Genomic DNA, 57,671 nt, shown 5'->3' on the forward strand with positions numbered 1-57,671 from the left:
CAAATTGGTGGTTTTGCCACATAAACCGGGGCCGTAATAAACAATTTTGCAGTTAATCTCACGCGAGGCGTAGTTGATAAAAGACATGATAAATATCCTTAGCTGAACAGATTGTCGATATCATCGTCGGTAATCTCTGCGAACGGATTGCTTCGCTCCCGACCACTCGCCTGGTCACTGCTTTTTGAGCTGATCTCATCAAACAATGCCTCAAGGGCCATGCTGGCCTTTTTAACCCGAAGCCGTACCAACCCCAGGGAACTGCGCTCATCAAAGATAATCACCAGGATGACACGCCCGCCAACGATGGAGATATGAATATTGTCCTTCTCCCCTTCGTGAAACTGTATGGCAAACTCTTTTTCTCCAACCAGTTTGGCCAAGCCTCCGGTGGCGGCGATATTGCCTGCAGTCAGCGAAGCCAGACTGGTAGTGTCCATGCCGCTAACATCTCCGGACGTCGCTATCATCTGGCCGTTTTTATCCACCAGATAGATTGATTTTGCGTTGGACGCTTTTAGAAGATTATCGAGTATTTCTTTTACTTTGACGACTTCGTCATCGTAAAGAACAAAGGTAGCCTGAGAGCCAAACATGCGCAGTCTCCCCAAAGGTCATGGTTTGTCGGCTTATGCCAGAGGTTTCAAAGCCCAGACAATCGTTATAGCATTTCGCCTGTCATCCACGCAACATCATTAAGGCGGGCTGAACAAAACATTAACCGGATCGCGTAGCCCTTTTCGCCATAAAAAAAAGCTCCCGAAGAGTTCTCCGGGAGCTTTTTGGTGTTACCGATCAGGACAGGATTACTTACCGCAATCCGGATCCATATCCGCCAGTTTCTTGTACAGATCGAAACGGGCAGACGTTTCCTTGGTGGCCTGAGTCATCAGACGCTCAGCCACTTCAGGCTGGGCTTTCTTGAGAACGCGGAAACGGTTCTCACCATAGGCGTAATCCTCGAAACTGATGCTCGGATCCTTGCTGTCGAGCTGCAGCGGGTTCTTGCCTTGCTCGGACAGGCGGGGATCGTAGCGGAACAACGGCCAGTGACCGGAGTTAACCGCCTTTTTACACTCATCAACCGCAGTGGTCATATTGATACCATGGGCGATGCAGTGGCTGTAGGCCAGGATAATGGACGGACCATCATAGGCTTCGGCCTCAAGGAAGGCTTTAACACACTGAGCCGGATTGGACATGGACACTTTGGCCACATAAATGTTGCCGTAGGTCATGCTGATCATGCCGAGGTCCTTTTTGCCCATGCGCTTACCACCGGCGGCAAATTGAGCCACTGCGCCGAGCGGAGTTGCCTTGGACGCCTGACCACCGGTGTTGGAGTACACCTCGGTGTCGAGGACCAGGACATTGACGTTTTCGCCGGAAGCGAGAACATGATCCAGACCGCCGTAACCGATGTCATACGCCCAGCCGTCACCACCGACGATCCACACCGATTTCTCAACCAGGTAGTCAGCAACCGACAACAGTTGCTTGGAGTTGTTGTCCGGGCATTTTTCCAGACCGGCCTTCAAGGTGGCGATACGGGCACGCTGTGCTTCGATCCCTTCCTGCGTGCTTTGGTCGGCACCCTGGATCTCTTTGATCAGCTCGGCATATTCGCTGCCGGCCTTACACAGTTGCTCTGATGCGCTGGCCAACAATTCCTGAGCGTACTCTTTGAATTTGTCGACGGAGAGGCGCATGCCGTAACCAAACTCAGCATTGTCCTCAAACAGAGAGTTACTCCATGCCGGACCCAGACCGTCCTTACGGGTGGTCCAAGGGGTAGTCGGCAGGTTACCACCATAGATGGAGGAGCAACCGGTAGCATTGGCGATCAGAGCACGGTCACCAAACAGCTGGGACAGCAGCTTGACGAACGGCGTCTCACCACAACCGGCGCAGGCACCGGAAAATTCAAAGGTCGGCGGCAGGAACTGGCTGCCCTTGAGGGTCTGACGCTTAAACAGCTTCTCGTCAGGATCGGGCAGGTTGAGGAAGAACTCCCAGTTAACCGCTTCTGCATCACGCAGCGGCGCCTGGAAGGTCATGTTGATGGCTTTCTTGCCTTCCTCTTCCTTGCTCTTGGCCGGGCAGTTGTGAACACAGGCGCCACAACCGGTGCAGTCCTCAGGAGCCACCTGCAGGGTGAACTTCATGCCGGCCATCTCTTTACCTTTGGCATCAACCGACTTAAAGGTCTCAGGAGCACCATCAAGTTCAGCCGGATCGTACGCCTTCATGCGGATCGACGCATGGGGGCAGACGAAGGAACAGATACCACATTGAATACACAGATCCTGTTCCCAAACCGGGATATTAACGGCGATGTTACGCTTCTCGTACTTAGCGGTACCCGTCGGGAAGGTGCCGTCAGCAGGCATGGCCGAGATGGGCAGATCCTGACCTTTGCCTTCAATGATGGCAGCGGTGGTGTTCTTAACGAACTCAGGAGCTTCCCCTTCGATGGCGCCGTGAATGTGCAGTTCGCTGCCAACCGGACCCGGAGTCACTTCATGGATCTCTTCCAGGGCGCGATCAACCGCTTCCTGATTCATGGCAACCACTTTCTCACCCGCTTTGCCGTAGGACTTGACAATGGCGTTCTTGATCTCAGCAACAGCGGTCTCCAGCGGAATAATGCCGGAAATTTTGAAGAATGCGGTCTGCATGATGACGTTGATGCGGGGACCGAGGCCAATGGCCTCACCGAGGTGCACACCGTCAATGACGTAGAACTTCAGCTTCTTGTCAACAATCTGCTGCTGAACTTCCTTGGGAATGTTATTCCAGATCTCATCTTTGCCGTAGGGGCTGTTGAGCAGGAAGGTGCCGCCCTCGTTGATATTGCTGAGGATGTCGTACTTCTCAAGGAAAGAGAAGTTATGGCACGCAATAAAGTCGGCACTGTCGATCAGGTAAGGCGACTTGATGGCCTTCTTACCGAAACGCAGGTGACTGGTGGTCATGCTGCCCGCTTTTTTGGAGTCATAGACAAAGTAGGCCTGAACCTTGTTGTCCGTGGTCTCACCGATGATCTTGATGGAGTTCTTGTTGGCACCAACCGTACCGTCGGAACCGAGACCGTAGAACATCGCGGCGTAGCAGTCGGAAGGCACTTTGAAGTTGGGATCGAAATCGAGGCTGTTGCCGGTCACATCGTCTTTAATACCAACGACAAAATGGTTCTTGGACTTCGCCGCATCGAGGTTGTCAAACACGGACTTGGCCATACCCGGAGTAAACTCGTAGGAACCGAGGCCGAAACGGCCGCCGACAACTTTCGGGTAACCTTCGCCTTTGTAGATGCCCTCTTCCATGGCTTCGCCAATGGCAGTACGTACCGCCTGATAGAGAGGCTCACCCAGGGAGCCGGGCTCCTTGGTACGATCAAGAACAGCAATCTTCTTAACGGAAGCCGGCATGGCTTCAGCAAAAGCCTTGGTCGGGAACGGCAGGAACAGACGCACCTTAAGAACACCAACCTTCTCGCCTTGAGACGCCATATGCTCAACCAGTTCTTCAACCGTATCAGCACCGGAACCCATGACAATGATCACCTTCTCGGCATCAGGGGCACCCACGTAATCAACCAGTTTGTACTGACGACCGACCAGCTTGGCCAACTTGTCCATCTCGCCTTGCAGCACGTCGGGAATCGACTCGTAGAACTTGGTGACCGTCTCACGACCCTGGAAGTACACGTCAGGGTTTTGAGCGGTACCACGCAGTACCGGATGGTCCGGAGAAAGGGAACGCGCTTTATGGGCTCGCACCAGCTCGTCATCAATCAAGGCACGCATATCATCCTGAGTCAGTTCTTCAACCTTTTGAACTTCGTGGGACGTGCGAAAGCCGTCAAAATAGTGCAGGAAGGGGATGCGCGTGCGCAGAGTGGTGGACTGAGCCAACAGAGCAAAGTCCATGACCTCCTGAACGGTGTTGGAGCACAGCATCCCCCAGCCGCAGGGGCGGCAGGACATGACATCGGAGTGATCGCCGAAGATGGACAGCGCCTGAGCCGAAATAGCACGGGCTGAAACATGAAAAACCGTTGAGGTCAGCTCACCGGCAATCTTGTACATGTTGGGAATCATCAGCAGCAGACCTTGCGACGCGGTAAAGGTCGTGGTCAGCGCACCAGCCTGCAGAGCACCGTGGACAGCACCGGCGGCACCACCTTCGGACTGCATCTCAACAACTTTGGGGATGGTTCCCCAAATGTTCTTCTCGCCCGCCGCACTTTTGGCGTCGGAAATTTCGCCCATAACCGAAGACGGGGTGATGGGATAAATCGCAACGACCTCATTGGTCGCATGAGCGACATGAGCCGCGGCGGTATTGCCATCGATGTTTACCATCTTACGCGACATGTGTTCCTCCTTTTAATGGTGTCAAAAACTTCGACGATCAACGCTGATCCGTCAAACCAGATATGTCCTTCTTCACTTCATAGTCAATCGACTGTCTTACAGATCACGACGACCTTCAATCGCGCGCCCTACAGTCGCATCATCAACATACTCAAGATCGCTGCCCATGGGAATACCATGAGCCAGCCGTGTGATCCGCACCCCAAACGGCTGCAACAACCGGCTCAAATACAGAGCCGTTGCTTCCCCCTCAATGGAGAAATTGGTGGCGACGATCACCTCGTTAAAGTTTCCCTGGCGCACTCGCTCGACCAGTTCGGCAATCTTCAAATCATCCGGGCCGACACCATCAAGCGGTGACAGCACACCATGCAGCACATGGTAGCGCCCGCGGTAACTGTGGCCTCGTTCTATGGCCATCAGATCCTGCGGTTGCTCCACCACACACAGCAGGCTGTCGTCACGACTGGTGCTGGTGCACAACACGCAGGGATCCTGCTCCGTCACATGAAAGCAGGTCGAACAAAACCGAACACGCTGTTTCAGATTCTGAATGGCTTCGACCAGAGCCTGCGACTGCTCCTCCGACTGCTGCATCACGTGAAAAGCAAGTCGGGTTGCTGTTTTACGTCCGATACCGGGGAACTTTCCCAGCTCCACGATCAATCGGTTCAATGAGGGAATTGAGTCTAGCATGAAGTCCTCAGAAAATCCAACTATTTAAAATAGCGTTCTATTTTTTAAGGAAAGTGTACTTTTTTCAGCAAAAATAAAATTTAAAACGTATTTTACCATATCGTGTGCCAAAGAAAATACCTTCGACAAACAAGGCGTTAACTCGCTGAAAATACAAAAACAAAAGCCACTATCGACGAAAGGCGCGACAGTGGCTGATGTTCTAAATACATATGGAACGACGTTAAAACAGACCGGGGATATTCATCCCACCAGTGAGCTTCGACATCTCCTGCTGCATGATATCCTGGCTTTTGCGAACCGCTTCATTGGTCGCCACCAGAATCAGATCCTGCAACATATCGACATCCTGAGGATCAACAACATTCGGATCGATCTTGATCGACAAAACCTCCTGCTTGCCGTTCACCACCACGGTGACCATACCGCCACCGGCACTAGCTTCGATCTCCTGCTTGGCCACCTCTTCCTGGATGCGCGCCATTTTCTGCTGCATCTGCTGGGCCTGCTTCATCATGTTCCCTAACCCTTTTGCCATTATTTTCTCCTTTTATACGTTAAACAAAACCTTTATCAATCGGGGTCACCGACTCAATATCACCGGAAAATATTTCAATTGCCTTTTTCACCGTCGGGTGGGTCAGAGCGTCTTCACGCAAGCGTCGCTCGCGGTCACTCTCCTTTTTTTTTTTCGTTTCCACTAGAGACGGCGGCCCGGAAGCGTCATTGGTCAGCGCCTGAATCTTCAGATCCAGTTCCAGGCCGTACAACTCACGCACCAACTGCGTCAATCGATCGCGGGATTCAGCGTCATTCATCTGCTGCAGATGAAAGGACGACGGCGGGTAGCCGATCACCAACTCCGGTAGCGCCATCTTCATCAGACTGCCGTACTCCAACAACGACGCCAGTGAAGGCGACTTGCCCCGAACCTGAGCCACCAATTGTGACCAGTCACTCGGCGCGGCTCCTCCCTGCGGTGCAGCAACAGATGGCGGGTCAGCCACCGGCGCAGGTGCCTCTGCAACGACAGGTGCAGCCGGTTGCGATTCCTCGGCAGCCGACACCGACGGTGCCGACACCGGCGAAGGCGCAGATTGCGGTGCCGTGGCAGAGGGCGGTGCAGGAGCAGGGGGAGACTCTTTCGGCATCATCGCGGAGACCGGCGGAGCCTGCTGTGGTTGCGGCCGGGGAACAGACCCCGAAGAATAGCCCCCTTCGAGAGCTTCCACCTTGCGAATCAGACCGGCAATATCTTTGGCCGGCGGCAGACTCGCGGCACGCACCAGCGTCATTTCAACAAGAAGGCGCGGAAACGAAGAGGCGGACAGTTCCGTCTCAACCTTGATCAGCATACTGAGCAAGCGTTGCCAGTCATCCTGACCGGCCAGAGCGCTCAGCGATTTAAGCGCGTGAAGTTCGTCGCCGAAAACACCCAGATCTTCCTCGGGGTTTTCGACCAGAGAACAGAGAATCGCCTGGCGCACCGTTTCAACCAACTCCTGGCAGAACTGTCGGAAAGAGTGGCCGAGATCATCAACGCGACGCACCACATTCAGCACCATGGAACAATCCTGACGCATGCACCCTTCCAAGGCATCAAACAACAGACGTCGATCGACCATGCCCAGCAATCCCTGGACATCTTCGTCGGCCACCTGTTCGGAACAGAATGCCACCACCTGATCCAGAGTGGACAGACTGTCACGCATACTGCCACCGCCACGCTGGGCAATCAAGGCCAGGGCACGATCGGAGATGGTAATGTTCTCGGCATCGACAATCCGCCGCAACTGAGCCACAACCTTCGGTGCGGGAATTTTACGGAAATCAAAGCGCTGACAGCGCGACAGGATAGTAACGGGAATCTTATGCGGTTCTGTGGTCGCAAAGATAAATTTGACGTGTTCGGGAGGTTCTTCGAGGGTTTTGAGCAGTGCATTGAAGGCATTGATCGACAGCATGTGCACTTCGTCAATGATGAAAATCTTGTAGCGGCACTGTGAAGGCATATAGCGCAGCGTTTCACGCAGTTCACGCACATCATCAACACCAGTATTGGAGGCACCGTCGATCTCAAACACATCGACGCTGTGACCGCTGGAGATCTCTTCACAATGCTGGCACTGATTACACGGCTCCGCCGACGGTCCGTTTTCGCAGTTCAGCGCTTTGGCGAGAATCCGCGCCGCCGAGGTCTTGCCGACGCCACGTGCTCCGGTAAATAGAAAGGCATGATGGACACGACCACTGGCAATCGCATTGGCCAATGTACGACTGACATGTTCCTGACCGACCAGATCAGCAAATGTTTGCGGGCGCCACTTTCGCGCCATAACCAGATAGGACATGAAGAGCAACCTTGGGCTAAACCGGAACCACCACTGATTCAGGTTAAAGAAAATGACCGTGCAGCACTGTCGGAGCGGACCGACTGCTGGGCCCTCAGTATGCGGGGAATCAACGGCAAAATCAACGGCTATCCGTCATGGAATAAACGGAACGGGAACGCCAAAAACAAGATTGCCGCCACAAGTGGCAGCCAGGCACCCCCGCGGCACACCGACTAAATCGTTACCGCTGCTCCCTTCCGGGCCTGACGGGGTTCACGACCGTCCGTTGCGCGGGACCTGACTGCCGCTTCTGACGGCAATGGATTCCACCCTACAAACAAAAACAGCGTATTGGCCATTCGGCCGAACTACGCTTTGGCGACGGGCTGTCACAGCACCGACGTTGAAGCCCTGCGTGCAACTTCAGTTGTAAAAATCATGGCGAGGCGGGATTCACCAACCTCGTCGGCGCTTGCTCCGCTTCGAATCCCGGAGAACATGCTGCCATGTAAATGGCGGAGAGGGAGGGATTCGCCCACTTCGTCGCCAACGTCACGTTAGCTCCTGCGTCGGCGCTCGCTCCGCTTCGAATCCCAGAGAGCATGCTGCCATGTAAATGGCGGAGAGGGAGGGATTCGAACCCTCGGTAGCTTGCACTACACCCGCTTTCCAGGCGAGCACCTTCGACCGCTCGGTCACCTCTCCGCACTACATGAGGCGCAAATAGTACACAGCATTGCCGACGCTGTAAAGTCTTTTTCTTGCCCGCAGCACTGGCCGTTTAGCTCAACGCAGTCAACGATGATCATTGAGATTCCAGTCATACGGCAAAAACTCCAACAGTACCCGACCTTGACCAATCTGTTTCTGCCCGACCAGATCACCACTGAGCCGCTGCGCATAAGGGCGAAAGAAATCTTTTAGCGTTTCCCCACCACGAAAACCGATAAAATCACGGCTGTACCAATCAAAAAGAGACGACACTTCCAGCCGCCCGGTGGTGACATTGAATCGGTTACGCTGCCGATCCGACAGAAAACGAGACACCGCCTCATCAAGTTGCCGATCAAGATCAATGGCAATATAGGCTTCATCCAGCAACGCCGGACACCCCACCGAAGCACAGACCAAAGCAAAATGGATGCGTGGCTCATCAAAGCCGTAGCGGCCGCGAATCATCCGGTGTTCAATGTCATCCAGGGAGCATTCCTCTCCAAACAGCATAAAGAAACGCCGCTTCCACGGTGAACTGAACCAGGACCCGATCTCCTTGATCGAATCCACGGGATAATTCTGTAGCACCAGTTCCACGGTAAACGCATTGTAGGCATTGATAAGAAAAGCCAACTGTTCGTTACGTGACCAGCGCTGGTATTCCCGTTCAGGGACAGCGGAAACTTGCTGCAGATAGCGCGTTAAAGCACCACGGTCTTTCTGCCAGGCCATGTAGTCAACTTCAGAGGCCATCCCGTCACGTACCCAGACCACATATTTCTGCAACTGGTCGGTCCACTGCGTATGATGCTGATCAAACGCATGAGACGTTAACGGAAACACCACCAGAAACAACGCCACCACAAACCAACGGGTCATGACACTCTCCGCATCCAGTCGTGAAAGCGCTTCAGCCAAGGCTTGAGTGCCGCCGGAAAGTGGCGACGCTGCCATTCACCGGCCACCAGCTTGTTGCCTTCGGCCAGGGTGGGATAAACATGGATGGTGGCAAGGATCTTTTTCAGGCCAAGACCGTTTTTCATCGCCAGGACAAATTCGGCCAGACAATCTCCGGCATGAGCACCAACGATGGTCACGCCGAGAATGGTGTCCTTGCCGGGAACCGTCAACACCTGAATCCAGCCCGGTGTGGTAGTGTCGGTCACCGCCCGGTCCAACTCGCCGTAATCAAGGCGGGTAACTTCGTAAGCAATCTTTTGTCGCAGGGCATCCTGTTCGTTGAGCCCGACGCGAGCCACTTCCGGATCGACGAAGGTGGTCCACGGCACCAGACTGACATCAACACGGCGCCGCCAGATACGATCAAACAAGGCATTAAGACTTGCCGTGGCCGCCTGATGGGCGGCCATGTGGGTAAATTGATATGGTCCCACCACGTCTCCGGCACAATAGATACTGGGAACGGAGGTGCGCAACGTCCCATCGGCCTGCAACGCGCCACGGCGATCAACAGTCCCGCCCAAGACTTCAAAACCAAAGCCTTGCGTCATCGGCTGACGACCAACGGCAAACAACAGCGCGTCACCATGAACAGTCCGCTCCTCATCACCGACATGGCAAGTTAAAACAATCTCGTCCTGCTGACGGGCCACGTGCTGCAAATCACAGTTCAAACACAGTTCAACGCCTTCATCGTGGAACACCTGCTGAACCAATTCGCAGACAGCCCGATCCTCGCGCTTTAACAGGCGCTCGCCATGCACCACCTGCACCACCTGACTGCCAAGCCGATTGAACGCCTGACTCAGCTCACAACCGATGGGGCCACCTCCCACCACAATCAGACGACGTGGCTTCTGTCGCAATGACCAGATGGTGTCCGAGGTATAATAATCAACGCTGTCCAGCCCCGCTAACTCCGGAACCACCGGCGTGGCACCAGTGGCCAACACGATCCTCCGTGTCGTCAGCACCCGATCACCAACCGCCACCTCATGCCCGGAGAGCAGATGCGCCTGACCGTGAAAACATTCCACCCCCAACGACTGGTAACGTTCAACGGAATCATGCGGTTCAATGGTGCGAATGGTCTGCTGAACCCGTTCCATAACCTGAGCAAAATCAACGTCAACATCCTGGCCAGGCAAACCGTAATGATCGGCCTGCCGCATCTGCTGTGCCAGATGGGCTGAGCGAATCAGCGCCTTGCTTGGCACACAGCCTCGATTAAGACAATCGCCACCCATCTGTGCCTGTTCAACTAATGCCACCCGCGCCCCGGCTGCGGCAGACAGATAGGCACTGACCAACCCGGCAGCACCGGCACCAACAACCACAAGGTTGTAGTCATAGCGTTGTGGCAACCAGTGTTGCATCAGCTCCGCCATTTTCATGGGAGTTCCCCGTCATCTTGCGGATTAAGAAATTCAGCAATCACCTGACGCAACTGCTCAATCTTAACCGGCTTTGTCAAACAGGCATTGAGGCCCACCTGTTGAAATTTTTCCCACTGACGGCCGTCGGAAAAGGCCGTCAGGCCGACGATAGGCACCGTCACTCCGGCATCGCGAATCTGCTCGGTGGCTGTCAATCCATCCATCTGCGGCATGTGATAATCCATCAGCACCAGATCATAGGACTGGTTCAAACAACGCTCGATAGCGGCCAGACCGTCACTGACCCGATCAACACACAGCTGCAACTCCTGCAGGCGTACTTTCATCAGGGTCGCAGTGGCATCATCATCTTCAACCAGCAACACACTACGCCCCATACAGTTCTCCACCGGCAGTCGCGGTGCCACCCTGTCCATCGGTGGAACCAAGGCATCATCAGCAACGCGCATCGGCAATGAAAAATAGAAGCAACTGCCCTGCGTATCGTCCTGACAGCTCTCCACGCCAATCACCCCACCCATCTGCTCCACCAGGCCTTTACAAATGGCCAGGCCCAGACCGGTACCGCCGTATTTACGCGTTGTCGAGCTGTCTGCCTGGCTGAAACTTTCAAAAACCCGCTCACGCAAGGAATCGTCGATGCCGATGCCCGTATCACACACCGCGACATGGACCAAGTGATGGTCATCCTGCTGTTCGGCGTCCACCTTGACACTCACCTGCCCCTGCTCGGTAAATTTAATGGCATTGCTGACCAGGTTGACGAGAATCTGTCGCACCCGATGCTGATCGCCCAGCAACAGATCGGGCAACGAGGCATTACTGGCCAGCTCAAGGCGTAATCCTTTTTGGCGAGCGTTAACACCGAGAATGGCCACCACATTTTCAATACATTCACGCAAGTTAAACGGTGACTCCTCCAACACCAGCTTTTCCGCTTCGATTTTAGAAAAATCAAGAATATCGTTGATCAGGCTTAACAATGAATCGGACGCATCATTCGCCATGGTCAGGTATTGACGCTGCTCGTCATCCAGCGACGACTCCAACACCTGCTGCAGAGCCGCAATGGTTACCGTCATCGGTGTGCGGATTTCATGACTGACCACCGCCAGAAATTCACTCTTGGCCCGATTCGCAGCTTCGGCTTCTTCCGTAGCCTGGCGCATAGCCAGAATGGAGCGATTGCGTTGCAACCGCTGCCAAGTCCCCTGTAACAGCAACACCATCTGGCGGATATCAAAATCGCTGTAAGGTTCCTCCTTGTCGAGCAGACCGATCACGGCAACAATGTGACCGTCTTCCAACAGTGGCACCTGCAGATAACGATCATAGTTCAGACTCCCGTCCAACCACTCCTGCAAGCGATAATTGTACAACTGCGGCTGGCGACAATCCGGCAAGCCGATCTGCCGTTCAAACCAATCAGCGCCTTCCTTAAGATTGCTCGCCTTAATGGTCAACTCGGTACAACCGCCACCTGTCACCGCCAGAAAACCACCATGACTGTCACAAATACGCAACGCTTGGCCGAGAATGTAATGGCACACCTGTTTTTCCGGAAACTCAAGCATCTGCTGTAAGGTGAGCAGCGCTTCCATCCGAATCTCTTCACACTGGGCAGAACGATCGGCCTTCTTTCGTTCGGTGACATCAACAGCCGTGGTCAAACACAAGATCTCTCCCCGCCAGGAAAACGATTCCAGGTAGACATCAAAATGGATCAGACCACCGTCACGATGCAAGCCACGCAGCTCCATATGGCAGCCCTCATCTGAATTGATGGTCTGAGCGACACTGTCGAGATAATTGGCACAATCGTCCACGTGAATCCGTTCGCTGAGGGTCAAACTGAGCAGTTCCTCGAGTTCGTAACCGTACATGCGACACGCCGCCGGGTTAGCATCCACCAACTGACCATTTCTGCGGTAGAGCAGGAACCCGTTGGAACCCAATTCAAAAATCGCCCGATAATGGCGCTCACGCTCGCGCAATGAACGCTCCACCTCACGAAAATCAGTGACATCGCGCATGGTCGCCAAAACCACTTCATCGCCATTGAGTCGCAGCGCCTGTAACACAACATCCGCTTCACGCAAATGGACGCCGCGCAAATATTGCCAGGAAAAGTATTGCGTTCCTTCACGCATTGCAGTTTCAGCATAATGACGCGCGGCGGACAGGGAGCTACGCCCGTCAGGTTGAAATTCCGGAGCAAAGGAACTGACTGCTTGACCAACGACATCGTCCTCGTGGCGATCGAGCAATAAACAGCCCTGGCCATTTGTTTCAAGAATTTGCCCTGCCTTGACAACAAACACACCATCGGCCGTATTTTCAAACAAGGTCCGGTAACGCAGCTCCTTGTTTTCCAATCCGCGCAACAGGGGACGAGTAATTTTCCAGAACAGGAAGGTACCGGCCAAAACCAGCAAGCCGGCCACCAGGGTCAGATAAGGTGTCGCGTGTAAAAAGGGTTGCTTCAGGCTGGACAGTTCAACTTTCACCACCAGGCCGAGGTTAAGACGATGGATCGGTTCATACGCGGCAAGTGACGACTGCCCGTCACAATCCGTGAACTCGATCACACCACTTTCACCCAGCAGTGCGCGCCGCATCGGCTCCGCTTGTCCGGAAGAGAAGGGGATCATTTTCCCCGCATGAATCCCCCTACTGTAGTGATGAACGATAAACTTAATCTTATCAAGATGGCGCAGGGCAATGACAAATTCGCCAAGATGTCCGTCATCGGGCATACCGTGATAACAGGAGCGGATCAGATCGAGAGCCTGATCTTTGTTTACCCCACCGGCATCATGGAGGACAAAGTCAATCGCCCGTTCAATAAAACGCGCCTGACTGTAGGCAATATTGCGCAGATGGGCGGTCTCGTCGCGCACTTCAACGCGATAAAGCGTCCACATGGTGGCTCCACCAACACCTACCGCCACCAGTATCATCACCAGAAACAGTGTGATTATCCGTCGTTGCTCCGCCACAGTTCCCTCACATGAATAGACATGGAAAATTAAAATAGTACCTGATTCAGCGAAAGTCTAAAGTGTTTTTCTTGTATTTTAGGCGTTCAAGTCATCACCGTGGTGTTTCCGTGCTATTCTTGGGGCTACTTTTCCACGTCATCAGGGAGTCCCATGGTTTATTCTGACAAAAGCTTACAAGTTGCAAAACTGGCCGCTGCCTACCGCCTGCTACCGCCACTGACTGACCAGCAGCAACGCCACCAACGTGAAGTGGATCGTCTGGCTCTGACATGGAGCAGTACCGCCCTGGCAGGCAATCAGCTCACCCTTGAAGAAACCCGCCTAGTTCTTACTGAAGATATCGCCGTCGGCGGCAAACCCCTCAGCCACCACGTACAGATTCTCGGTCACAGCGAGGCGTTTAACATGCTCTACCTTCTGGCCCGTCTTGAAGGTCTGGAATCCGCCCACGTCTGTGCACTGCACCAACTGTACAGCTACCGGCTTGATGCCGAACACGCCGGAAAATTTCGCACCGATCACCTGACCATCAGTGAGACCAGTTTCATGCCACCATCACCGGCCGAAATTCCCACAGCACTCAACGCCCTGATCGACCAATCCGAACAGCAACGCCAGCAAAATCCGCCCCTGGTTTATGCCGCCTGGCTGCACAACCAATGCATGGCCATCCACCCGTTTGCCACAGCCAATGACATTGTCGCCCGCCTGCTGCTCAATCTGGCGCTGTTGCAATGTGGCTATCCCATGGCCGTGATTGCCCCTCAACAACGAGATGCCTACCTCAGCGCCTTACGTGCGGCCCACAACGGCGACCACCAACCGTTTATCAACCTGCTGTCCCATCAACTGGTTATCGCCCTGGAAAAACGTCTTCACCAAGCATCCTCATAAAAAAACAGCACCCACCGGAAAGGATGAATGCTGCTTAAAACAGGTTATAACAGGGCAGACACTATCGATTCTGCTGACGACGCACGGTAATGGTTTCACCACCGACACCCCAGTTATCGGTCTCCACTTCGTCAATCACCACCAAGGTGGTGGCCGGATTTTTGCCCAGCACATCCACCAGCAACTGAGTCGCGCCCTGTATCAGTCGCGCCTTCTGTTTGGCCGTAGCACCCTCTTTGGTAATTTTGATATTCACGTATGGCATGATAGGCCTCCTAATCAATGCGATCCAGATCAATCATCTGATCAGTCACCTCGGTAAACGCCACATCGTGGCTGATAAGAAACAGCTGGTCATACCAGTGCTCCGTCACCTCTTCCTTGCCAACATCAATGGCACGAAAGGCATGGGCCAGATTCTCGCGACGGGCGGCATCCAGATTGGAGGTCGGCTCGTCAAAAAAGGCAATGCGCGCGCCAATGGTCTGCAGCATGGCCAGTCGCAGGGCCACCACTGCGCTCATGGTCTGGCCGCCGGACAACTGATCATCGGCGCGCTCGCGCAGTTCGCCGTCCGCCATGTCGCGCAACACAATCTGGTAGTTATCCCCCCAGGCCAGTTCCTCATCCACCTCGGCAATAATGCGATAGATTTGATTGGCCCGCTGGCTGATCTCTTCACGAAAGCGCTCCGACAATGACGCCGACACTTTGTTGAACACCCGGTTGCGCAAAAATTTGACCAGTTCCTCTTTCTCGCCATAGGCTTTAATTTGGGCCTGTTTGGCAATAATCTCTTGTTCGATGGCCTTCAAGGCGTCGATTTCAGCGGCCAGCCGCGTCATCTCTTGAGCCAGGCCTTTCAGCTTCATCTCCAGCGAACCGACGTCACGACCAAGGCCATCCTTTTCGTCACGCAAGGACTGGTGCGCTTTAGCATCATAGTGTTCGGCGAGAGTCTTCTGTTCCTCCTGTTTCGTCGCCAGTTCACCCTGAAGCTGTTTTAGAAACGCCTCAAATTTTGCCAACTCCAGCTGCAACCCTTCCAGCTTGGCCGCCTGCCCCTGATGGGCCACGTAAAGATCACGCGCCTGCTGATGGCGTTTCGCAGCGGCTTCAGCCGTTTCAATCTCCGCAGTAAGCGAGGCAAAGGTCGCCAGTTCTTCCTGCTTGGCGGCCAGACGTTGACGCAACAATTCAAGCTCTTTTTGTGTGCTAGACAGAGCAGACTCACGACGATCAAGCTCTTTACCACGGCCTTCCAGCTGTCCCACCTGTTCCTCCACGGCCTTCCGCTGCACCACAAAAGCCTGGATCTGCTCATGGGCCTTCACCGCTTCAGCTTCTTGCCGCTCCAGATCAAGCAACTCTTCCTGCACGCGGCTGCGCGCCCCTGCCAGCTCATCCAGTTTGACGGAAAACACATCTGCGGACGGACTTTCAGCGAGGTTCAGGCATTTTTCCTGAAAAAACGGGCACACCCCTTCACCGAGCTTGTCACGGCCCTCTTCCAAACCAAAGCGACGACCATCCAGACGACCCAACTGGTCGCGCCGTTGCTTGATGGTCTCACGCAACTGCGGCAACTGCTCGGCTCGTTGCTGCACCGTCTCGGCAATATTCAGCAGCGCAGATTTCTGTTTCAGCGCCTCCCGTTCTGCAACCAGCTCCTGACGGGCCACGGCAATCCCTTTAGTCTCCGTCTCAATACTGGCGGACAACGCGGAACTCTGATTGGTCAAGGCGGCCAGCTCCTGATCGAGGCACCGTTGCTGCTTCTGTTGTTCGCGCAACCCGGTCAAACGCTGCTTCGCCTGTTCATAAGCCTGCTTTCCAGCCGCGTTGTCGGCAACAAGCTGGCGTGACTTCTCCGCCTCAACAATCAAGATCTTGTGCCGGGTAATTTTTTCATGGCCGTTGTCAATGCGCTCGGTGAGCTTTTCCACCTCAACCGCCACCTGACGCAGGGCCTGTTCACGATCATCAAGGGCTTTAAGCTGGTCAAAAAGCTGTTGAAGTTTCTGCTGTTTATCGGCCAGTTCTTTAGCCGTTGTCGCGTGATCCTGCTTGGCGGCTTTGTGGGCAACCCGTTTTCCCGGCAACGCCGCCACCTGATCTTTGAGCGGTCCGATGGCCCCTTCCAGCACTTCGACCCGATTTTTGATCGCCTTTTGCAGGGCATTGGTCTCGCTGAACGTCTTGCGCCACGAATCAATACCGAGAATCTCGTCAAACTTGTTGCGCCGTGTCGTCGGTCGCTTTTCAACGAACGGGCCGAGGAATTCATTCTGAAACGGACCGATCACCAACTCAAACTGCTCCGCCAGGGAGCGACCGTTGTCCAGCCCGAGCAATTCTTTGAGCCGTGCCTCGGTTTCCTTGATATCCTTGTGCTCCTCCACCTCGAAATCACCGCCGACCTCCTTGGCCAACAGCCACTTGCTCGGCGTACCCACGGTGCGGCTGACCTGATAATTCTCTTCGTCCACCATAAAGGTGACACCAATCTCGCCACGTTTGGCACCAATGGAGACAAACCGCTCCACCTTGCCGACAAAGCTCTGCGCATCCACGCCGAACAATGCATAGCCGATTGCTTCAAACACGGTACTCTTGCCGACACCGTTGGGGCCGGACAACACATTGATGCCAGGCGCAAAGTTCAGCGTGGTATCGCGGTGGGATTTGATGTTTTTCAGATGGATGGAAAGGATTTGCATGTTACGCCCCCTCCCCATCGAGCAACGCCAACAGCTCATCGCCATCGACATCGCCCTTTTGCACGGCATCGCGCAACAGCAAAGATAGCTTTACCAGTTCCTCTTCGCGGCCTTGATAGTCACTCGACGCGCCCACCAGCTCATGCAACACATCCTGCTCAATCTCGCTCAGGCTCTTCTTGGCGGTAGCGTTGTCTTTGGCGCGGGTGACCAGCGATAGATGATTTTTGATTTCGACATGCAAAGGCTGGGCGATGTCGTCGAGGGCGGCACGCAACCGCTCGCGGCCCAGTTCAAACGGATGAAAGCCCACCTTGCCAACCAGCTTCAGTTCCAGCAATGGGCGGCGGTTATCCGTCTGCTCAGCGACAAGTTCCTGCACCTGACGGGCAAAGGAATCCATGGCCTCGTCAGCATGCTGGGCACCGCCCAGATCAATGGCCGCTACCATCATCGGCCGTGGCATGGTGATTTTAAACTCTGCACAGACATGGCCATCCTCAATACTGACGAGATAATAGCCTTTGTCATACGTTTCTTCACCGAAATTGACCCGTTCCGGCGAGCCGGGATTGTAGGCATAGGGCGTACCGTCGGGCGTTTTCACCACGTAGGGTTTATGGCCGTGCCCCAGCGCGACGTAGCTGAACGTCTCCGCCAGGGGATGGGCTTCGTCCGGCTTCATATTGCCGATCTCCACCGGCGAATAACTCCAGATCCCAACATGGAACAACAACAGGTTGTTGTCCGTGGTCACGGCCTGACAGATGCGCTCCACATGGCTACCAGCCTGGGCACCGATATAGCCAAGGCCGTAGATATTCACACCGTTGATATCGACGTGGCCACCCATACCGCTTTCCTCGTCAAAGGGCACAAAGTGGTAACCGCCCTCCTCAGTACGGGCCGGACGCAGCAGCTTGATATAGCCCATCTGCGACAACGCCTCCATCCACGAAATACTGTCGCGGCGGTGAATCCAGTCGTGATTGCCCTCGATGGCAATGCAGGGGATGCCGGCATCCTTGAGCGGTTGCAGGGTTTCAATAGTTTTGGCAAAGGTCTTGGGCAGAATCTGGCCGACATGAAACAGATCACCACCGACCAACAGCGCATCGACCTGTTCGGTCACGGCATCGGCAACGATCTGGGCCAGGCAGGTGAAAAAATCCTCGTAGCGCTCGGTTTCTCCGGGCGCATTGCGGTAGGTTTTGCCGAGGTGAATATCAGAAGTATGGATAAAACGCATCAGGGGTCCGTTGAGTGGTGAAAAGTAATGGTGCTTATTGTGTAATGATGTTGGCGTGGAGCGCCTCCAGCACCTTGACCATCGCCCAGGTATCCATTTCACAATAACGCAGCAGGTCGCGACGCAGCTGGTCCAGCTCTTCCCCCAGCTCCATGGCGCACATGGTGTGATAAGCCTGCATGGCGGCCGAGCCGTCGGCAATGGTCAGTTCCTTGTAATTCAGCTCCGGCACCATGGCGGGCAGCACCTCTTTGATGGAGTAGGAGCCCTGCATCTGCCAGCGATAGAGGTCACGCTTACGGAACGGTTCCATCAGGTCACGGATGTTGGCGATGCGCTGTTGGAGGGCGTCGGCCAGATCGGGAAACTGCTTGGCCAGCTCACGCAGCACGCCCTTTTCGAAACTCTGGTTGTAGGTGAGGATACACGCATCTTCCGGGATCACCGCCAGCAGCTGCTCGGCCAGCTCGCGGCGAGGGTCAACATTGGGCGGGGCCAGATACTCGAAATGTTGGGCGTCACCACCGGCCACTTGCTGGGCATGGATGGAATATTGAAACGGCACCTGTTGATAGGGGCGCGTGCCATCGAATTTGGGGATCGGCGCACTGAAGGTTTCGAAATCAAGGTGATAGAGCGGATACCACAGGCTGTCGAGAAACGCCTGCACGCCCTCGGCATGAACGGTATCCTGCTGATGTAACGTGGCCTCCACCTGCTGACGCTGCTTGGCATTCAGTTGGTCGAGGGGAATCTCGTCAAAAGTCACCACACCGCGGCGGTAGAGGTCGAACTTGTTGACGCCGCGTCCGCGCAGATCGAACACCGAGTTGGCCGGAATGTGCTGCCAGCAGTAGGGGATAAAATCGCACTCAAACGGATCGGTGCAGTGTGGGCCGATGTCGACATCCGGCTCGTTGAGTTGGCGCAGGGTTTCGCGCAGCTCGCGCACGCCATCGGGGATATGCTGCAGGCGCACCTTGACCTGAGTGGTGACCTCTTCGCTGTGAAACAGCTGGTGCACGTCAATCTCCCCCTGGCGCACGTAGCTGTTGTCTATATGGACAAGGAACGACTTGGAAATCGACAGCCCGCAACCGTTCAACACATAGTGCTGAATGGCTACATCGTCGAGGTTGACATCCTTGACCGAGGTGCCCATTTTCACTTCATGAATCTGCCACTGATCGCCGTCGCGCACCAGCAGGTCGACTTTGACAAAGATGGCGGAAAAGGAAAAGGACGCCTCGTAAATGACATCTGCCCCCTGCTCGATCAGTTCTTTGGTCTTGGCCAGCTGCGCCGGAACGGTCAGACCTTCATAAGGTACTTCGACTCCGCCAGGATAAAGCTGTTGGGCAAGGATGCCCACTTCGGTACCGGCGCGAAACTTGGCTTCGAGATCGGGACGTTCGGGCAGGACAAACTCCGGTGGCCGCTTGGTCAGCCATAACGCTTTGGGGCATTGAAAGCCTTTGAGCAGCAGCGATTTGCTCAGTCCCATGCTGACTTTTTTTGCCATGAGCCCTCCTGAAGGAAACGTTCTGCAACGGAATCAAACGCCATGATCATAGCTTGGCCATGCATCATTTTCCAGCCGTTTCCCTGCCTACACTTTTGGCAAGAACAACAAAGAGGCTACAAAGAGGCCGTCGCTCCAAATGTCGTTAATACGTAGTTAACCCGCTCTTGAGCAGCATCATGTTTACGCTTGAGTTTTTCAATGTGGCGCAAGCGGGGCAATAAGCCCTGACCATTGGCGACCTGAATGGACAAGCCAGGTCGGGCATTGAGTTCTAGCAACAGCGGACGGTTGTCACTGTCGAGGACAATATCAGTCCCGATATAGCCAAGGCCGGTCATATCATGACAGCGTGCGGCCAGGTAAAGGATCTCCTGCCAGCCGGGGATGTCAATTTCAGACAGAATTCTGCCGGTATCGGGATGAACCTCCAGTGGCAGGGAGAATAGCACGGCGTCGAGTGAGGTACCGGTGGCGATATCAAGTCCGACACCGATGGCCCCCTGATGCAGGTTGGCTTTGCCATCGGAGCGTTGGGTGGCCAAACGCAACATCGCCATTACCGGGTAGCCCTGAAAGACGATAATGCGGATATCGGGCACCCCCTGATGGGAGAAGCCGGTGAACATGTCGGAAAACTCCACCAGTTCTTCGACAATCGCCACGTCCGGGGTTCCGGCCAGGGAGTAGAGTCCGGCGAGAATATTAGAGATATGGCGTTTGATATCGGTGAGCCCGAGACGAACGCCTGAGGTGGTGACAAATCGGCCCTGTTCCTGGGTTTTAATCACCAGAATCCCTTTACCGCCGGAGCCTTTAGCCGGCTTGATGGCAAAGCCGTCGAGTTTGCGAAACAGATTTTCCGCGTTTCTCAGCCGGTGCTGCTCACGGATGACGAAATGCAGCTTTGGCGCGGGGATGTCAAAACGTTGGGCAAGTTTTTTGGTTTTCAGCTTGTCGTCCACCAGCGGATAGAGTTTGCGCTGGTTGTAACGGCCAATGAACTCAATATTGCGAGCGTTCATGCCGAGAATGCCCATGTCTCGCAAGCTTTTGAACCACATCACAGCCTCAACTTGAGCCGCAAGGCCCGGAAGCGACGCAATTCGGTCCATTTATAGCCGGTGTAATTGCCCATGGTCATAATCAAAGCGAGCACAATCAGGTTGATCTCGGGAAAGTTGAAACTGAGATAGGCGGCGGTTGGCCAGCTCATCAGCAGATAGGCACAGACGGCCACCAGCAGACTGCCGCCCCCCTGCAGCACCACTTCGCGCGGGCCCTGGTCTTCCCATAAAATCGACATCCGTTCAATGGTCCAGGCAATAATGATCACCGGAAAAAATGTCACGGTCATGCCGGAGTTCAATCCGATCTGATAGCCGAACAGACTCGAAAAGACAATAATCATCAGCACCAAAATCACGATGGTGGAAATACGCGCCACCAGCAGCAGATTAAAATGGGACAGATAACTGCGCAGCAGCAGGCCAAAGGAAACAATGGCGACAAAACTGACCAGGCCGGGTAGCAGAGCGGTTTGCAGAAACGACAGCGCTATGAGAATCGGCATAAAGGTGCCGGAAGTCCGCAGCCCAACTAAAACATTCATGAAGACCACCACCAGAGCGCCCAGCGGAATCAGCAACATCACCTTGAGCATATTCTGTTCTTCCACCGGTAGCCGCTGCATATCAAACAGGGAAAAACGGGTCTGTTCAGGGCCATCCAAAGCTAACTGCTTGGCAGAAATACTCTGTCGGGTCACCGCAAAACTAACCTTGGAACTCCGTCCACCGCTGACATCCAGCAGGGAGAAATCATCCAGGTTCCACAACATAAAATTTTCCGGCGGTCCCTGCTTCCCGGAGGTCGGATCAAACATCACCCAACCCTCGCCGTCATAAACGTTGAGCACTGGGGCAAGCAGCAGATTGTGACGATTTTCCTCCAAATGAAGCCCCTTGATAATCCGGGTTGGAATCCCGGCATCATTAAGCAACCTCTCCAGTAAAATTTCGACCGGCATGGAAGACAACAGCAGCGAGACATTCTGATCTTTATCGCCGGCATTCACCAGCTTGATCAATTCACTGCACATGGTCAGGACTGAATCTGACCGGGCATGAGCAAGCTCCAGCACATGGCGCGCTGCACCAAGCTGGGATTCCTCCCAGAAAATGTCCATCGGGGCTGGTGGTGCGGCGGCCCAACGGGTCTCTGACAGTGGTTCGGCAGTCACCTGCACTTTGTAATAAAGAGTCTGGGGTCCGGTGGAATTGCGTACCGTCCACACCGCCCGGCGGTTGCCTCCACCGGCATCAATAATGGAAAAACCATACCCCGGAGACGCCGCCTGTTCATTGACTATTTTGAAGCGGGGGAGATGGTCCGGAATATCCAGACTGACCCGCACCGGTCCGCCTTTTGCGGCAAAATTGATTTTGGCCTCAACCAACCACACTTCGGCCTGTTCACCGGGGAGCAGCGGTGCGTTGGTCTGAGCATGACGCACCCACATTAGCCCCAGCCCAAGTACAAATAACGCGACAATAACACTGTAGAAAAGAACTCTAGGCATCGAAACAGTCCGTTAGCGCGAATGGGTGGGAACGGAAAGGAACTTCTTACTGACATCCACGGTCATCGAGTCCATGAGAATATTGCGGCCAATCAACACCGGATATTCAACATGCGCCCGATCCGACAGAGTAAACTCAGCACTACGAGTGACATTACCGAGGGCAACCAACAGTTCAACGACATAACGGCGCTCTTTCTCTTCGGTGATAGCCTGGATAATCTTGACCCGACGCACGACCCTGCACTCAAGAACAACCGGCTCGTCATTTTCCGGGTCGCTGATCTCGAAACGAACCCAGCGCTTACCATCGCGCTCAAACGGCTCGATGTTGCGGGCATCAATGGAGGAGGTTGTGGCCCCGGTATCGATGCGGGCGTTGAGCAGAACACCGGGCGGAGAAATATACACCTGCTCCACCGCACCAATCACCTGTCTGGTCGTTGTGTCGGTGTCAACAGCTACACTTTGCATATCGTTGTAACGCACCACGTCCGCAAAACGCTCCTGCTTTAAGCTGTCAAAGGCCTGATTCAGTTCAGCGAGCTGTTTTTTCAACGCCACCAACTGTTCATCTTGATTGGCCATCTTCTGCTGCAACTCAGTAACCGTCTGCGATTGGTTGGCAACCAGATCATCCTGCATCGATTCGAGTCGCCCGGTCAGTCTATCCAACTGATCCAATTGCTGTGTCTCCTGATCCAGCACCTGCTCCAGCATGATTTTGTCCTGCTGGGTGGCCAACACAAAATAAGGCTTGCAGCCGGCGGTTGTCAGCAACAGGGGCACTGCAACCAAAACGCTGAAAAAATAAAAACGTCGTATCATTAAAAAATCTCCCTTGGTGGACAACGCCACAAGAGTGTTTCCCATGGCGGCATCCAGAACCAACGCGTCCTCATACCAAGTTCCCTGACACTGTATTTTGGGCGCAAAAATCCTACAGCATCACGCCAATTGCGCGCGACACGGGTGGATCGGACCAGCGTACAACAGCCAGGCCAAGCCCAAGGCTTCAGCTGGAAGCCTTCTCACAGTGATGTGCTTTGGTAAAAATCAGGGAACCTTCATCCGCGTATTTCTCCTAGAGAATACAGGGACGTGACTGTCTTGATCTGCCAGGAGTTTCCCCCTACGGATGAAACCACGACAATCACGGGCGTGATGGGACGAAAAAAGAAACCACAAAACGGTCCGAAGACCAGAGGCTGTTCACAGTAGCATGCCTGACGCACGCTGTCCAGAAAACCACCAGTGGCGGACAGACTCCCGGCCCCCATTTTCACCATCAAGAACAGCTCCCGAACCTACTTGTAACGCACTCGAATCACACCGTTGAGTTCGAGAATTTCTCCGACCAGTTCCCGGCCGATCCGTTGTTGATGGCGGGTCAAGACAAAGTCGTAGCGACGTTGCTTTTCCATCAGATTGACATCTTGCTCGATATTGGACACAAACACCTGATGGTTGGTAAACACCTGCTGCAATTGATCCAACACATCCACATCAGAGCCGGTCACCACACACAGGTTAAGAAAACGGTCTTTCTTCAGCACCGGTTCCAGTTTTTTCATGGCAATCAGGGCGATCAGGGCCAGGGCCGTGGCAACTGCGCCAATGAGAAACATGCCCATACCGAAGGCCATGCCCAAGCCGGCCACATACCACAGGCAGGCGGCCGTGGTCAGTCCACGTACCGACACCCCCTCCTTAAGGATCACCCCGGCACCGAGAAATCCGATACCGGTAATAATCTGCGCGCCGATACGCCCCGGATCAAGGCGCACAACACTTTGTGCCGAAAGATCGCCAAATTTGAAAAACACCCCCTCGGACACCACCATCATCAGACACGCACCGACACACACCAGAATATGGGTGCGCAGTCCGGCCGGACGGCCATGTTTTTCGCGTTCAATACCGATCAGGGTGCCGGCAACAAATGCCAGAACCAACTTTAAAATCAACAGAAACGGGCTGTTAACCATCGGATCATCCGCCCACATGGAGGCCTCCTTGTTCGATTCGTGTTAGATCGCAGAGTAATGCCTAATGACCCGGTTTGTCGAGCATTTTAGCTCATCTGGGTTGTTTTCAATATCCCGTCCACATCACCGCCCTGTTTATCCTTGTTTCTCATCGCCAACCATGCTATTCCCACGCACTTAACCACAACCAGTGACCTGACATAATCAGCAAGGAAGCGCCATGATTCATCTCACCGACATCACCAAACAGCACGGCAATCGCGTTCTGTTCAAACATGCCAGTCTGCAGATTCCGGCGGGCAGCCGTACCGGCCTGGTCGGGCCCAACGGTGCCGGAAAATCCACCATCTTTCGCCTGATCACCGGCGAAGAGGCGTTGGACAATGGTGACATCACCTGCAACAAGAAAACCGTCATCGGTTATTTTTCCCAGGATGTCGGCGACATGACCGGACGCTCGGCCCTTGAAGAGGTGGTCGCTGCCTCCGAAGCCACCGTCGCCCTCGGTGAGCGTCTCAAAAAAATGGAGGCACGCATGTGTGAGCCGTTGGACGATGATGAGATGACCACGCTGCTCGAACAGTACGGCGAGGTCCAGCAGGAGTTTGAGCATCGCGGCGGTTACGATCTCGAATCGCGCGCCCAAGCGGTGCTCACCGGCCTCGGCATTGCACCACAGGATCACGCCCGACCCGTCGAACAGTTCAGCGGCGGGTGGAAAATGCGCATCGCCCTGGCGCGGATCCTGACTCTCAATCCCGACGTGCTGCTGCTCGACGAGCCGACCAACCACCTCGACATGGAATCGATCATCTGGCTGGAAAACTGGCTGATGGACGACTACACAGGCGCCGTAGTCATGACCAGCCACGACCGCGACTTTATGAATCGGCTGGTCAGCCGGATTATCGAGGTCGGCAACGGCACCATCACCACCTACAGTGGCAACTACGACTTTTACCTCACCGAGCGCGAGATCCGCCGCGAACAACTGCTGGCCAGTCACCGCCGCCAGCAGGAGATGCTGGCCAAGGAGGAGGAGTTCATCAGCCGCTTTGCCGCCCGCGCCTCCCACGCCGCCCAGGTGCAGTCACGGGTGAAAAAGCTGGAAAAGATCGAACGGATCGAACTGCCACCGGAGCAGAAACGGATTCACTTTGAATTTGCCGAACCACCGCGCAGCGGTGACGACGTAGTAACCTTCAACGATCTCGGCAAAATCTGGCCGCAGCCGGAAGGCGAGGACAAGCAGGTGCTCAGCAACGTCAGCGGCCTGGTGCGCCGCGGCGAGAAAATCGCCGTGGTCGGGGTTAACGGTGCCGGTAAGTCCACCTTCCTCAAGCTGCTTCACGGCGACACCGAACCGACTACCGGTGAGGTGACCATCGGTGCCAATGTTCACACCGGCTATTTCAGTCAGCACTCCATGGAACTGCTCGACCCGAACAAGACCGTGTTTGAAACCGTGCAGGACGCCCTGCCCCAGCTCACTTTCGGGGTGCTGCGTAACCTGTGCGCGGCGTTTCTGTTTCAGGGCGATGATGTGGATAAACGTGTGGATAAGTTATCCGGTGGGGAAAAGTCGCGGCTGGTGCTGGCCACATTGCTCGGTCGACCGCTCAACCTGCTGATCCTTGACGAACCAACCAACCACCTTGATATCCAGTCGCGCGAGGTGTTGCTGGAGGCCCTGCAGGGCTTTCAAGGCACCCTGCTGCTGGTCAGCCATGACCGCCACTTTCTGCGTTCACTGGTCAACCGGGTGTTTGAGATCCGCCACGGCGGCATGACCGCCTACGAAGGGGATTACGAATACTATCTGGATAAAACCGGTCACGACCACCGGGCGTTGTAGGAATTCTCTCAACCCAAAGGTTCGAAGGACGACATCTTTCGTGTTTAGGATGGAAGCAATCGCCGTTCTAAACTCTGACCAATTGCATTAACGGCTCAAAAGAATAAAGCGCTGGGCGGCGACCAGAGGCTTCTGCTTTCGTAATAATTAGTCCTTCATCTAAAAGAATACGCGTAAACCGGGCAGCAGTTCCAGAAGGGATTCCGCTGTTATTTGTAAATTTGTTATTTCTAAATACGGGATTTGTAAAAACAAAATCCAAGGCATTTACGCTCCATTTTGAAGACAACAATTCTGAAAACTTAGACTTCATCTCTTCATATAAAGTTTTTATATTTTCAGCAATCTCTAAATTTCTAATCGCTTGCTGCTCTAAAGCTTTCAAAAAAAAGACACACCAGCTCTCCCAATCTCCTGTTTCAGAGACGCTTCGCATTGTATCAATATAAGTGTCTTTATTCTCTTCGAGAAAGCCACTGATATAAAAATGAGGTGCGGAAATCAGACCACAGTTCCACATCATCAATGTAATAAGCATTCGCCCTATACGGCCATTACCGTCTTTGAATGGATGAAGGGCTTCAAACTCGACATGAGTGATCCCTGTTTTGATTAAAACAGGTTCTGTGCTGTTATGGATATATTCAAAAAGATGATCCAAACCGGATTCCAAGGATTCCGGAGAAATTGGCACAAACAGGATATTTTTTTTGAATTTATCCGCCAAATAATTTTGTTCGGTTTTAAATTGTCCTGGTGATTTTTTAGCTCCACGCCCCAAAGACAACAAGCGTTGATGGATTGATTTAATCAGAGACTTCGAAAGGCCATAACCATCTGACATAGCTTGCTGCGTTGCCTTCAATGCACGTTGATACAAAATTGTTTCAATAACCTCAGATCGCACATCACCGACCTCACCTGATTCACCACTATAGTCCGCTTCATATTGCAAAATTTCATCCATTGTGCTCACCGTTCCCTCCATCCGCGAGGAAATGACGGCCTCTTGATTTCGCAAAGGTGCGAGCAATATTTCACTATTGTGCATATTTTTCAGCATCTGGTCATAGCGTGCTAAAGCATCGGTTGCCTCTACGAGAGGTTGCACCAGGCGTCCATAATCAAGATTCTCAGGAGGAAACTTTCCGTAATGATAGCCAACCGCATTTTCTAAACTGTGCTCCATAATGTTTTACCCACTCACTTTGACTATTGAAAATTCAAATAAATTATCTCCAAAAAGCTTTGTCATTATTTTTTTTGCTTTTTTGAGATGCAAAACAGTTTAGCATAAAAACTTAAAGCTCAAACCTGTTTGTCTCTCAATTTCTTCTTTTTTTGAACCTCAAAAGAATTTGACATAAAAACTTAAAGCTCAAATCCGTTTGTCTCTCAATTTCTTCTTTTTTTGAAACTCAAAAGAATTTGACATAAAAACTTAAAGCTCAAATCCGTTTGTCTCTCAATTTCTTCTTTTTTTGAAACTTAAGAGATTGTCGTAAAAACTCAACACCGAAGGACTTTCTTTCCTATTTTCCTTTAAAGATGAACTACTGACAAAGAATCCAGAGAAGGCAAAAGCAGCGGCAGGCTTGAAGGAATCCCGCTACTGGTCAACCAGGGCGGCATGACCGCCTACGAAGGGGATTACGAATACTACTTGGATAAGACTGGGCACGATCACCGGGCGTTATAGGTTATTGTGCCTGCGATAACAGAACCTTAGGCTGATTGTATACTGTCGTAAAATATGCTTAGATGGTCGCTTACTGTTTTTTAATCGGGAGGGGATCATTCATGCGTTTACGACGGCACCACACTTCGGCTCTTTTTATTGCTCTGACACTGTTGTTAGCCTTCCTTCTAACCGGTTGTAGCGACGACCATCACCACAGCCCGTACGATCAGGACTACGTCAATGCGCAACGGATTCTCGGCCTGGGTGGCGTTTTCCTATCTTTGCAATCCGGTGCAGACCAGGAAGGACTGATTGAAACGGCAACACGTCTTTCCGGAGCTCTGGAAAAACAACCCGACACCTGTGAAGAACAAACGGCCTGGATCACGGCCTGCGGTGATTTATTAGAGGCCTATATTGACGCCGGAGCCAATCCTGATGATGCCTTTGTTTTGGAACTGATTCAGCTCAGAGATGAACTGATCGGGCAATTAGGAGGCTCAGCCCAATCCTTGTGCGACAAAGTACAAATGGCGCGCATGGCTGCCGTGAGCCGAGTTTATCAAGGCATTGCCTATGATCCGGACCGTAAAGACGAATTAATTACCTTTGCATTACAACTGTTTGGTCCTCCCGGTGACCCGGCCTCTTGGAGTATCGAGGTGGAGGCCGCGCGCCTGGCATCAATGGAAGCGGTTTTCTCAGCACAGGCCCGCAATCCTGAAGCATCGGATTCGATCCTTGAAGCGGTGTCAGCCCTGGCTGGCGACGTCAGCTATGACCAGCCGATCGAAGAGCCAACGCTCCTTGCTGCTCGCATGGCCTCTTTGAGCGGCGTGTATTACGGCATCGGCCGCATTCCCGATCTCAAGGAGGATCTTGTCGCAACCGCCTTGGCCCTGACCGGTCCCACGCCGGAGACGGCCGCTTTCCCGGCCAGCGTACAAGCGGCACGCCTGACCTCTTTCTCTACGATCTATGAGGGACAAGCGCGCAACCCATCGGCGCTGCCGATCATTCTCGAAGCCGCATCGGAACTCTCCGGTGACGTCACCTATCCGCAAGCCATCACCGACCAGACTGTTCTCGCTGCACGCATGGCCTCGTTTGACGCACTCTACGCCGGTGTCGCCCGTAATCCCGAGTTAAAAAACGAACTGGTTGCCACAGCATTAGCCTTGACCGGCCCCACTCCATCGACCAGTACCTTCGGTTCCGCTGTACTGGCCGCACGCCTCGCCTCTTTTGATCAGGTCTATGAAGGTCTGGCGCGCAACCCTGGAACCATGTCGCTCATACTGGAAGCAGTCACCTCTCTGGCCGGTACTATCACCTACGACCAAGCTATCACCGATCAAACGGTACTTGCAGCACGCATGGCCTCCTTCTCAGAACTTTTCTCCGGGATTGCCCGCAATCCGGAGATTTACAACCAACTGTTGAGCACCGCACTGCAACTGACCGGCCCGACCGGCGATCCGGCATCATTCAACAACAGCGTACAGGCCGCACGCATGACCGCTCTCGACGGACTGTACGAAGGGCTGTTGAGAAACCAGGTAGTCGTCAATCTGCTGATTGAAGCCAGTGACGAGCTGATGGGCCCCGTCGGACAACCACTGTGCGAAGACCTGCCATATCAGGTTCAAGGGGCACGTATGGGCACACTGCACAGCCTGTATGAAAACCTTTACCACCTGCCGGAAGAGGATAAGGAGACGGTGCTGGGCGTTGTTGAAGATCTGGCCGGAGCCCTGGAGAGTTCAGAGGACTAAACTGCCTCTCGTTCCATCAAGTCTAAACACAAAGAGGACGTCACCATAAGGAGATGTCCTCTTTTACTTTATACATCCCGCCAGGGCATCGACTCGTTACGACTCATGACAGTCCATACTTGCTTCACAACAACGATTTCGACCATCCGACTTGGCCTGATAAAGCGCTTTGTCCGCTGCGGCCATCACTTTGCCGACATGAATCGGCAAGGGTGGCACCGTCGCAACTCCGATACTGACCGTGACAGAAACGAGCGTATCATCGTCAATCCGGATCTCGGTCGTTCTTACCTTTTCCAATAACCGCTCAATAAGTTCAGCGGTATGATCAGGGCCCGTTTCGGGTAAAATAACCGCGAATTCCTCTCCGCCAATCCGGCCGAGAATATCCGTGGCGCGCAGGCAGCTCGACATGATTTTGCCAAGCTCAACCAGAACGACATCCCCTCCCAGGTGCCCATAGGTATCATTGACCTTTTTGAAATGGTCGATATCGATAATCAGGAATGAAAACGGCCGTTGGTAGCGTTCGGCGATTTGAAACAGGCTCTTCGCCTCTTCCATAAATGCCCTGCGACTTTGCAGCCCCGTCACCACATCCGTACTGGCCAACTCTTTGAGCTTTTGATTGGCTTCTTCCGCCGCTTTCTTGGCTTGAGCGAGTTTAATTTCCACCTTTTTAATGTCATCAATATCCGTTGCCGTGCCAAACCATTTTATAATTTTCCCCGTTTCATCCCGAATCGGGAAAGCACGGCTCAAGTACCAGGTAAAGCGACCATTTGAACGTTTAATCCGATGCTTAATTTCGTATGCGGTTCCAGTCTGATACGCCTTTTTCCAGGCTTCGATCGTTTCGTGCTGATCATCCGGATGAACAACAGGAGCCCACGACCAACTACCATCTTCACTTTGTGTAAACCCTTCAAACTCCTTTCGGCGCTCATTGTAATAATCAACATTCCCCGACGGGTCAGCCGTCCAGACCAGTTGCGGCATGAAATCAGCGATCTGATGAAAACGCATCTCGCTTTGCTTTAATTGTTCTATGGCCAGTTTGCTTTGAGTCACGTCCTGTCCATAAAAGTTGACGTACCCCTGCTCAACAATCGGCACTAGCGTTAACGAGTAAAAACGCCTTGAAAAACTCATCTCCAGAGATAAACGGATATTCTCCTGCAGTGACTCTTTGACTTTCTGGAAAATGAACTCAGGAACCTGCTCTCCAATAGCACAATGCCATGGATTTAATATCTTAAACGCAGCCCTGTTGGCATAAAGCAATTTTCCTTGCTTGCTCACACGCATGACCGGAAAAGGATTTTCCTCTGGAAACAGGGCAATTTCTCTACATTTTCCGTCGTTATAATCGGCCATGCTTTTACTCACCCCATGTTTTCTCACCTATAGAACTGGATGGGATCGCGCGACTCGCCCTGTAAAAGGTACAATTTCAGCCGCATCAGGTTTCCTTCTCAGAGAAAACACCCCCCACTCAGAAAAAGCAGTTCACCGCCCAAAAACAAAAAGTGCCCTCCTTTACGCGAAGAAGAGCACCTCTGTAGTCCTTCATTGACAAAGGACGGGAACCAGCCTCTTCGGGAACCCGGCGATCCTGTCAAACAGGACCCGTGGCTTTGCGTCACCGGATTACTCCGGTTTTGCCTTTATCGGAGAGATATATCTACGTATGTTATGTTCAGTCTAGAAACTATAAGAATCTGCTAACCATGCTAGCACAACATCTTACGAAGGCAAATTTTATCTCGGTTTGCCGACAGGAGGCACATGATAAAATTCGTCGCTACGACAAAGACTTGCTTTAATTGCACCATGCCGAGCATCCCTCGACGAACCATGCTCGAACATTTAACAGCCTCTGAAAGCGAAAGGCGCAGAAGGGGAGATTCGCAAACTACGCCAAACACTTCCTGTATTTGCCTGCGTCGGCTCCCCTTCGCTCGCTGACGCGGCCATCCCTGGCCGCTTTTCTGACATTCAGTCAGCGCTCGCTACGCTTCGAATCTCCTTACAGCATAATAAAAACAAAGGGACGTCGCCCGTTGGGCAACATCCCTTTGTTTATTAATGGCGGAGAGGGGGAGATTCGAACTCCCGGTCCCTTTCGGGACAATTGATTTCGAGTCAATCACCTTCGGCCGCTCGGACACCTCTCCGTAATCATGATTTACTCGTCCTTTGCGGAGCGCATTCTAGCAGCCTTTTTCTTTTGACGCAATTGACGAAAGAAATTGGAGAGAATTTCGCTGCACTCTTCGGCAAGAACCCCTTCGGACACCTCGACACGATGGTTAAAGCGCTCATCGTCAGCCAGATCAAACACCGAGCCAACGGCACCGACACGGGGATCACGCGCACCAAACACCAGGCGGGGAATCCGCGACAGAATGATGCCGCCCATGCACATGATACAGGGCTCGAGAGTGACATAGAGTGTTGCCTCTTCGAGTCGCCAGGAATCAATGCGTTTGGCAGCTTCACGCAGGGCAATCAACTCGGCATGGGCGGTGGGATCTTGCCAGGTTTCGCGGCGGTTACCGGCAGCCGCGATCACCTTACCGTTGAGCACGACAACAGCACCGACCGGGACTTCGCCAAGCTGCTCGGCCTGACGGGCCAAGTCAAGCGCACGACGCATGTAGTGCTCATCCTGGGATTGATTCACGCTAAAAACTCCTTCACCACTCTGTATACAGCTGTACAGGCCGGGTTTTGATTGACATCTTGTCAAATAACGTTAACATTTCCCTGCCTTTAACATTAAATGATGGATTGTTACCATGACGTCTTTACCTGCGTTAGCGCAAGACAAATTTCGTTTTTTTCGCAACATGCCCAAAGAGGAGATCTCCAGCCTGCTGGAGTTCTGTACTCATCAGCGCGCTGAATCGGGTGAGACACTGTGGAAAGAGGGGGATGAAGATAATCAGGTCGCATTTATTCTGAAGGGACGCCTCGGCATCAAGAAAATGACCGAGTTTTCCGACCGCTATATTATCGTCGGCACGTATGGTCCCGGCTCTGTCGTCGGAGAACTGTGTCTGCTGACAGATAATGTGCGCTCCGTCAGTGCCGAAGCGATCACGGATGTGGAGCTTCTGTTTCTGTCCAACGACAGATTTGAAGCACTGATTCAGACCAATCCCACATTGGGTCTGAAATTGCTAAAAGGGTTATTTAAGATGACCAGTAAACGCTTGAGCAAATCCTACGAACGCATTGCCTCAATTTTTTGACCCACTCCGCGCACGGGACCTCCTGAATGATCAGCAAACGCCGCCTTATTGTCACACTCACCCTGCTTTTGGCTAGTGGCTTTCTCCTCACCAGCCTGGCAAGCTATTATGCTTCGCTGAATTCCCTGCGTGTCCGAATTGACGACAATGAGTTGCCGTTGACCAGTGACACCATCTATTCAGAAATCCAGCGTGATCTGCTGCAGCCCCTGTTTATCTCATCACTCATGGCCAGTGATACGTTTTTGCGTGAATGGGTGACGGAGGGGGAGCAGCACGCCGACAAAGTGGTGCGCTACCTCAATGAGATCAAGCAGCGCTACGGCACTGTTACCAGCTTTTTTGTCTCCGATCATACCTATCATTACTACTATGCCGACGGGATTTTGAAAACCGTATCAGCGGATGAACCACGCGATGTGTGGTATTTCCGTGTCCGCGACATGCAGCAAGATTACGAAATCAATGTCGACCCGGACATGGCCAACCATGACAGCATGACCATTTTTATCAATTACCGGGTAAAGGATTATCAGGATCAGTTCATCGGCGCCACCGGTGTCGGGCTGACTGTTTCTGCGGTCAAAAACCTGATTGAAAATTATCAACAAAATTATCAGCGCACGATCTTCTTTGTCGATCCGCAGGGAGTGCTGACTCTGGCCGGCAAGGAGTTCCCGACATCGATCACCTCTTTGGCGGATATTGAAGGGCTGTCCGCCCATCGCGATCAGCTGCTCAATGAACAGCAAAACACCCTTGTGTATCAACGCAATGGCGAAACCTTTCACCTCAACACCCGCTACATTAGCGAATTCGGCTGGTACTTGATGGTGGAACAATCGGAAGAACCGATGCTGCGCCAGATTCGCCTGACTCTGCTGATAAATGTGGCGATCTGCTTTACAGTGACCTTTATTGTCATCATCCTGACCCAGATGACCATCAACCGTTACCAGAAGCGTTTGGAAGAGATGGCTCTGACCGATAAGCTGACGCGCATCGCCAATCGCCAAGCCATTGATCTTCACCTGCAACAACTGTTCAAAGAGCAACAACGTCACCAGGTCCCGTTCAGCGTCATTCTGTTCGATCTCGATAATTTTAAACAGATCAACGACACCCATGGCCACATAGCCGGTGACGCGGTGCTGCAGAACATCGCCAATATCGTGACCACGGAACTTCGCGACTGTGATGTTGTCGGCCGCTGGGGCGGTGAAGAGTTTCTCGTACTACTCAAGCATTGCCAGCTTGACGACGCCCTGAAACGTGCAGAGTCGATCCGACTGGCTATTCAGTCCTACGCCATCGGCTTTGAGGAGCAAACCTTGTACACGACTGCCAGCTTCGGCGTGGTGGAATACCGTGATCAGGACGACCACAACACGCTGCTGAAACGGGCCGATCAAGCCCTGTATATCGCCAAGCAGAACGGCAAAAACCGCTGTGAAGTGATTGCCCAGCTTTAACCAAGTGTCGCCACGACAGCTTTGTCAATCGCCTCAATCCAACTCTGCAATAATCTGCCCTGATAACGCCCCGGGCTGATCAGCACACTGAGCTGACGCGTTAAATCCAAAGGCGTCTTCACAGCAACCAACCACCCCTGTTCCAGTTCAGTTTGTACCGCCAGACGCGACAAGCAACTGACACCCAGACCGGCCTGCACCGCTTTTTTTATCGCCTCGGTGTGCCCCAGTTCGACCACCGAGTCCAACTTTTGCACATCCCGACCAAGGGCCGCTTCAAAAACTTCCCGTGTTCCGGAACCAATCTCGCGCATCATCCATTGACCGTCAAGCAGGGTTGATCGATCCACGCTGACAGCGGAGCACCACGGATGCTGCGGACCAACAATCACCACCAACTCATCATCACGCCAGAATCGGCACTCAAGGCGTTCAAGGTGACACGGCCCTTCAATGAGTCCGACATCGAGCTGACCCTCATCAACCGCCTGTTCTATCTGCTCGGTATTGCCCACCTGCAACTGAATGGTGGCTTGAGGATAGCGGCGGGTGAAATCCGCCACTAGCAATGGGAGCAGATAGTTACCGATGGTGGTACTGGCACCGACATGCAGGTGACCACTCGGTTGATCATGCGCGTCTTCAAGCATTCGCCGAAAATTGTCCATATCCTGCACCAGCCCCACAGCCATGGGCAACAAGCGGCGGCCCTGTTCATTGAGCAACAGTCGACGCCCCTGACGATGAAACAGGGGGCCGCCATGGAGGTTTTCCAGGCTCGACAACGCCATGCTGACAGCCGATTGCGTCAACCCCAGAGATTCAGCAACACGGGTGATCTGCCCCTGCTGTGCCACTTGAACAAACACATCGAGCTTCCGCAAACTGATCACTATTCACCTCAATTTTTTTGATGATTAATTCAATTTTTATCTATTTTTATTTATACAATAGATTTGCTAGTGTTTTGTCAACACGAAGCTGATTCAACAGCAAAACACCGTGTCAAGGAGAGCATCATGAATCCACTTGCCAAACCTGTCTACCTTCTCGCCATCGGCATCTGCCTACTGCCGATGGTCAGCGCCCCGGTTGCTTTGGCCATCGGCATCATTTACGGGCTAACCTGGCAGCACCCCTGGCCGCAGATCAATGCTGAAGCAAGCCGAAAATTGCTTCAAACCGCCGTGGTCGGCTTGGGATTCGGCGTTCCATTGATTGAGGTCTGGCAGGTGGGAAAAGGCTCTTTTTTTTCAACGCTGGCCGGGATTCTCATCACTCTGGCCATCGGCAGTTTGTTGGGCCGCTGGCTCAAAGTTCCGCACGGCACCAGCCTGCTGGTCTCTTGCGGTACTGCCATCTGCGGCGGAAGCGCCATTGCCGCCATGTCACCGGTGATCAAAGCTGAAAACGACGAATCAGCTGTGGCCCTGGCCACCGTCTTTACTCTGAATGCCGTTGCGCTGCTGGTATTTCCACTTGTCGGCCACCTGTTTCACCTGGAACAACATCAGTTCGGCACCTGGGCAGGCATGGCCATTCACGACACCAGCAGTGTCGTCGGTGCTGCAGCCAGCTACGGCATTGAGGCACTGGAAACAGCCACCACCGTCAAGCTGACCCGCGCGCTGTGGATTGCGCCTCTGGCTCTCATTGCCGGAATGCTCACCAACTCGGGACAACGCGCGAAAATCCCTCTATTTATCGTGTTATTTATCGCAGCAGCGGCGGTTCATTCAGCCCTGCCCAGGTGGGAACCGGCCTGGCATAGCGTAGCCACAGTGGCCCGCCACGCCTTGGTATTGAGCCTGTTCTTTGTCGGTGCCGGACTCAACCGTAACTTATTGAAAAAGGTGGGAGCCCGCACACTGACTCAAGGCGTGACCCTGTGGCTGATCATCAGCACCCTAACACTGGCCGCCGTTCATTATCGACTCATTTGATCAACACGTAACATAAACAGCACCAACGAAAAAAGGCCCGCACAGTGTGCAGGCCTTTTTCGTTGTTCAGCAGGGATAATCTTAATATTTCCCGAATTCATCGTCGTCCAGAGCAATGAAATCGCTGCTCTCAGCACCGGAACTCCCCCAACCACTGGCCGCGGAATTGTTTGCTGCCGGTTGCGGTGCCGCAGTTGGCTGGGCCTCAACCGGAGAAGCCAACGCGGGTTGTGGTGCTGATGCGGGTTTCACGCTTACCGGAGCCTTTTGTCTCGACGAATAGAGGGTAAACCCAGCCAGCATCTCCTGCAGTTGAGCCGCCTGTGCAGCCAATTCCTCCGAGGTCGCGGCACACTGCACTGCGTTGGCTGTATTTTGCTGGGTCACTTCATCAATCTGTGTCAGACCAATACTGACTTGAGAAATACCTTGGGTCTGCTCATCCGAAGCGGCGGCAATTTCACCGACCAAGTCGGAAACCTTGGTAATGCCACTGACAATACCATCAAGAGCTTCGGCTGTACTTTCGGCGATCTGAGTACCATTGCCGGCTTTCTGAACGGCTCCTTCAATCAATTCCGCCGTTTCACTGGCCGCTTTGGCGCTGCGTGCTGCCAGGTTACGGACCTCCTCGGCAACAACGGCAAAACCTTTGCCGTGTTGACCGGCGCGCGCCGCTTCAACAGCGGCATTCAATGCCAGCAGATTGGTCTGGAAAGCAATCTCGTCAATAACCTTGATGATGCGGGAAATATTCTGGGCCGATTCATTAATCTCGCCCATAGCTCCCACCATCTCCTGCATCTGCTCATTGCCTTTGGACGCCGCGGTGCTGGCCTGGGCCGCCAGTTGGTTGGCCTGCACGGCATTCTCAGCATTCTGCTTGGTGCGCGACGCCATTTCGCTCATGGATGCGGAGATCTCTTCAAGAGAGCTGGCCTGCTCGGTGGCCGCCTGCGACAATGTCTGGCTGGTGTCGGAAATCTGATCGGCACCGGAGGAGATCTGGTTACCGGCCAATTGTACCTGTCCCATACTGTCATTCAATGCGTCGTTGGCCTGCGCCAACGGCTGCTTAATCAAGCCGTGGGCGGCAAAGGTGAAATCACCGTGAGCCAGCTTGTTAAAAGCGGTGAGAATCTCATGTTGCAGACTGTCGGCAAACGCATCCATAGCCCGGCCCATACGACCCATCTCGTCGTTATTTTCAAAGCGCAGACGCTGATCGAGTTTCCCTTCGCCCATCGCCTCGACCATGGCCACACTTTTGCCCAACGGTCGGATCAAATTACCCATGACAAACAGAGTCAACAGCGCTGCATAAATGATCAAACCACCGATAACAGCACCGCCACCTTTCCACAGTGAGGCAGCCAACTGCGCATCCGCTTCATCCAGAGACTGAATCACTTCAAAGGCACCATGAATTTCACCGACTTGCCAATCTTCCATGCGGGCTCCGGTCGGGTCCAACCCTTGATCATTGCCCCACACGGCAACAGAGGTTGACGGGTCACCATGACAGGTCAGGCAGATTTCGCTCAACCGAACCGGTCGAAAATAACGTACGGCATTACGCACTTCATCAATCTCATAATATTCCGTGAGATTCTCAGCCTTTATTTTTTTCAGCGCCCGAGCTTCCAGAGCGTCCGGTTCATTGGCCGGATTGCGCGGACTGAACTTGGGCACCTTGAATTCGTAGCCCCCTTCACGGGCCTTACGCATGGCCGCATTCCACGACGACACCACAGGCACAGAAGCAAGCAATTTATCCGCATGACCAGCGTCGGCAAATTCGCGCAACATAGCCGGTGTAAAGACACTTTTTTGATAAAGGTCTTCCATCCCCTCGCGGGTGGATTCAACCGTCACGGTAATAGTACGGGCCTTGTCAACATAGGTCGTAACAGCCGTGTTTTTTTCCTGAACTACATAAGCGGCAAACAGGCCACACAACAACAGTGTGGGCAGTAAAATACTAACGCCAATGACCTTGACTTTGATGGACAAGTTTTTCATGGAAGGGTCTCCGAACCTAAAAGAGGTAATCAAAGCAGCGCACCCGTACGGGCACACACAATAAAAGTGTCCTTGTCATATCAAAAAAGCACGACAGAGTAGTGGAAAAATTTTCCGTTTTCTAATGTAGCACCACTATTTCATGGACTCAAGTGCACAGTCATTACATTTTGTTAAAACTAATCCAGCCGTCGCACCACCACATCAGTGGCTCTTTTTTTCGGTCCCGAGCTGTCCCGTTCGGCATAACCGATAGGCACAACCGCCATAAATTCACCCTGTCCTTCACCGAGAAACGCCATCACTTCATCCTTGATCAAAAACAGAACACCTAACCAGACACTACCAAAGCCCAAAGCGGTGGCCGCCAACAACATATTCTCCACTGCGGCGGCAGAACTTTGAATCTCCATGGTGCGAAAAAAGTCCTGGCTGACATAAGCATCTTCCAATTGAAAGAGTTTGGTACCATGCTCGATCAGCTCACCAGTATTGGCCACGGCCACCACGACCGGAGCGGTTGCGATGCTGCGTGCGGCCATGCGCAGCAGAGCTGAGGATGCTTTGGGAAAATCTGTTGCGCGTTGTTTGACCAGTTCCGCCAGTTGACGTTTCTTCTCTCCCGTCACCACCACAAAACGCCAGGACTGCTGATTATGCGCTGAAGGCGCTTGGTTGGCAGCGTGCAGAACAGCTTGCAACATCTCTTCGCTCACCGGCTGATCGGTAAATTTGCGGATACTGTGACGCCGGACTATCGTTTCGAGTGTGGCATTTATTTCAGACATTATTATGACAACTCCCTATTCATCATGCGACTGGCGATGCCACCAGAAACGGCGGGCATCACGCGCCGATTTGAGGGTATCCACCCCCCGATATCGAAAAACACCGCCTTTGGGTGCGGCAATCTGTTGTGACAGATAGATACTGGAGTGGCCGCTGAACAGGTAGGACAAAAAACAGGCGATGGCAAAATACTCCAGATACTGAGCGCCAAACAACTCCACCCCCATCAGGGTACAGGCCAGTGGCGTGTTAGTGGCACCGGCGAACACGGCAATGAAACCAATGCCGGCCAGCAGGTCCACCGGCACACCGAGCACACCGGCTAACGCCGCGCCCAGGGTTGCGCCGACAAAAAACAACGGCGTCACTTCGCCGCCCTTGAAACCACTGCTCAAGGTAATGGCGGTCAGCAGCAGCTTCCACCACCAGCTCCACGGCGTGACACCGACCCCGGAAAAGGCATTGACAATGGAGATGCCGTCGCCACTTGCCGAACCGACACCAAGACCCAGATAATCGCGGGTACCGAGCAGAAAACTGATGCCAAGGACAACAACCGCACCAATCACCGGACGCAACCAGTAGCGGGTCACATATTTTTTAAACAGCCCGGACAACGCATGGGTGATCTCGGCAAACAGGAATCCGGCCAGGCCGAACAGAATCGACGCAAGCATCACCTTGGCCGCCAACACCAGCGATACATGGGCGACGGCGGCATCAATATGCAGCTCTGGAGCCACGATCTGATATTGGGTATGACCAATACCCCAGGCGGTACACACCAGATCACCGAGCACACTGGCCATCAGGCACGGGATCAGAGCCTCATAGCGCATCTTGCCTACAGCGAGCACTTCAAGAGCAAAAATCGCTCCGGCCAAAGGCGTGCCGAAGACCGCACCAAAACCAGCGGCCACCCCGCAGGTGAGAAGAATACGCGTATCCTCCTCGCTGAGGCGAAAGGGCCGACTGAACACCTGGGCAATGCTGCCGCCCATCTGCACGGCAGTTCCCTCGCGACCGGCCGAACCACCAAACAGGTGGGTGATCACCGTGGCAAACAACACCAGCGGCATCATCCGTTTGGGAATACCGGCGCCGGGTTGGTGGATCTGCTCCATAACCAGATTGTTACCGCCCCCGGCAGTACTGCCCATGGAGTGATAGCACCAGACAATAAAGATACCGGCCAGCGGCAACCCAAACACCAGCTCAGGGTGCGCCCAACGGGTCTGAGTGGCCTCAGCCAGCAACCAGAGGAAAAAAGCCACGCTGGAACCAATCAGGACGGCAACCGGTGCGATCATCAGCAACCAGCGCACCACAAACCAGCCGAGACTCAAATGTTCACGCACATCCCAGCGTATCGGCATGATAGTTTCTCCTTGTCCTTAAACACCATTGTGATCCCACAATGATCACGGGAAAATGGATCAAACAGACCCTTTTACAAAAAAGCTATCCACAAAAAACTCCTGTACGAAAACCTTGCGAACAAAGTCCTCATACAGGAGTCATCAGCCTGAAAAATCGACAGGCGGTTACCGGGAGAACTCCATTCCCGTTAACATGTCGTCGAATACTCTAGCCCTCCCGACACTTTTTTTCAAGCATATCGGGGTGGTGTTTACCTCACAGATGTTTTTCGCGCAGGCTGCGTTTATCTGTTTTCCCAACACTGGTTTTATCAATGCTATCGACAAATTTAAATCGGGTCAGCACCACCTGTTTGGAGATCACCCCGGTATCGGTATATTCATGCAGCAATGCCAGTAATTCCTTTTTCCCCGGTGGTGTTTCCAGATCCGGCTTGAGTACCACCAGGGCCAAGGGTCGTTCGCCCCACTTTTCGTCGGGCTGGGCAATAACCGCCACTTCGGCCACGGCCGGATGATGGGAAAAAATATCTTCGAGCTCCAGTGAGGAGATCCACTCGCCGCCGCTTTTGATCACGTCTTTAGTGCGATCGGTAATTTTCAGATAGTTTTTAGTATCGCGGGTGGCTACATCGCCGGTGTGCAGATAGCCGCCCTGCCACAACTGCTCAGAGTTGCGGGTATCCTTGAGATAGCCCTGGGTTAACCACGGCGCACGCACAACAATTTCACCTGTGGAGACACCGTCGCGGGGCACTTCCTGCATCTGTTCGTCGACCACCCGCACATCGACCAGCGGCATGGTGCGGCCGGTTTTGCAGCGAATTTCCGCCTGGGCATCATCCTCCAGCTCAAGCATCTCAGCGTCGAGATGCGCCAAAGAGAGAATCGGACAGGTCTCCGACATGCCATAGCCGGTGAAAAGATCAATCCCGCGTTGCATCGCTTCGAGACACAGACTACGCGACATGGCCGAACCACCGATAATCACTTTCCAGTGACTCAGATCCACCTGGTCGACATGGGAACTTTTCAACAGCATATGTAGAATGGTTGGCACACAGTGGGAAAAAGTCACCTGCTCCCGATCGATCAGATCCAACAGCACCTCTGGAGCATAGCGCCCCGGATACACCTGTTTGACTCCCAGAGCCGTGGCCACATAGGGCAACCCCCACGCGTGCACATGAAACATGGGGGTGATCGGCATATAGACATCGCCTTGGTGGAGTCGGCCCTGGTGCTGCGGTGTCCCGAGGGCGGCAAGGACGCCCATGGTATGCAGGACCAGCTGACGATGGCTGAAGTACACCCCCTTGGGCAGGCCGGTGGTGCCGGTGGTGTAAAAGGTGGTCGCCCGGGTGTTCTCATCAAAATCGGGGAATTCCGCGTAAGGCGAGGCATCAGCCAGCCATGATTCGTATTCAGCCGTAAACGGTATCGAGCTGTCCAGCGCCGCCGCGCCATCGTTGAGGAGAATATAATGATCCACCATATCGATGCGCCCCTTGATCTGTTCAATGATCGGCACAAAATCACGATGGACCAGCAATACGTTGTCTTCGGCATGGTCAATGGTGTAAAGAATCTGCTCAGCAGAGAGTTTGACATTTACCGTATGCAACACCGCACCAATCATCGGCACGGCAAAAAAACATTCCAGATACCGGTGGCTATCCCAGTCCATCACGGCCACCGTGTCACCGGCCTTGACTCCGGAAGATAACAAGGCGTTGGCCAATCGGCACACCCGCTCATGCAGATCACGATACGTATAACGCAACTGGTCGCGGTAGACGATCTCCTGTTGTGGATGATGCACCAGTGGCGATTGCAACAGATGTTTGATCAACAAGGGATACGTGTAAGCTGATTCGGTGCGGGGGATGCGATGATCACTCATCATTGAGTACTCCTGATTGTTTTGAAGGGGATTGGTGTCGACCAAACGAGCTGAAAACAGCAATCGCACACAACCCACTGAAGATCTGCAGGGCGATGTGCATGCTTTGAATAAACAAATCCTGGGTCTGCGGGGTGATTGGCTGGCCAGCCATCTGCCAAGAAAAAATCACTGTGACAATGGTCATACTGCCCATCATACCGAGCGTGCGCATGCTGGCGGAAAATCCGGACGCCACGCCCAGATCACGCTCAGCAACACTGGTCATGATCACCCGCGTGTTCGGTGAGGAGAACAGGGCAAAGCCAAGCCCCAGCACCACCAGGATCACCACAATAAAAGACAGCGGCGAGACCGCCGTCAAGGTCGCGGCCATGCCGATACCCAGCGCACACAAGGCCATGCCTGCCGTTGCCACCCAGTCTGCGGGATAGCGATCGGACAGTCTCCCACAAACCGGCGAAAACAGCGTCTGCACTAAGGGTTGGATAATCAGGACACCGCCCGCCTCATGCGGCGCAAAACCGAGCACCACCTGCAAAAACAAACTGAGGAAAAAGGTCATACTGAAGGTTCCGGCATAGTTGAACATGGCCGCAAGATTACTCAAGGCGAACACCCGGTTGTGCAGCAGCAAGTCCATATTCAGTAGCGGAAAGCGTCGTTTTGTCTCAAACCACAGGAACAGAACCACCCCGCAAACGCCACCCGCCAGCAACACGCGAAACAACACCCCTTCGGCAAGATGAGTGGCCCCGACAACCAGAGAGGCGATAGACACGGCATAAATCAGCCAGCCCTGCCAGTCAAACGGCTCCCCCGCCGCACCGACCCATTCATCACGCAACAGAAGTGTGGTGGTCAGTAACGCTGTGAGCCCCAAAGGAATACACAGATAAAAGATTGATCGCCAGCCGAGAATTGATACCAGAGTGCCGCCGATAAACGGCCCGCAGGAGATCCCAGCATAGACACTGGCAACGGCAATGCCCAGGGCTTTGCCCCGATCTTTTTCCGGGAAGACCGCCACAACAATCGCCATGGTCGTTGCCATGACCATGGCGCCGCCCATGCCCTGAAAAAACCGCAGACCAATGACAACATCAACCGCCCAGGCCTGCGAGATCAAACCACCAGCCAGGGTAAACAGGCCAAGACCGATCTGAAAGATTTTGCGGCGGCCGACAATGTCGCCAAGTCGGCCCATGGCCAGTAAAAAAATCGATGCCGAGGCCACATAACTGGTCTCAATCAGGCCAAGCTGTACGGCGCTGGCATGGAATTCCCGGCCAATGACCGGCAACGCCACACCCACGGCCGACATCATAAACGGCATCAGGAAGTGCGCGACGCACACCACACTCAGGGTAGCAAATCGCAAATTTTTCTCGGCCATAGCGTCCTCTAATACAAAACCATCGTGTCGTAATACGCCAGGCACACCATCGATAATTCAACAGGATAGGTTATCGTTTCAATACGCGCCATCCGGTGAAGGTTAAAGTTACCCAGCAAATGGCGTATCCTATCATGAGGTCGATAAAGTTGCCATACAGCCGATAGCACGGCAAAACAAGACAGGACCATTAAAATAAGCACAAGTTCCTATTTTTTTGCCATACTCATACACATCGTTAACACTTTTATCGATCAATGGGATCTCCCATGTCTTTTTTAACAACCAAACTTTTGCGCACCATGATCCTGGTGAGTCTCTGGATTTCTTTATTGATCCCCGGCGGACTGCATGCCCAAGAGAAGCACCATAATATTCTGGTGCTTCACTCCTACCATGCCGGGCTGGTGTGGACCGATGGTCTGCAAAAAGGTCTTGAACAGTACTTTGCCAACAGCCCCGTGCCGGTCCATCTCTATGTGGACTACATGGACACCAAGCGCAATCCTGGTAAAGAATACCTTCAACGGTATTCCACCCTACTTCAATACAAATTACGTAACCTCGACTTTGATCTGATTCTGGTCACGGATAATGATGCCTACAACCTGGCAGTACAATACCGTGACGATTTGTTCGCAAGCCGCCCCATCGTCTTTTGCGGCGTCAATGATTTCCATCCGGAAAAGTTTACCGCAGAACAGAATATCACCGGCGTTGCCGAGGACCTCAGTGTCGAAGAGACTCTGGATGTCGCTCTGAAACTGCAACCCAACAGTAAGGAACTGATCTTGATCGGCAGCCGTCTTGGTGCCACGGACCTGGCCATCAATCAGGATATCGAACGCAGCCTGCGCCGCTACGGCCATGGCCTCAAAATCACCACATGGCGTGATATCCCCATTGAAAAGCTGCAGAAAAAGGTCGCCACACTCAAACCCGGACAACTGATTTTCCTCAGCAGTGTGTTGACCCGCCGCGACGGGACGGTTTTATCCTTTCGTGAATCAATAAAAGCATTACGCTGCAACTGTCCGGTACCCATCTACAGCTTCTGGGACTTTTTTCTCGGTTATGGCCTGCTCGGCGGCAAGCTGATCAGTAGCGAAGCACAGGGCCGGGAAGCAGCCCGCCTGGCCGAGAAGATTCTCTCCGGAGTTCCGATCAATCAGTTACCCGTCATCACCGGCGACGCCAATGTGTATCTGTTTGACGATGTCGAACTCAAGCGCTTCGGTATTTCAGCCAGTCAACTGCCAGCCTCCAGCCAACGCATCAATAAACCGGCCGGGTTCTATCCGGTGGCCAAGCAGGATTTCTGGCTGCTCGGTGTTGCCGGGGGGCTGCTGCTGGTTCTGATCGGTCTGTTGCTGTGGAATCTGCATATCCGTAAAATTGCCGAACAGCTCATCTACGAAAAAGAGGAACGACTGCGTCTGGCTCTGGATGGCTCTCAGGACGGTTTCTGGGACTGGGACGTCTCGACAGGCAGCAATATCGTCGATGAACGCTGGTGCCGCATGCTCGGCTACGAACCCGATGAGATAGAACACCACATTGATGTTTGGGAAAAACTAGTCCACCCGGATGACATGAAAAAGACCCGCCCGGTTCACGAACGCTGCATGCGTGGCGAGATCTCCCACTTTGCCACAGAATTCCGCATGAGAACCAAGCAGGGCGGCTGGAAATGGATCCTCGGTCGCGGCATGGTGGTCAGTCGCGATCAGCAGGGCAACCCACTGCGTCTGACCGGAACCCATAAAGATATCTCGCAGCAAAAAAACACTGAACACGCCCTGAAAAAAGCCCTTCAGGAATCGGAGGAGGCACGCAATAACATCAACGCCATCCTCACCTCGCTCACCGACGGGATGATCGTTTCCAACCGCGACCACCACATCACCATGATCAACCGTGCTGCACAAAAGTTACTGGATGTTGACGAGCACCAGGCCATCGGTCAGCTCGTTGAAACCATTGTCGATGGCCAGGTGTTCAGCGATGAACTCGGCTCAATCCTCTCCCAGGAAAAAACAACCACAACCATTGACGTGGAAATGATGGATCAATCCCGCCAGGAGATGCGTGTGATTCAGGCACGCTTTTCTGCCATTTATGACAACGAGTCAATCCCCAGCGGCGCCATTACTCTTCTGCAGGATGTCACCCGCAGTCGTGAAATGGCGCGGCTGAAAAGTGAATTTATCTCCACAGCAGCCCATGAGCTTCGCACCCCGCTCACCGCGATGCTCGGTTTTTCTGATCTGTTGCTGGAATCACCGGATATTTCCGCCGAGGAACGCCGGGAATATCTGCAGATCATCTCCAGTAAGTCCGAGAGCCTTGCCGCCATCGTCGATGACCTGCTTGACTTGAGTCGCATTGAATCCGGTCGCCTGATCACCCTGGATCAAAAGCAAATCCCTCTGCAGCAAACCCTGGTCGGCCTTATCGAGCAATATCGCGACAGTTGTCCGGACCATCAATTCATCACCCACCTCAACGACATCGACAGTATGTTGTACATCGATGAGAACAAGATGGCCCAGGTCATTGAAAACCTGCTCAGCAATGCGGTTAAATATTCTCCCGAGGGAGGCAACATTAGCATTGAGACCCGACGGGAACCGGACGGCTTTTTACTGACCATCGCCGATCAAGGGATCGGCATGACTCCGGCTCAGGTGGAACGGATTTTCAACAAATTCTACCGTGTCGATGGCACCAATACCGCTGTTGGCGGACTGGGACTGGGCATGTCCATTGCCAAACACATTGTAGAGGCCCATCAAGGTGAAATCTGGGTGGAAAGCACCATCAACCAGGGCACCACCTCCTATGTGCGACTGCCCCTGTCCGACCTCTCATGATCCGAGCCCTCAACACACTTCTGCTCTTTGCAACACTTGCCGCTCAACTCTGGATTTGTTCCGCGGTTTGGGCCATGGAACCGTCAACCCTGATGCGGCCCCACCGTTATGACACAACCTTGGCAATCACGGGCTGGTGGATGAGTGAAAAACTTGACGGGGTACGCGGGTATTGGGACGGCGAGCAGTTGTGGTCGAAAAACAGCCATCGGCTTCACCCTCCGCAGGAATTCATTGAGGATCTACCGCCTTTTGCCGTTGAAGGAGAGTTGTGGGCGGGCTGTGGCCGCTTTGAAGACACCGTCAGCATTGTCATGCAGGACCAACCGCATTCGGGCTGGTTAACTTTACAGTTGGCGATCTTTGATGTTCCGCAAGAACAAGGAACGTTTCAACAACGCATTGGCAAAGCACAAAATTGGTTTCAACACCATCCATCGCCTTACGCCCATGTCATCCCGCAGATTCCGATTCAATCGGTTGGCCACATGGAAGCGGAACTGGAGCGCATTGTCCAATCGGGCGGCGAGGGGTTGATCGTCCGCGACCCGCTGGCCAGCTACGAATCGGGACGCAGCCATTCGATTCTTAAAGTCAAACGTTATCAGGATGCCGAGGCAGTGGTCGTGGAACATGTGCCGGGAGCAGGGAGAAACCAGGGGCGACTAGGTGCGTTGCTGGTAGAGCGGCAAGACGGCGTGCAGTTTAAAATCGGCAGTGGTTTCAGTGATGCAGAGCGGGAGCATCCACCCGCCGTCGGCAGTGTGATCACCTATAAATTTTATGGGATGTATCAATCGGGGCTGCCGAAGTTTCCGGTTTATTTGCGGCAGCGGTTGGATGCGGGGCTGTGAGAGAGTCTTTCAATGTGGCACTTCAAAACGATTCAAGATCAAAGTCAAGGTCGCCGGGACTCGCCCCGGCAGGCGACATCCTTTTGACTTGCCGCTCAAAAGGATGCAAAAACCGGCTGAACTTCTCCTGGACCTGGATTAACCTACACTGAGTCTGTTTCTGTTATGCATTGCAGGTTCGGCTTGCCTCCCTTTAGCTCGGCAAATCTTGCAACCATCATCTTTGGCGTAAAACGTTGATAACTATCCTGTGTCTTTCCCTATCTCTTCCGTGGCACGAGTTAAACGGGTGGCCGGTGGCCACCCTACAGAAGTGTGTTATTTAGCACCCAAGCCCTCCCGTACTGCAGCGCCGAACACAAGGAGCGTCGTCGTGATGGTTTTCGGCAAACTGTTTGAGCGTCAGCGAGTTTTTGCCGATATCACGGCGTAAGCGACTGAAGTGAGGGGACTCGAAGAGCGCGAAGCCCGGGAGTCGTTTTTGCGGTACTTTTGTCGACGCAAAAGTGCCCCGACGTGCGGGCGCGGAAGCCCGCGTCACGTGCGTACCATCAAGGCAAACGGATGAAGATGGCCGGAGCAAGCAGCCTTATCTCAGGAACCACTTACTTCCGTTTAAAACTTCTGCGGCAACGTAATACACAAACACTCCGCCTCAGCAAAAACCGTCTCCCCCTGCACCAGGCGTCCCTGGACCTTGATCTTACGCCCTTCAGCAGAAAGTACCGTGCTCACTACAGTAGCGACCGTTCCCAGCGGCAGCATGTTACGGAAACTGACATTGAGATTACCAACAACGATGCCATAACCGGCGGTCCAGGCCGCGAGACCGAGCACCTCGTCAAACACGGCGGCCATGGCCCCACCGTGGGAATGTCCCGGAGGACCTTCAGTTTCCGGGCCGAACCAGATCCGCGCCCGCAACTCCCCTTCGGCATTGCGGTAATAGCGCACTCGGTAACGATTGCCATCCGGCTCACCGGAGACAAAACGCAACGACGCCCCAACCAGCGACGGCGCATCAAACGGGGTCCAATCGTCGTCGCCGCTGAGATCGACGCACGACGACACAACAGATGGTGTCTCTTCCATGATAGAACTCCTTGAAAAATCCGGATTGCTCCCAGTCAGGGAAAACCGGTGGTCTAAGAATGTTACTGACGGCTCAACCGCCACTGAGGGGCGGTTCCGGGTTCCGTGCTGCGCCAGGGATTGATATCCAGGCCACCACGGCGGGTATAACGGGCGTAAACCGTCAGGGATTGCGGATGACAGTAACGCATCAGATCTGCAAAAATCCGCTCCACGCACTGCTCATGAAATTCATTGTGTTGCCGAAACGAAATCAGATACGCCAACAGCGCCCGACGCTCAAGACGGCCACCGCGATACGAGATCCACACACTGGCCCAATCGGGCTGCGACGTAATCAGACAATTGCTTTTAAGCAGGTGACTGTAGAGGGTTTCCTCAACCGGGTCGGCTGAATCTGCGGCATCGCGCAGCAGATCGGCATTGAGCTGATAATGTTCCACATCGAGATCGACACTGTCAAGACATTCACCCGGCAAGGTCTGCACCTGCCACAGGCTCTGATCATCGAGGGAAGATAGCTCAACCGTTACTGAGCTGCCGCTGGCCTGGCTCAAATCGCGTTGCAGACAATCGATCACCGCCTGTTGATCATCAAAGCGGGTCTGGTTGAGTGAGTTGAGATACAGCTTGAACGATTTGGACTCGACCAGATTGGGTGACTGACAGGAAAAACGGAACACAGCCAACGCCACCACCGGCTTACCCTTGCGGTTGAGCCATGACAATTCATAGCTGTTCCACACATCTTCGCCATAAAACGGCAGCGGCTCACTGATGCCCAGCTCATCGCGCTTGAGATGACGCGGCACCGGGTACAACAGTCCAGCATCATACTGACTCGGGTATTCGGTGGTCTTGCCCAGCGGAATTTCGGTTAAATCGCTCATGCTCTGTCCTTATCCAAAAAAGCCCTTCACACATCCACACTGTACAGCCACAGGGCAAAGCATCATAGCATGTTGCTGTTTTTTTTAAAGTACAACCCTGAACTGTGCATTTGCACCTTTTCCAAAACCAGCCTCAGGAGTACAACTGTTTCCACCCTGTAACAATAAGTTACGCAACACCCCCTTGAATTTACGCCATTGCATGATTAGCGTGAACCCTGACCTGCAGCATTCTGTGTAACTATGGAGAATAATTCATGGAAACAATTCAACAGCACTTGGTTCAGCTCAGTCAGCGCCTTGATCAGCAGATCATCGGCCAACCTCTACTGATTGAACGCCTGCTGATCGCCCTGCTTGCCGATGGCCACCTGCTGGTGGAAGGCGCTCCCGGTCTGGCCAAAACCCGCGCTATCCGCCTGCTGGGTGATCATCTTGAAGGCAGCTTTCACCGCATTCAGTTCACCCCTGACCTGCTGCCCGCCGATCTGACCGGCACTGAGATTTACCGCCCCCAGCAAGGCCAGTTTGAATTCCAGCAGGGCCCGCTGTTTCACAATCTGGTGCTGGCCGACGAGATCAACCGTGCCCCGGCCAAGGTGCAGTCGGCACTGCTCGAAGCCATGGCCGAGCGCCAGATCACCGTGGGTCAGACCACCTATCCGCTCAAAGAACCGTTCCTGGTCATGGCCACCCAGAACCCCATTGAACAGGAGGGCACCTATCCGTTGCCCGAAGCGCAACTCGACCGCTTTCTGCTCCATGTGATGATCGACTACCCCAACGCCGAGGCCGAACGGCAGATCCTCCAACTGGCCCGTCGCGAAGCCGCTCATGTCCCGGAAGCGCCGCTGGAGCAACTGACCCGCAGCCAGCTTAAGCAAGCGCGGGCCGCGGTTCTCGATGTCTATCTGGCCGATGCTCTGGAAGAATATCTGCTGCAGATTATCCTTGCGACACGTGATCCGCGTGCTTATGGCGACGATCTGGCCGGGTGGATTCAGTACGGTGCTAGCCCGCGCGCCACCATTGCTTTGGACCGCTGTGCCCGTAGCCGCGCCTGGCTGCAGGGACGTGATTTCGTCACTCCCGAAGATATCCAGAACCTGGCTTACGATGTGTTGCGCCACCGCATTCTGCTCACCTACGAGGCGGAAGCTCAGGGCATCACCGTGGATCAATTCGTGCGACAACTGCTGCAACGCATCCCGATCCCTTAATCATCAACTGTTGCTCATCGTCGTTACTGCACCATTCTTGCGTCAGGATCATCATGAAACCTGATTTGGACATGAATTCACGCATCACCATTACCTTGCCGCAACTGATCGCCTTGCGCGAACAGTTGGAGGCCAGTGTGCGCCGTCCGGCCTTGAGTCGTGCCCGACTCAGCGGCAGCTACCGTTCCCAGCAGCGCGGACGCGGTATGGAGTTCGCCGAAGTGCGCAGCTACCAGAACGGTGATGATATCCGTACCATTGATTGGCGGGTCACGGCACGCACCGGCAAACCGCACACCAAGCTGTTTCAGGAGGAACGGGAGCGGCCGGTGCTGGTAGCCCTTGATTATCGTCGCCCCATGTTCTTTGCCACCCGCGGCTGTTTCAAAGCCGTGCAGGCCTCCCATCTGGCGGCCCTGATCGGCTGGCAGGCGCACAAAAACGGCGATCGCCTTGGCGCGTTTCTGTTCTCAGAAGAGCGCCATGTTGAGCTGCGCCCGCAGTCCGGCAAACGTGGCGTGCTGCGGCTGCTGCAACAGATGGTCAACGCTCCAGCCTGGCAACGCCCGGCCCATCAACCGTTTGCTCCGCAGCAACGCCTGTTCAACACCCTGATCCGTTTGCGCCGCGTTGCCCGCCCCGGCAGTTTCGTCACCCTGATCAGCGATTTTTCCCAGTGGGACCATCAGGTCGAGGAACAGTTGATCCTACTGGCACGCCATTGTTCGTTAAGGCTGATTTTCTGCTACGACCCGCTGGAAGCCTCTCTGCCGCAAAACGGCTGTTATCCGATCAGCGATGGTCATGACCAGGGTCTGCTCAACAGTGACGACCACAGTTTTCGTCATCACTATCAGCAACGCTTCACCGACCACCTTGATGTACTGAGCCAGTTTTGTCAGCAACAGCGCGCCAGCCTGCTGCTGTGCGCCACCACGGACCAGCCCATGGACTGTCTGCGCGGCACCGGGCATGGTCGCGACAACGGAGGCCGCTCATGAACCCGGCGGCGTTGCAATTACGCGACATCCACCTTCCTGCCCCGATAAGCTGGTGGCCGCCGGCACCCGGCTGGTGGGTGCTTGTTGGCTTGTTCATCATGCTGGTGGTTATCGGAGCCTGGTGGCGTCACCGTCATCAGTGCCGTTATTACCGCCGCATCGCCCTGAGTCAACTGGCCGAGCTTGAAGAGCGCTGTCGCCAAACACCGCAAGAGGTGGCATTAATCCCCGAGCTGTCACGCCTTCTGCGCCACATGGCCATCCTCCATTATCCATCTCACAACTGCGCTGGACTTGAGGGGCAGCAGTGGCTGACATTTCTCGATCAGCCCTTTGACGATGCCCCCTTCACCACCGGTGTCGGCCAGGTGTTGGCACGGGGACCGTATCAGCGTCAGGAGCAACTGGAATATCCAGATCAGCTGATCAGCCTGTGTCGCCGCTGGATCAACCACCTGCCAGCCGTCAAGCCACGGAGGATGCCATGATTGCCTTTGCCTGGCCATGGGCGCTGGCCCTGCTGCCACTGCCTTATCTGGTTTATCGCCTGGTTCCACGCGCCCGGCAAAACAATGACGCCGCGTTATGGGTGCCAACTCTGTCGCCCTATCAGGGCGCATCACAGCACAGCGGCGTCAAACCGCAACGGCGCTGGCTTAAGTGGCTCACTATCCTCGGCTGGGTGCTGCTGGTGCTCTCCTGCACACGTCCGCAATGGCTCGGAGACCCCATTGAACTGCCGGTCAGTGGCCGCGACCTGATGTTGGCAGTGGATCTGTCGGGCAGTATGCGTACCGATGATTTCCAGCTGTCCGGGCGTTCCGTTGATCGCCTGACCGCGCTCAAAGCCGTGGCCGGAGCCTTTATTGACCAGCGCCAGGGCGATCGTATCGGCCTGATTCTGTTTGGAGAGCAGCCCTACATTCAGGCACCACTGACGTTTGACCACAACACCGTGACCCGACTGCTTCATGAAGCCGTCGTCGGCCTGGCCGGCAACAAGACCGCCATCGGCGATGCCATCGGCCTGGCCGTGAAGCGACTACGCAAGGATCCCCAGGCAAAAAACGTGCTGATCCTGCTCACCGACGGCGCCAGCAACTCGGGCAGCCTTGACCCGCTCAAAGCAGCGAAACTGGCCGCGCAACGCGGGTTAAAAGTGTACACCATCGGTATCGGTGCCGAAGCTGTCGAGGTGGGGTCGTTCTTCTTCAAACGCACGGTCAACCCGTCTCTTGATCTGGACGAAAAAACCCTCAAAGCCATTGCCGAGACCACCGGCGGCCGCTACTTCCGCGCTCGCGACACCGAAGAACTGGCGCAAATCTATCAACAGCTCGACCAACTGGAACCGGTGGAGAAAGACAAACAAGTTTATCGGCCCTACACGGATCTGTATCTCTACCCGCTGGCAGCGGCACTGATAACCGCACTGCTGATTGGCGCGGCACATGGCCGGGAGGAAAGAGCATGATCGACACCTTCCATTTCATCCGACCGCTCTGGCTCGTGGCCTTACCCCTGCTATGGTGGGTGTGCTGGTGGCTGCAGCGCCGTCGTCAACGCAGCGGCTGGCAACAACAATGCGACGCCGAATTGCTGCCCCATATTCTCATCGGCACCGCAGCCCGGCGCAGCTCCCTCCCTATCCTTCTGTTGTGGCTGACCGCGACCTTGGCACCCATTGCCCTGGCCGGACCAACCTGGCAGGAGCAACCACAACCGATTTTTCGCCAGCAATCCGCGCTGGTTATTTTACTGGATTTGTCCCAGTCGATGAATGCCGCCGACCTCAAACCAAACCGGCTGACTCGGGCACGGCTGAAAATCACCGACCTGCTGCGCGAACGCCGCGAAGGACAGACCGCCCTGATCGCCTTTGCCGCCGATGCCTTCACCGTTGTGCCGCTGACTGAAGACACCCACACCATCACCGCTCTGCTCAACAGTTTGCAGCCTGAACTGATGCCGGCACAAGGCAGCCAGCCCCAGCGCGCAATCAACCTCGGGGTACAACTTTTTCAGCAGGCAGGTGCCAAACAAGGCTTGCTGCTACTGGTCACGGATGACGATACTCCACAAGCCGCAACGGCGGCGGCGAACGCCGCCCAGCAGGCGGGCTATGCTCTGTCCGTGCTCGGTATCGGCAGCAAAGAGGGAGCCCCCATCCCCCTGAAACAGGGAGGATTTGTCAAAGATGCCAGCGGCCAAATGGTGCTGCCGCGTCTCAACAGTTCGGCACTCAAGGATTTGGCGCAAGCCGGAGGTGGCCTGTATCACGACCTGACCATCGACAACCGCGACTTGGATACGCTGCTCAGCCGCCTGGCAACCCGCACCGAAGATCCGCAACAGGAGTCCAGTCACTCAACCACCAAACGTTGGCAGGATGAAGGACCGTGGCTGCTCTGGCCCCTTGCCGTCCTTGTGGCCGCAGGCTTTCGGCGTGGCTGGCTGCTGATGCTGTGCCTGCTGGTGTGGCTGCCGCAACCGGCCCACGCTCTGCAATGGAAGGAGCTATGGCGCAACGACAATCAACGCGGCCAACAGGCCTTCGAACAACAGGATTATGCCACCGCCGAAGAGCAATTTGATGATCCCGCCTGGAAAGCATCGGCCCTCTATCGTCAGGGGAATTTTGATCAGGCCGAGAAACTGTGGCAGGACAACGATACGGCTGATGCCTGGTACAACCGTGGCAATGCCTTGGCCAAATCGGGTCAGTATCAACAGGCGATTAACGCCTATGAAGAAGCCCTGCAGCGCGCTGCCGACCATGACGATGCCCTGGCCAACAAAAAGGTGGTTGAAGAGTTCCTCAAGAATCAACAGGATCAACAGGATCAACAGGATCAACAGGATCAACAGGATCAACAGGATCAACGGGATCAGCAGGATCAGCAGGATCAGCAGGATCAGCAGGATCAGCAGGATCAGCAGGATCAGCAGGATCAGCAGGATCAGCAGGATCAGCAGGATCAGCAGGATCAGCAGGATCAGCAAGATCAGCAAGATCAGCAAGATCAGCAAGATCAGCAGGATCAGCAGATGCAACAAGCGATGGCATCGGAATCCGACAATCAGGAGGATTTCACCGAGGCCCAGAAACAGCTGCTGCGCCGCATTCCGGATGATCCAGGCGGTCTGCTACGACGTAAATTTTTATACCAATACAACCAGCGCGATCAGCACACTTCGGGAGAGAAACCATGGTAGGACGGTTGTTACTGACACTCGTGCTGCTGTTATGCACCTTGGGCAGCAGTTGGGCGGAAATCTCGGTCTCGGCATCTCGCAACCAGCTGAGCATCAACGACAGCCTGGTGGTGGAGATTGTCCTGTCCGGCGACAACGACGGTGACCCGGACCTGGCCCCGTTGGAAAAAGATTTTGAAATCCGCGGTCGTTCACAAAGCTCGCAGATTCAGATCATCAACGGCGAGATGAACCGTAGCACCAAATGGTCGTTATCGCTTACGCCCCGCCGCAGCGGTACCCTGACCATCCCGCCGCTCTGTTCCGGGCAGGAGTGTTCACAACCTGTGAGCGTCACAGTCATGCCGCAAACTGAGCAGGATGTGGCCAATGCCGATGTTCTGGTTGAGGTGGAAAGTCAGCCGGCTGAGCGCACCGTTGTCCAGGGGCAAGTGCTTTACACAGTACGTTTACTGCTCCGCCAGCCGGTGGCCCAGGCCAGCCTCAGTCCGCCGCAACCGCAGGGCGTGGAAACTCTGGTGCAGAAGCTTGGTGAAGACCAGCGTTCCGAAACTTACCGCAACGGTTGGCGCTATCAGGTCATTGAACGTCACTACGCACTGTTCCCCCAACAATCGGGGAAACTCCACCTGCCGCCATTAGAGTTTGAGGCTGTGCTGCAGAACGGGCGCAATCCGTTTGATCTTCAGAGCCGCATCATCCGCCAGCGCAGCAACAGCCTGGATCTGCAGGTGAACCCACCTGCCTCTACCGAACATCCTTGGCTTCCAGCTCTTGGCTTACGTCTCGAAGATGATTGGCAACAGCAGCCGCCGACGCTCACAGTCGGCGAACCAGCGACACGCACCATCACCGTCCGCGGAGCCGGAGTCACAGCAGCTCAATTGCCTGAATTCGCCTTGAAAGTCCCACAAGGGTTTAAAAGCTATCCAGACCAGCCCGCGCGCGAAGATGTCAGCAGTCCCACCGGCCTCAGTGGTGTATTGGTGCAAAAAGTCGCCGTGGTGCCCACTCATGCCGGACGTTTTGAGCTGCCACCACTGTCCCTCTATTGGTGGGATATCACGGCAGCACGCTGGCGCGAGGAGACCTTGCCCGCCATCAGTGTCGATGTGCTGCCGGCCGAGCGTCAGGCAACAGCACTGCCCGCCCCATCGGTGCTTCCCGACCAGGAGCCACCAGCGCCGTCGCCGGTCGCACCCAAAAGTGTTGCTGAACAAACGTTGCCAACTCCGCAGCCACAAAACACAATTGATCGAGAACAGCCATTGTGGTGGCAGTGGACAACCGCGGCCTGTGCTGTCGGATGGCTGATCACGGCTGTGCTATGGTGGCGACAACGGCGCCAAAAGCAACCCACGGCAGCGACACCACCTAGCGTCACCATGCAGAGTCCATCTCAGGGAGGCAAAGCAGCCGTTGTCAAAGCGGCGCAGACGAATGACGCTCGTGCAACCTATGATGCGTTATGTCAATGGGGACAACACCTTGCTAGCGGACATGTGACAGGAGCCGACTACTGGCAGGAGTGTGGTGATGCGCAGGTCGCCGAGGAGGTTCTCCGGCTGCAACGCTGCCTGTACGCAGACAATCACGAAAGCTGGCAGGGAGGTGCCCTGATTGACGCGTTGAAGCAATGGACACCGACCAGCGCAGAAGAATCTGCGACAAAATTGCCGAGTTTCTATCCGCAAAACCGACCTTAAACAATATGGTGGGCAGGATTATAAATCTTCATCGTTGCGTGCAGAGGCCATATCGTCAAGGAAGCGGGAAAACGCATCGAGGGGAACCGGAGGACTGATGTAATAGCCCTGGATGTAGTCACAACCGAACAGGGTCAGTTTTTCCAGGTGTTCCAGAGTCTCGACACCTTCGGCGACAACTCTGCGGTTGAGCGCTTTGGCCATGGCGATAATGGACTGAACCAGATTTTCGTCGTCGCGATGGATGAGCATATTCTGGACAAACTCTTTGTCGATCTTGATCTCTTCACAAGGCAGCCGCGACAAATACGCCAGAGAGCTATAGCCGGTGCCGAAATCGTCGAGCGCCACATGCACGCCTAATTGGCGAATCTGGCGCAACACCATAACCGCAGTTTCAAAATCAGCAATCAGCACCGATTCAGTGATCTCGATTTTCAGCAGGGACGCATCCAGCGACTGGTGCGACAATGCCTGCTGAAGCTGTTCAACAATCGGACTGTACAGCAGTTGCTTGGCACTGATATTTACGGCGACCTGCATGGGAGTGTGGCGCTGAAGGTTCAATTGGCTGATATCCGTCAACGCCCGATTGAGGACAAACTGGCCCAGTGCCTCAATCTGACCGCTCTCTTCAGCAACTTCGATAAATTCATCGGGACGTACCGGACCCAGTTCCGGGTTGTTCCAACGCAACAAGGCTTCGCAACAGGTCACCTGGTCGGTTTGCGGTTGATACAACGGCTGATAATAAACCGTCAGCTCCTCCCGCTCCAGGCCCTTTCTCAATTGGTTTTCTACCAACAGCCGCCGCTGCGCCTGCTCATTCATCTCGGCACTGTAGAACAGAAACTCGCCACGTTTGACTGTTTTCGATTTATACAAAGCCAGATCGGCACAACGCAGCAGGGC

43 protein-coding genes, 2 tRNA genes, 1 other RNA gene and 2 riboswitches (2 of these 48 running past the window's edge) are annotated in these 57,671 nt (G+C 54.2%); of the genes, 14 read left to right on the forward strand and 32 right to left on the reverse strand.

Translation table 11 applies throughout. The features are described from left to right. The 11 genes from DACE_RS00510 to DACE_RS16885 all read right to left on the reverse strand — a co-directional run. On the reverse strand, window positions 1-87 hold the 5' end (the start) of the coding sequence (locus tag DACE_RS00510; protein WP_005997460.1) for a GTP-binding protein. 504 nt of this gene lie to the left of the window's left edge; the window shows 87 of its 591 coding nt (coding positions 1-87); the start codon lies at window positions 85-87; its stop codon lies off the left edge, out of view. A gap of 11 nt (window positions 88-98) precedes the next feature. Then, on the reverse strand, window positions 99-596 hold the full coding sequence (locus DACE_RS00515; protein ID WP_005997462.1) for a roadblock/LC7 domain-containing protein: 498 nt from the start codon (window positions 594-596) through the stop codon (window positions 99-101). 210 nt (window positions 597-806) lie between these two features. Further along, window positions 807-4,379, reverse strand: coding sequence for a pyruvate:ferredoxin (flavodoxin) oxidoreductase (nifJ, locus tag DACE_RS00520; protein WP_005997464.1), 3,573 nt, complete (start codon window positions 4,377-4,379; stop codon window positions 807-809). A gap of 96 nt (window positions 4,380-4,475) precedes the next feature. Beyond that, on the reverse strand, window positions 4,476-5,075 hold the full coding sequence (gene recR / locus DACE_RS00525; RefSeq protein ID WP_005997467.1) for a recombination mediator RecR: 600 nt from the start codon (window positions 5,073-5,075) through the stop codon (window positions 4,476-4,478). 223 nt (window positions 5,076-5,298) lie between these two features. Then, a complete protein-coding gene (locus tag DACE_RS00530; protein WP_005997469.1) occupies window positions 5,299-5,613 on the reverse strand; it encodes a YbaB/EbfC family nucleoid-associated protein in 315 nt (104 codons plus the stop codon). A gap of 19 nt (window positions 5,614-5,632) precedes the next feature. Further along, window positions 5,633-7,426 (reverse strand): DNA polymerase III subunit gamma/tau, encoded by a 1,794-nt coding sequence (dnaX, locus tag DACE_RS00535; protein ID WP_005997471.1) that lies wholly within the window; start codon window positions 7,424-7,426, stop codon window positions 5,633-5,635. 186 nt (window positions 7,427-7,612) lie between these two features. Continuing rightward, an RNA gene (ffs, locus tag DACE_RS17740) (signal recognition particle sRNA small type) lies at window positions 7,613-7,711 on the reverse strand. A 314-nt stretch (window positions 7,712-8,025) separates the two neighbouring features. After that, window positions 8,026-8,113, reverse strand: a tRNA-Ser gene (locus DACE_RS00540). Between the two features lie 90 nt (window positions 8,114-8,203). Further along, a complete protein-coding gene (locus DACE_RS00545; protein ID WP_005997472.1) occupies window positions 8,204-9,001 on the reverse strand; it encodes a DUF547 domain-containing protein in 798 nt (265 codons plus the stop codon). Further along, complete coding sequence (locus DACE_RS00550; protein ID WP_005997473.1) at window positions 8,998-10,476, reverse strand: dihydrolipoyl dehydrogenase family protein; 1,479 nt, start codon at window positions 10,474-10,476, stop codon at window positions 8,998-9,000. The genes DACE_RS00545 and DACE_RS00550 overlap by 4 nt, the downstream gene beginning before the upstream one ends. Beyond that, window positions 10,473-13,478: an ATP-binding protein gene (locus DACE_RS16885; protein WP_005997474.1), complete on the reverse strand. Its 3,006-nt coding sequence runs from the start codon at window positions 13,476-13,478 to the stop codon at window positions 10,473-10,475. Before DACE_RS16885 ends, DACE_RS00550 begins: the two co-directional genes overlap by 4 nt. A 153-nt stretch (window positions 13,479-13,631) precedes the next feature. On the opposite strand from DACE_RS16885, the gene DACE_RS00560 reads away from it, so the two are divergent. Continuing rightward, the gene (locus DACE_RS00560; RefSeq protein WP_005997475.1) at window positions 13,632-14,375 is read left to right on the forward strand and encodes a Fic family protein; all 744 of its coding nucleotides are present in this window, start codon (window positions 13,632-13,634) and stop codon (window positions 14,373-14,375) included. A 61-nt stretch (window positions 14,376-14,436) separates the two neighbouring features. On the opposite strand, the gene DACE_RS00565 is transcribed toward DACE_RS00560, so the two are convergent. The 8 genes from DACE_RS00565 to DACE_RS00600 form a co-directional block, all read right to left on the reverse strand. Further along, window positions 14,437-14,640 (reverse strand): 2-hydroxymuconate tautomerase family protein, encoded by a 204-nt coding sequence (locus DACE_RS00565; RefSeq protein WP_005997476.1) that lies wholly within the window; start codon window positions 14,638-14,640, stop codon window positions 14,437-14,439. A gap of 10 nt (window positions 14,641-14,650) precedes the next feature. Then, window positions 14,651-17,095, reverse strand: a complete 2,445-nt coding sequence (locus DACE_RS00570; protein WP_005997477.1) for an AAA family ATPase — start codon at window positions 17,093-17,095, stop codon at window positions 14,651-14,653. A 1-nt stretch (window position 17,096) separates the two neighbouring features. Continuing rightward, a complete protein-coding gene (locus tag DACE_RS00575) occupies window positions 17,097-18,344 on the reverse strand; it encodes a metallophosphoesterase family protein (RefSeq protein WP_005997478.1) in 1,248 nt (415 codons plus the stop codon). 34 nt (window positions 18,345-18,378) lie between these two features. After that, window positions 18,379-19,866, reverse strand: a complete 1,488-nt coding sequence (locus DACE_RS00580) for a DUF2779 domain-containing protein (RefSeq protein WP_005997479.1) — start codon at window positions 19,864-19,866, stop codon at window positions 18,379-18,381. A 116-nt stretch (window positions 19,867-19,982) separates the two neighbouring features. Continuing rightward, a complete protein-coding gene (locus DACE_RS00585) occupies window positions 19,983-20,930 on the reverse strand; it encodes an alpha-L-glutamate ligase-like protein (protein ID WP_005997480.1) in 948 nt (315 codons plus the stop codon). After that, complete coding sequence (locus tag DACE_RS00590) at window positions 20,930-22,447, reverse strand: inactive transglutaminase family protein (RefSeq protein ID WP_005997481.1); 1,518 nt, start codon at window positions 22,445-22,447, stop codon at window positions 20,930-20,932. Before DACE_RS00590 ends, DACE_RS00585 begins: the two co-directional genes overlap by 1 nt. A gap of 12 nt (window positions 22,448-22,459) precedes the next feature. Next, complete coding sequence (locus DACE_RS00595; protein ID WP_050769949.1) at window positions 22,460-23,320, reverse strand: putative ATP-dependent zinc protease; 861 nt, start codon at window positions 23,318-23,320, stop codon at window positions 22,460-22,462. A gap of 434 nt (window positions 23,321-23,754) precedes the next feature. Continuing rightward, on the reverse strand, window positions 23,755-24,453 hold the full coding sequence (locus DACE_RS00600; protein WP_005997484.1) for an MgtC/SapB family protein: 699 nt from the start codon (window positions 24,451-24,453) through the stop codon (window positions 23,755-23,757). Between the two features lie 202 nt (window positions 24,454-24,655). Here DACE_RS00600 and DACE_RS00605 point away from each other — a divergent pair, with 202 nt between their 5' ends. Beyond that, entirely contained in the window at window positions 24,656-26,290 is a 1,635-nt protein-coding gene (locus DACE_RS00605; RefSeq protein ID WP_005997485.1) for an ABC-F family ATP-binding cassette domain-containing protein, read from the forward strand. 67 nt (window positions 26,291-26,357) lie between these two features. Here the strand turns inward: DACE_RS00605 and DACE_RS00610 are convergent, their stop codons facing one another. Then, the gene (locus tag DACE_RS00610) at window positions 26,358-27,479 is read right to left on the reverse strand and encodes a Fic family protein (RefSeq protein WP_005997486.1); all 1,122 of its coding nucleotides are present in this window, start codon (window positions 27,477-27,479) and stop codon (window positions 26,358-26,360) included. 611 nt (window positions 27,480-28,090) lie between these two features. Between DACE_RS00610 and DACE_RS00615 the strand changes: the two genes are divergently transcribed. Then, a complete protein-coding gene (locus DACE_RS00615) occupies window positions 28,091-29,746 on the forward strand; it encodes a hypothetical protein (RefSeq protein ID WP_005997487.1) in 1,656 nt (551 codons plus the stop codon). A gap of 96 nt (window positions 29,747-29,842) precedes the next feature. Here DACE_RS00615 and DACE_RS00620 read toward each other — a convergent pair whose 3' ends face one another. The 3 genes from DACE_RS00620 to tadA form a co-directional block, all read right to left on the reverse strand. After that, the gene (locus DACE_RS00620; RefSeq protein ID WP_040365805.1) at window positions 29,843-31,123 is read right to left on the reverse strand and encodes a sensor domain-containing diguanylate cyclase; all 1,281 of its coding nucleotides are present in this window, start codon (window positions 31,121-31,123) and stop codon (window positions 29,843-29,845) included. Between the two features lie 220 nt (window positions 31,124-31,343). Then, window positions 31,344-31,422: riboswitch (cyclic di-GMP riboswitch) on the reverse strand. Window positions 31,423-31,835: 413 nt separating this feature from the next. Further along, a tRNA-Ser gene (locus tag DACE_RS00625) sits at window positions 31,836-31,923 on the reverse strand. A gap of 11 nt (window positions 31,924-31,934) precedes the next feature. Further along, a complete protein-coding gene (gene tadA, locus DACE_RS00630; protein ID WP_005997489.1) occupies window positions 31,935-32,432 on the reverse strand; it encodes a tRNA adenosine(34) deaminase TadA in 498 nt (165 codons plus the stop codon). 115 nt (window positions 32,433-32,547) lie between these two features. Between tadA and DACE_RS00635 the strand changes: the two genes are divergently transcribed. Then, the gene (locus DACE_RS00635) at window positions 32,548-33,003 is read left to right on the forward strand and encodes a cyclic nucleotide-binding domain-containing protein (RefSeq protein WP_005997491.1); all 456 of its coding nucleotides are present in this window, start codon (window positions 32,548-32,550) and stop codon (window positions 33,001-33,003) included. Between the two features lie 26 nt (window positions 33,004-33,029). Continuing rightward, window positions 33,030-34,475, forward strand: a complete 1,446-nt coding sequence (locus DACE_RS00640; protein ID WP_005997493.1) for a sensor domain-containing diguanylate cyclase — start codon at window positions 33,030-33,032, stop codon at window positions 34,473-34,475. Here DACE_RS00640 and DACE_RS00645 read toward each other — a convergent pair. Beyond that, window positions 34,472-35,368, reverse strand: coding sequence for a LysR family transcriptional regulator (locus DACE_RS00645; protein ID WP_238326377.1), 897 nt, complete (start codon window positions 35,366-35,368; stop codon window positions 34,472-34,474). The genes DACE_RS00640 and DACE_RS00645 overlap by 4 nt on opposite strands. 126 nt (window positions 35,369-35,494) lie before the next feature. Here DACE_RS00645 and DACE_RS00650 point away from each other — a divergent pair, with 126 nt between their 5' ends. After that, a complete protein-coding gene (locus DACE_RS00650) occupies window positions 35,495-36,418 on the forward strand; it encodes a YeiH family protein (RefSeq protein ID WP_005997497.1) in 924 nt (307 codons plus the stop codon). 81 nt (window positions 36,419-36,499) lie between these two features. Here the strand turns inward: DACE_RS00650 and DACE_RS00655 are convergent, their stop codons facing one another. From DACE_RS00655 to DACE_RS00675, 5 genes are all read right to left on the reverse strand, one after another. Then, complete coding sequence (locus tag DACE_RS00655) at window positions 36,500-38,440, reverse strand: methyl-accepting chemotaxis protein (protein ID WP_005997498.1); 1,941 nt, start codon at window positions 38,438-38,440, stop codon at window positions 36,500-36,502. A 179-nt stretch (window positions 38,441-38,619) separates the two neighbouring features. Continuing rightward, window positions 38,620-39,228 carry a nitroreductase family protein gene (locus tag DACE_RS00660; RefSeq protein ID WP_005997500.1) on the reverse strand — a complete coding sequence of 203 codons (609 nt, stop codon included), beginning with the start codon at window positions 39,226-39,228 and terminating at the stop codon, window positions 38,620-38,622. A 15-nt stretch (window positions 39,229-39,243) separates the two neighbouring features. Continuing rightward, window positions 39,244-40,605 carry a voltage-gated chloride channel family protein gene (locus tag DACE_RS00665; RefSeq protein WP_005997502.1) on the reverse strand — a complete coding sequence of 454 codons (1,362 nt, stop codon included), beginning with the start codon at window positions 40,603-40,605 and terminating at the stop codon, window positions 39,244-39,246. Between the two features lie 128 nt (window positions 40,606-40,733). Then, a riboswitch (Fluoride riboswitch) is annotated at window positions 40,734-40,804 on the reverse strand. A gap of 60 nt (window positions 40,805-40,864) precedes the next feature. Further along, window positions 40,865-42,511 carry a fatty acid--CoA ligase gene (locus DACE_RS00670; protein WP_040365852.1) on the reverse strand — a complete coding sequence of 549 codons (1,647 nt, stop codon included), beginning with the start codon at window positions 42,509-42,511 and terminating at the stop codon, window positions 40,865-40,867. Beyond that, complete coding sequence (locus DACE_RS00675; RefSeq protein WP_005997508.1) at window positions 42,504-43,907, reverse strand: MFS transporter; 1,404 nt, start codon at window positions 43,905-43,907, stop codon at window positions 42,504-42,506. The genes DACE_RS00670 and DACE_RS00675 overlap by 8 nt, the downstream gene beginning before the upstream one ends. Before the next feature lie 269 nt (window positions 43,908-44,176). Here DACE_RS00675 and DACE_RS00680 point away from each other — a divergent pair, with 269 nt between their 5' ends. Then, complete coding sequence (locus tag DACE_RS00680) at window positions 44,177-46,780, forward strand: ATP-binding protein (protein WP_005997511.1); 2,604 nt, start codon at window positions 44,177-44,179, stop codon at window positions 46,778-46,780. Next, entirely contained in the window at window positions 46,777-47,634 is an 858-nt protein-coding gene (locus DACE_RS00685; RefSeq protein ID WP_040365807.1) for a DNA ligase, read from the forward strand. The genes DACE_RS00680 and DACE_RS00685 overlap by 4 nt, the downstream gene beginning before the upstream one ends. Before the next feature lie 615 nt (window positions 47,635-48,249). On the opposite strand, the gene DACE_RS00690 is transcribed toward DACE_RS00685, so the two are convergent. Then, window positions 48,250-48,726 (reverse strand): PaaI family thioesterase, encoded by a 477-nt coding sequence (locus DACE_RS00690; protein WP_005997515.1) that lies wholly within the window; start codon window positions 48,724-48,726, stop codon window positions 48,250-48,252. A gap of 62 nt (window positions 48,727-48,788) precedes the next feature. After that, window positions 48,789-49,616 (reverse strand): NADPH-dependent 7-cyano-7-deazaguanine reductase QueF, encoded by an 828-nt coding sequence (gene queF / locus DACE_RS00695; protein WP_005997516.1) that lies wholly within the window; start codon window positions 49,614-49,616, stop codon window positions 48,789-48,791. Between the two features lie 257 nt (window positions 49,617-49,873). Between queF and DACE_RS00700 the strand changes: the two genes are divergently transcribed. Genes DACE_RS00700 through DACE_RS00725 form a run of 6 tightly spaced genes read left to right on the forward strand, consistent with a single transcriptional unit; the run spans window position 49,874 to window position 56,759 of the window. Next, window positions 49,874-50,836, forward strand: a complete 963-nt coding sequence (locus DACE_RS00700) for an AAA family ATPase (RefSeq protein WP_005997517.1) — start codon at window positions 49,874-49,876, stop codon at window positions 50,834-50,836. Window positions 50,837-50,889: 53 nt separating this feature from the next. Beyond that, window positions 50,890-51,837: a DUF58 domain-containing protein gene (locus DACE_RS00705; protein WP_005997518.1), complete on the forward strand. Its 948-nt coding sequence runs from the start codon at window positions 50,890-50,892 to the stop codon at window positions 51,835-51,837. Next, on the forward strand, window positions 51,834-52,325 hold the full coding sequence (locus DACE_RS00710; protein WP_005997519.1) for a DUF4381 domain-containing protein: 492 nt from the start codon (window positions 51,834-51,836) through the stop codon (window positions 52,323-52,325). Before DACE_RS00705 ends, DACE_RS00710 begins: the two co-directional genes overlap by 4 nt. Continuing rightward, window positions 52,322-53,311 carry a vWA domain-containing protein gene (locus DACE_RS00715; protein WP_005997520.1) on the forward strand — a complete coding sequence of 330 codons (990 nt, stop codon included), beginning with the start codon at window positions 52,322-52,324 and terminating at the stop codon, window positions 53,309-53,311. Before DACE_RS00710 ends, DACE_RS00715 begins: the two co-directional genes overlap by 4 nt. After that, a complete protein-coding gene (locus DACE_RS00720) occupies window positions 53,308-55,053 on the forward strand; it encodes a vWA domain-containing protein (protein ID WP_005997521.1) in 1,746 nt (581 codons plus the stop codon). The genes DACE_RS00715 and DACE_RS00720 overlap by 4 nt, the downstream gene beginning before the upstream one ends. Beyond that, window positions 55,047-56,759 (forward strand): BatD family protein, encoded by a 1,713-nt coding sequence (locus DACE_RS00725; RefSeq protein ID WP_005997522.1) that lies wholly within the window; start codon window positions 55,047-55,049, stop codon window positions 56,757-56,759. The genes DACE_RS00720 and DACE_RS00725 overlap by 7 nt, the downstream gene beginning before the upstream one ends. Window positions 56,760-56,777: 18 nt before the next feature. On the opposite strand, the gene DACE_RS00730 is transcribed toward DACE_RS00725, so the two are convergent. Then, window positions 56,778-57,671, reverse strand: partial view of a putative bifunctional diguanylate cyclase/phosphodiesterase gene (locus tag DACE_RS00730; RefSeq protein ID WP_005997523.1) — the end only. Its footprint extends 1,401 nt past the window's final position; only the last 894 of its 2,295 coding nucleotides appear in the window; its start codon lies off the right edge, out of view — the gene reads right to left on this strand; its stop codon occupies window positions 56,778-56,780.

The sequence above is a fragment of the Desulfuromonas acetoxidans DSM 684 genome, from assembly GCF_000167355.1.
GTDB classification, from domain to species: domain Bacteria; phylum Desulfobacterota; class Desulfuromonadia; order Desulfuromonadales; family Desulfuromonadaceae; genus Desulfuromonas; species Desulfuromonas acetoxidans.

Coding starts and splice junctions, on each gene's coding strand:
- DACE_RS00515 (WP_005997462.1), bottom strand. CDS start 596: ATGTTTGGCTCTCAGGCTACCTTTGTTCTTTACGATGACGAAGTCGTC.
- nifJ (WP_005997464.1), bottom strand. CDS start 4,379: ATGTCGCGTAAGATGGTAAACATCGATGGCAATACCGCCGCGGCTCAT.
- recR (WP_005997467.1), bottom strand. CDS start 5,075: ATGCTAGACTCAATTCCCTCATTGAACCGATTGATCGTGGAGCTGGGA.
- DACE_RS00530 (WP_005997469.1), bottom strand. CDS start 5,613: ATGGCAAAAGGGTTAGGGAACATGATGAAGCAGGCCCAGCAGATGCAG.
- dnaX (WP_005997471.1), bottom strand. CDS start 7,426: ATGTCCTATCTGGTTATGGCGCGAAAGTGGCGCCCGCAAACATTTGCT.
- DACE_RS00545 (WP_005997472.1), bottom strand. CDS start 9,001: ATGACCCGTTGGTTTGTGGTGGCGTTGTTTCTGGTGGTGTTTCCGTTA.
- DACE_RS00550 (WP_005997473.1), bottom strand. CDS start 10,476: ATGAAAATGGCGGAGCTGATGCAACACTGGTTGCCACAACGCTATGAC.
- DACE_RS00560 (WP_005997475.1), top strand. CDS start 13,632: ATGGTTTATTCTGACAAAAGCTTACAAGTTGCAAAACTGGCCGCTGCC.
- DACE_RS00565 (WP_005997476.1), bottom strand. CDS start 14,640: ATGCCATACGTGAATATCAAAATTACCAAAGAGGGTGCTACGGCCAAA.
- DACE_RS00570 (WP_005997477.1), bottom strand. CDS start 17,095: ATGCAAATCCTTTCCATCCATCTGAAAAACATCAAATCCCACCGCGAT.
- DACE_RS00575 (WP_005997478.1), bottom strand. CDS start 18,344: ATGCGTTTTATCCATACTTCTGATATTCACCTCGGCAAAACCTACCGC.
- DACE_RS00580 (WP_005997479.1), bottom strand. CDS start 19,866: ATGGCAAAAAAAGTCAGCATGGGACTGAGCAAATCGCTGCTGCTCAAA.
- DACE_RS00585 (WP_005997480.1), bottom strand. CDS start 20,930: ATGTGGTTCAAAAGCTTGCGAGACATGGGCATTCTCGGCATGAACGCT.
- DACE_RS00590 (WP_005997481.1), bottom strand. CDS start 22,447: ATGCCTAGAGTTCTTTTCTACAGTGTTATTGTCGCGTTATTTGTACTT.
- DACE_RS00595 (WP_050769949.1), bottom strand. CDS start 23,320: ATGGGAAACACTCTTGTGGCGTTGTCCACCAAGGGAGATTTTTTAATG.
- DACE_RS00600 (WP_005997484.1), bottom strand. CDS start 24,453: ATGTGGGCGGATGATCCGATGGTTAACAGCCCGTTTCTGTTGATTTTA.
- DACE_RS00605 (WP_005997485.1), top strand. CDS start 24,656: ATGATTCATCTCACCGACATCACCAAACAGCACGGCAATCGCGTTCTG.
- DACE_RS00610 (WP_005997486.1), bottom strand. CDS start 27,479: ATGGAGCACAGTTTAGAAAATGCGGTTGGCTATCATTACGGAAAGTTT.
- DACE_RS00615 (WP_005997487.1), top strand. CDS start 28,091: ATGCGTTTACGACGGCACCACACTTCGGCTCTTTTTATTGCTCTGACA.
- DACE_RS00620 (WP_040365805.1), bottom strand. CDS start 31,123: ATGGCCGATTATAACGACGGAAAATGTAGAGAAATTGCCCTGTTTCCA.
- DACE_RS00635 (WP_005997491.1), top strand. CDS start 32,548: ATGACGTCTTTACCTGCGTTAGCGCAAGACAAATTTCGTTTTTTTCGC.
- DACE_RS00640 (WP_005997493.1), top strand. CDS start 33,030: ATGATCAGCAAACGCCGCCTTATTGTCACACTCACCCTGCTTTTGGCT.
- DACE_RS00650 (WP_005997497.1), top strand. CDS start 35,495: ATGAATCCACTTGCCAAACCTGTCTACCTTCTCGCCATCGGCATCTGC.
- DACE_RS00655 (WP_005997498.1), bottom strand. CDS start 38,440: ATGAAAAACTTGTCCATCAAAGTCAAGGTCATTGGCGTTAGTATTTTA.
- DACE_RS00660 (WP_005997500.1), bottom strand. CDS start 39,228: ATGTCTGAAATAAATGCCACACTCGAAACGATAGTCCGGCGTCACAGT.
- DACE_RS00665 (WP_005997502.1), bottom strand. CDS start 40,605: ATGCCGATACGCTGGGATGTGCGTGAACATTTGAGTCTCGGCTGGTTT.
- DACE_RS00670 (WP_040365852.1), bottom strand. CDS start 42,511: ATGAGTGATCATCGCATCCCCCGCACCGAATCAGCTTACACGTATCCC.
- DACE_RS00675 (WP_005997508.1), bottom strand. CDS start 43,907: ATGGCCGAGAAAAATTTGCGATTTGCTACCCTGAGTGTGGTGTGCGTC.
- DACE_RS00680 (WP_005997511.1), top strand. CDS start 44,177: ATGTCTTTTTTAACAACCAAACTTTTGCGCACCATGATCCTGGTGAGT.
- DACE_RS00685 (WP_040365807.1), top strand. CDS start 46,777: ATGATCCGAGCCCTCAACACACTTCTGCTCTTTGCAACACTTGCCGCT.
- DACE_RS00690 (WP_005997515.1), bottom strand. CDS start 48,726: ATGGAAGAGACACCATCTGTTGTGTCGTCGTGCGTCGATCTCAGCGGC.
- queF (WP_005997516.1), bottom strand. CDS start 49,616: ATGAGCGATTTAACCGAAATTCCGCTGGGCAAGACCACCGAATACCCG.
- DACE_RS00700 (WP_005997517.1), top strand. CDS start 49,874: ATGGAAACAATTCAACAGCACTTGGTTCAGCTCAGTCAGCGCCTTGAT.
- DACE_RS00705 (WP_005997518.1), top strand. CDS start 50,890: ATGAAACCTGATTTGGACATGAATTCACGCATCACCATTACCTTGCCG.
- DACE_RS00710 (WP_005997519.1), top strand. CDS start 51,834: ATGAACCCGGCGGCGTTGCAATTACGCGACATCCACCTTCCTGCCCCG.
- DACE_RS00715 (WP_005997520.1), top strand. CDS start 52,322: ATGATTGCCTTTGCCTGGCCATGGGCGCTGGCCCTGCTGCCACTGCCT.
- DACE_RS00720 (WP_005997521.1), top strand. CDS start 53,308: ATGATCGACACCTTCCATTTCATCCGACCGCTCTGGCTCGTGGCCTTA.
- DACE_RS00725 (WP_005997522.1), top strand. CDS start 55,047: ATGGTAGGACGGTTGTTACTGACACTCGTGCTGCTGTTATGCACCTTG.